Origin of the sequence: Craterilacuibacter sp. RT1T, from assembly GCF_023502145.1 — a bacterium.
Classification (GTDB): Bacteria; Pseudomonadota; Gammaproteobacteria; order Burkholderiales; family Chromobacteriaceae; genus Craterilacuibacter.
Genome location: NZ_JAMFLI010000005.1, coordinates 173,015 through 213,480 on the forward strand (window position 1 = coordinate 173,015; position 40,466 = coordinate 213,480).

General features: G+C 61.2%; 40 protein-coding genes (1 of these 40 cut by a window edge). 17 read left to right on the top strand and 23 right to left on the bottom strand.

The genetic code is table 11. From position 1 onward, the window contains the following. On the bottom strand, nt 1-154 hold the 5' portion of the coding sequence (locus tag M3P88_RS10055; protein WP_249615914.1) for an ABC transporter permease. It extends 533 nt beyond the left edge of the window; the window shows 154 of its 687 coding nt (coding positions 1-154); the start codon lies at nt 152-154; its stop codon lies off the left edge, out of view. Nucleotides 155-226: 72 nt separating this feature from the next. Then, nucleotides 227-1,000, bottom strand: a complete 774-nt coding sequence (gene aotJ / locus M3P88_RS10060) for an L-arginine-binding protein AotJ (RefSeq protein ID WP_249615915.1) — start codon at nt 998-1,000, stop codon at nt 227-229. A 358-nt stretch (nt 1,001-1,358) separates the two neighbouring features. Here aotJ and M3P88_RS10065 point away from each other — a divergent pair, with 358 nt between their 5' ends. The 3 genes from M3P88_RS10065 to cueR all read left to right on the top strand — a co-directional run bounded on the left by M3P88_RS10065 (nt 1,359) and on the right by cueR (nt 4,560). Beyond that, nucleotides 1,359-1,556 (top strand): heavy-metal-associated domain-containing protein, encoded by a 198-nt coding sequence (locus tag M3P88_RS10065; RefSeq protein WP_249615916.1) that lies wholly within the window; start codon nt 1,359-1,361, stop codon nt 1,554-1,556. A 146-nt stretch (nt 1,557-1,702) separates the two neighbouring features. Further along, nucleotides 1,703-4,099 (top strand): heavy metal translocating P-type ATPase, encoded by a 2,397-nt coding sequence (locus tag M3P88_RS10070; protein ID WP_249615917.1) that lies wholly within the window; start codon nt 1,703-1,705, stop codon nt 4,097-4,099. Nucleotides 4,100-4,140: 41 nt separating this feature from the next. Beyond that, complete coding sequence (gene cueR / locus M3P88_RS10075; RefSeq protein WP_249615918.1) at nt 4,141-4,560, top strand: Cu(I)-responsive transcriptional regulator; 420 nt, start codon at nt 4,141-4,143, stop codon at nt 4,558-4,560. Nucleotides 4,561-4,688: 128 nt separating this feature from the next. Here cueR and thrC read toward each other — a convergent pair whose 3' ends face one another. The 4 genes from thrC to M3P88_RS10095 form a co-directional block, all read right to left on the bottom strand. Beyond that, a complete protein-coding gene (thrC, locus tag M3P88_RS10080) occupies nt 4,689-6,095 on the bottom strand; it encodes a threonine synthase (protein WP_249615919.1) in 1,407 nt (468 codons plus the stop codon). Nucleotides 6,096-6,112: 17 nt separating this feature from the next. Continuing rightward, the gene (locus M3P88_RS10085) at nt 6,113-6,625 is read right to left on the bottom strand and encodes a GNAT family N-acetyltransferase (RefSeq protein WP_249615920.1); all 513 of its coding nucleotides are present in this window, start codon (nt 6,623-6,625) and stop codon (nt 6,113-6,115) included. Beyond that, nucleotides 6,618-7,928, bottom strand: coding sequence for a homoserine dehydrogenase (locus M3P88_RS10090; RefSeq protein WP_249615921.1), 1,311 nt, complete (start codon nt 7,926-7,928; stop codon nt 6,618-6,620). Before M3P88_RS10090 ends, M3P88_RS10085 begins: the two co-directional genes overlap by 8 nt. Nucleotides 7,929-8,009: 81 nt before the next feature. Beyond that, on the bottom strand, nt 8,010-9,239 hold the full coding sequence (locus tag M3P88_RS10095) for a pyridoxal phosphate-dependent aminotransferase (RefSeq protein WP_249615922.1): 1,230 nt from the start codon (nt 9,237-9,239) through the stop codon (nt 8,010-8,012). 166 nt (nt 9,240-9,405) lie between these two features. Between M3P88_RS10095 and M3P88_RS10100 the strand changes: the two genes are divergently transcribed. Then, nucleotides 9,406-9,774 (top strand): Mth938-like domain-containing protein, encoded by a 369-nt coding sequence (locus tag M3P88_RS10100; protein ID WP_249615923.1) that lies wholly within the window; start codon nt 9,406-9,408, stop codon nt 9,772-9,774. Between the two features lie 165 nt (nt 9,775-9,939). Here M3P88_RS10100 and M3P88_RS10105 read toward each other — a convergent pair whose 3' ends face one another. Continuing rightward, nucleotides 9,940-10,323, bottom strand: coding sequence for a carboxymuconolactone decarboxylase family protein (locus M3P88_RS10105; protein WP_249615924.1), 384 nt, complete (start codon nt 10,321-10,323; stop codon nt 9,940-9,942). A gap of 566 nt (nt 10,324-10,889) precedes the next feature. On the opposite strand from M3P88_RS10105, the gene M3P88_RS10110 reads away from it, so the two are divergent. Together M3P88_RS10110 and M3P88_RS10115 are read left to right on the top strand one after the other, a co-directional pair. Continuing rightward, nucleotides 10,890-11,222 (top strand): YnfA family protein, encoded by a 333-nt coding sequence (locus M3P88_RS10110; RefSeq protein ID WP_249615925.1) that lies wholly within the window; start codon nt 10,890-10,892, stop codon nt 11,220-11,222. 342 nt (nt 11,223-11,564) lie between these two features. Beyond that, entirely contained in the window at nt 11,565-12,341 is a 777-nt protein-coding gene (locus tag M3P88_RS10115; RefSeq protein WP_249615926.1) for a toll/interleukin-1 receptor domain-containing protein, read from the top strand. Nucleotides 12,342-12,489: 148 nt separating this feature from the next. Here the strand turns inward: M3P88_RS10115 and ubiB are convergent, their stop codons facing one another. From ubiB to queA, 6 genes are read right to left on the bottom strand one after another with little or no spacing between them, the layout of a single operon-like run. Further along, complete coding sequence (gene ubiB, locus M3P88_RS10120; protein ID WP_249615927.1) at nt 12,490-14,016, bottom strand: ubiquinone biosynthesis regulatory protein kinase UbiB; 1,527 nt, start codon at nt 14,014-14,016, stop codon at nt 12,490-12,492. After that, nucleotides 14,016-14,603, bottom strand: coding sequence for a ubiquinone biosynthesis accessory factor UbiJ (locus M3P88_RS10125; RefSeq protein ID WP_249615928.1), 588 nt, complete (start codon nt 14,601-14,603; stop codon nt 14,016-14,018). The genes ubiB and M3P88_RS10125 overlap by 1 nt, the downstream gene beginning before the upstream one ends. Further along, nucleotides 14,604-14,942, bottom strand: a complete 339-nt coding sequence (locus M3P88_RS10130) for a DMT family transporter (protein WP_249615929.1) — start codon at nt 14,940-14,942, stop codon at nt 14,604-14,606. Beyond that, on the bottom strand, nt 14,942-15,676 hold the full coding sequence (ubiE, locus tag M3P88_RS10135; RefSeq protein ID WP_124736455.1) for a bifunctional demethylmenaquinone methyltransferase/2-methoxy-6-polyprenyl-1,4-benzoquinol methylase UbiE: 735 nt from the start codon (nt 15,674-15,676) through the stop codon (nt 14,942-14,944). Before ubiE ends, M3P88_RS10130 begins: the two co-directional genes overlap by 1 nt. A gap of 3 nt (nt 15,677-15,679) precedes the next feature. Continuing rightward, nucleotides 15,680-16,054: a gamma-butyrobetaine hydroxylase family protein gene (locus M3P88_RS10140; protein ID WP_249615930.1), complete on the bottom strand. Its 375-nt coding sequence runs from the start codon at nt 16,052-16,054 to the stop codon at nt 15,680-15,682. Nucleotides 16,055-16,099: 45 nt separating this feature from the next. Then, on the bottom strand, nt 16,100-17,125 hold the full coding sequence (queA, locus tag M3P88_RS10145) for a tRNA preQ1(34) S-adenosylmethionine ribosyltransferase-isomerase QueA (RefSeq protein ID WP_249615931.1): 1,026 nt from the start codon (nt 17,123-17,125) through the stop codon (nt 16,100-16,102). 273 nt (nt 17,126-17,398) lie between these two features. Between queA and aroQ the strand changes: the two genes are divergently transcribed. The 9 genes from aroQ to torD all read left to right on the top strand — a co-directional run bounded on the left by aroQ (nt 17,399) and on the right by torD (nt 26,863). After that, nucleotides 17,399-17,881: a type II 3-dehydroquinate dehydratase gene (gene aroQ / locus M3P88_RS10150; protein WP_249615952.1), complete on the top strand. Its 483-nt coding sequence runs from the start codon at nt 17,399-17,401 to the stop codon at nt 17,879-17,881. A 17-nt stretch (nt 17,882-17,898) separates the two neighbouring features. Next, nucleotides 17,899-18,357 (top strand): acetyl-CoA carboxylase biotin carboxyl carrier protein, encoded by a 459-nt coding sequence (gene accB / locus M3P88_RS10155; RefSeq protein WP_249615932.1) that lies wholly within the window; start codon nt 17,899-17,901, stop codon nt 18,355-18,357. 95 nt (nt 18,358-18,452) lie between these two features. Further along, complete coding sequence (gene accC, locus M3P88_RS10160) at nt 18,453-19,808, top strand: acetyl-CoA carboxylase biotin carboxylase subunit (protein ID WP_249615933.1); 1,356 nt, start codon at nt 18,453-18,455, stop codon at nt 19,806-19,808. Between the two features lies 1 nt (nt 19,809). Continuing rightward, nucleotides 19,810-20,700 carry a 50S ribosomal protein L11 methyltransferase gene (gene prmA / locus M3P88_RS10165; RefSeq protein ID WP_249615934.1) on the top strand — a complete coding sequence of 297 codons (891 nt, stop codon included), beginning with the start codon at nt 19,810-19,812 and terminating at the stop codon, nt 20,698-20,700. Nucleotides 20,701-20,703: 3 nt separating this feature from the next. Continuing rightward, nucleotides 20,704-21,795 (top strand): DUF3426 domain-containing protein, encoded by a 1,092-nt coding sequence (locus M3P88_RS10170; protein WP_249615935.1) that lies wholly within the window; start codon nt 20,704-20,706, stop codon nt 21,793-21,795. A 543-nt stretch (nt 21,796-22,338) separates the two neighbouring features. Then, entirely contained in the window at nt 22,339-22,500 is a 162-nt protein-coding gene (locus M3P88_RS10175) for a hypothetical protein (protein WP_249615936.1), read from the top strand. Nucleotides 22,501-22,548: 48 nt separating this feature from the next. Further along, a complete protein-coding gene (gene torC, locus M3P88_RS10180) occupies nt 22,549-23,730 on the top strand; it encodes a pentaheme c-type cytochrome TorC (protein WP_249615937.1) in 1,182 nt (393 codons plus the stop codon). Between the two features lie 11 nt (nt 23,731-23,741). Beyond that, nucleotides 23,742-26,252 carry a trimethylamine-N-oxide reductase TorA gene (gene torA / locus M3P88_RS10185; protein ID WP_249615938.1) on the top strand — a complete coding sequence of 837 codons (2,511 nt, stop codon included), beginning with the start codon at nt 23,742-23,744 and terminating at the stop codon, nt 26,250-26,252. Next, the gene (gene torD, locus M3P88_RS10190; protein WP_249615939.1) at nt 26,249-26,863 is read left to right on the top strand and encodes a molecular chaperone TorD; all 615 of its coding nucleotides are present in this window, start codon (nt 26,249-26,251) and stop codon (nt 26,861-26,863) included. The genes torA and torD overlap by 4 nt, the downstream gene beginning before the upstream one ends. A 63-nt stretch (nt 26,864-26,926) precedes the next feature. Here the strand turns inward: torD and M3P88_RS10195 are convergent, their stop codons facing one another. The 10 genes from M3P88_RS10195 to M3P88_RS10240 all read right to left on the bottom strand — a co-directional run bounded on the left by M3P88_RS10195 (nt 26,927) and on the right by M3P88_RS10240 (nt 37,492). Continuing rightward, on the bottom strand, nt 26,927-27,922 hold the full coding sequence (locus M3P88_RS10195; protein ID WP_249615940.1) for an NAD(P)H-dependent glycerol-3-phosphate dehydrogenase: 996 nt from the start codon (nt 27,920-27,922) through the stop codon (nt 26,927-26,929). 16 nt (nt 27,923-27,938) lie between these two features. Next, a complete protein-coding gene (locus M3P88_RS10200) occupies nt 27,939-28,385 on the bottom strand; it encodes an SH3 domain-containing protein (RefSeq protein ID WP_249615941.1) in 447 nt (148 codons plus the stop codon). Nucleotides 28,386-28,390: 5 nt separating this feature from the next. Further along, nucleotides 28,391-28,843: a protein-export chaperone SecB gene (gene secB, locus M3P88_RS10205; protein WP_124736446.1), complete on the bottom strand. Its 453-nt coding sequence runs from the start codon at nt 28,841-28,843 to the stop codon at nt 28,391-28,393. Nucleotides 28,844-28,930: 87 nt separating this feature from the next. After that, complete coding sequence (grxC, locus tag M3P88_RS10210) at nt 28,931-29,188, bottom strand: glutaredoxin 3 (protein WP_249615953.1); 258 nt, start codon at nt 29,186-29,188, stop codon at nt 28,931-28,933. Nucleotides 29,189-29,231: 43 nt separating this feature from the next. After that, nucleotides 29,232-30,626, bottom strand: coding sequence for a D-alanyl-D-alanine carboxypeptidase/D-alanyl-D-alanine endopeptidase (dacB, locus tag M3P88_RS10215; RefSeq protein ID WP_249615942.1), 1,395 nt, complete (start codon nt 30,624-30,626; stop codon nt 29,232-29,234). Then, nucleotides 30,626-32,803, bottom strand: a complete 2,178-nt coding sequence (locus tag M3P88_RS10220; RefSeq protein WP_249615943.1) for a primosomal protein N' — start codon at nt 32,801-32,803, stop codon at nt 30,626-30,628. The genes dacB and M3P88_RS10220 overlap by 1 nt, the downstream gene beginning before the upstream one ends. Before the next feature lie 324 nt (nt 32,804-33,127). Beyond that, complete coding sequence (gene hemE, locus M3P88_RS10225) at nt 33,128-34,198, bottom strand: uroporphyrinogen decarboxylase (protein ID WP_249615944.1); 1,071 nt, start codon at nt 34,196-34,198, stop codon at nt 33,128-33,130. Between the two features lie 158 nt (nt 34,199-34,356). After that, complete coding sequence (gene parE / locus M3P88_RS10230; protein WP_249615945.1) at nt 34,357-36,321, bottom strand: DNA topoisomerase IV subunit B; 1,965 nt, start codon at nt 36,319-36,321, stop codon at nt 34,357-34,359. Further along, complete coding sequence (locus tag M3P88_RS10235; protein WP_249615946.1) at nt 36,318-36,926, bottom strand: DUF2238 domain-containing protein; 609 nt, start codon at nt 36,924-36,926, stop codon at nt 36,318-36,320. Before M3P88_RS10235 ends, parE begins: the two co-directional genes overlap by 4 nt. A 35-nt stretch (nt 36,927-36,961) precedes the next feature. Continuing rightward, nucleotides 36,962-37,492 carry an RNA pyrophosphohydrolase gene (locus M3P88_RS10240; protein ID WP_249615954.1) on the bottom strand — a complete coding sequence of 177 codons (531 nt, stop codon included), beginning with the start codon at nt 37,490-37,492 and terminating at the stop codon, nt 36,962-36,964. A 331-nt stretch (nt 37,493-37,823) separates the two neighbouring features. Here M3P88_RS10240 and M3P88_RS10245 point away from each other — a divergent pair, with 331 nt between their 5' ends. Then, a complete protein-coding gene (locus tag M3P88_RS10245; protein ID WP_249615947.1) occupies nt 37,824-39,149 on the top strand; it encodes a glutamine synthetase family protein in 1,326 nt (441 codons plus the stop codon). A gap of 70 nt (nt 39,150-39,219) precedes the next feature. Further along, nucleotides 39,220-40,311 carry a polyamine ABC transporter substrate-binding protein gene (locus M3P88_RS10250; RefSeq protein ID WP_249615948.1) on the top strand — a complete coding sequence of 364 codons (1,092 nt, stop codon included), beginning with the start codon at nt 39,220-39,222 and terminating at the stop codon, nt 40,309-40,311. Nucleotides 40,312-40,466: the final 155 nt, after the last annotated feature.

Here is a 40,466-nt window from a genome sequence, read left to right on the forward strand (position 1 = left end):
ACGTCTCTGCCACCCGGCTCAACAGCAAATTGGGGGCCAGGCGGCAGGCGGCCCCCATCAGACCCAGCACCGTGGCAACGGCCAGCGAAGATAGCGCAATCTCTAGCGTGGTCGTCGCACCGGCAACGATATAACCCGTATAGCCTTCAAACATCGGCCGCTCTCCTGAAAGTCGTCAGGCTGGCCGCCTTGCGGCAACCAGCCTGTGCATACCAAAGCGCGCAGCTTAAGCGCCGTAAGCGTCGAAATTGAAGTGCTTGTCATTCACCTTCTTGTAGGTGCCGTTGGCACGAATGGCCTTGATGGCGCCATTGAAGCCATTGCGCAAATCATCGTCGCCTTTACGCACCGCGATGCCGGCACCCTGGCCGAAGATTGCCGGATCCTTCAGCACAGGGCCGACGAAGGCGTAGCCCTTGCCTTCCGGCTTTTTCAGGAAGCCGACCGAGCTCTCCACGCTGTCAGCGGAGGTCGCGTCCAAGCGACCTGCAGCCAGATCCATGTAGACCTGCTGGGTGCTGTCGTAAGGCACGACAATGGCGCCCGCCGGTGCGTAATATTTCTGTGCGTATTTCTCGTGGGTCGACGCCTTGAGCACACCCAGACGCTTGCCCTTGAGGCTGGCCGGGGTGCCGGAGATCGAGCCGGCCTTGGCGATCAGACGCGCCGGGGTGTGGTAGTACTTGTCGGTGAAGTCGACCGCCTTCTTGCGCTCGTCGGTAATCGACATCGACGAAATAATCGCATCGTATTTTTTGGCGTTCAGCGCCGGGATGATCCCCTTCCACTCCTGCTCGACAAACACGCACTTGGCCTTCATCTGAGCGCACAGGGCATTGGCCATATCAATATCGAAACCGACCAGCTTGCCGTCCGGCGACTTGTAAGCGAACGGCTCGTAAGCGGCCTCGACGCCTATGCGAATTTGTTTAGGCTGCTCGGCCAAAGCCAGACCGGAACAGGACAGGGCCAGCGCAACGGATACGGCAAGCTTCTTCATCTGCATTTCTCCTTGAAAGTCATCCGGCCCGCTCTTGTCACGACGGTTTAGCCGGTTAATCAGTGCCATGGACACTGGAATGTGCAGACGGATTAAAGCACCGCTGATGCCAACCCTTGTTACAGCGAGGCGACAACTTGTTACATCGATATTAATTTGCCATAGACCATACGCGTACCGGGTATCACGGCATCGCGCTCTGGAGCAACGTTCGACGGCAATCAAACCTCTCCCACCCCAAGCCCCCCAGAGAAGAGCGCCCCATCCTTGCGACAGATCCGCTTGACCTTGCCACGATGGCAAGGTTCAGACTGCAATCACGGCCAAATCCGGCCGCATTCAGCGTAAAGGAAATACCATGCATCATGTACAAATCGACAACCTCCATTGCGGCGGCTGCATCGCCAGAGTGACCCGTGCCCTGCAGCAACTGGACGAACACGCCAGCGTCGACATCAACCGCGAAAGCGGCCGTGCCCGCATCGAAACGACCACGTCGCTGGCCAGCGTGTGCGAACAACTGGGCAAAAGCGGCTACCCGGCCCGACCCGTCTGAAGCGTTGCCACGCCGGACCGTCACCAGCCCCTGCCGACAGGGGCGATGTCCATTCGCCAGCGGCTAGCCCCGATCACCAGCGGGCTTGACCTTGCCACGATGGCAAGGTCGATGCTGGTACAACAGCCACTACCGGAGTCTGCATCATGTCCCATTCATCCTCGCCCGCCATCGGCAGCAGCCTGCACTTGCCCGTGCTGGGCATGACGTGCGCCAGCTGTGCCAGCCGGGTGGAAAAAGCGCTGGGCAAAGTGGATGGCATCCGCGCCGCCAGCGTCAACCTGGCGACCGAATCGGTCACGCTGGATGTCTCGCCTACCCTCGCGCTGGGCGCGGTGTATGGCGCGATCGAACAAGCCGGCTACCAAGTCGGCAGCCACAGCGTCGAGCTGTCGATCGGCGGCATGAGCTGCGCCAGCTGCGTCGGCCGGGTGGAACGCGCCCTGCTCGCACTCGATGGCGTCAGCGCCGCCAGCGTCAACCTGGCAAGCGAAAGCGCCCGCGTCACCCTGCGCGCCGGCACCGCCCCCGCCGCCCTGATCGCCGCTGTCGCTGCCGCCGGCTACCAAGCCGTGCTGCGCGAGGACGACGAGCAGCTAGCCGAGCCGCCGCATGCGACGCCATGGTGGCCGGTGCTGCTGGCCGCCGCCCTGGCGCTGCCCTTGGTACTGCCTATGCTTACCAACTTCGCCGGTGCCAACTGGATGCTGCCGCCGTGGCTGCAGTTCCTGCTGGCGACACCGGTCCAGTTCTGGCTGGGCGCGCGTTTCTACCGCGCCGGCTGGAAGGCGTTGCGCGCAGGCAGCGGCAATATGGACTTGCTGGTCGCCATCGGTACCAGCGCCGCCTACGGGCTGTCGCTGTATCAATGGTGGCAGGCGGGCGAGCATGGTGACGGCCACCTGTACTTCGAGGCCGCAGCGGTGATCATCACCCTGGTGCTGCTAGGCAAGCAGCTGGAAGCGCGCACCAAGCAACAGACCACGGCCGCCATCCGCGCCCTGCAGGCGCTGCGCCCCAGTTCGGCCCGCGTGCGCAAGGACGGCGTCGAGCGCGATGTCCCGCTGCAACAAGTCGTGCCCGGCGACCTGGTGGTGGTGCGTCCGGGCGAGCGCGTGCCGGTTGACGGCGAAATCCGCGAAGGCCGCAGCCAGCTGGACGAATCGATGCTGACCGGCGAAAGCCTGCCGCTGGCCAAGCAGCCGGGCGATTACGTCACCGGCGGCGCCATCAACCACGATGGCCTGCTGCTGATCGAAACCCGCGCCGTCGGCCGGGACAGCACGCTCGCCCGCATCATCCGCCTAGTCGAAGACGCGCAAGCGGGCAAGGCGCCGGTGCAGCGGCTGGTAGATCGTGTCAGCGCGGTGTTTGTCCCGGTCGTGCTGCTGATCGCCCTGTTGACGCTAGGCACCTGGTGGCTGCTGAGCGGCAATATCGAGCAGGCGATCCTCAACGCCGTCGCCGTGCTGGTGATTGCCTGCCCCTGCGCGCTGGGCCTGGCGACGCCGACCGCGATCATGGCCGGCACCGGCGTCGCCGCGCGCCACGGCATCCTGATCAAGGACGCCGTGGCACTGGAGTTGGCGCACGGCGTGCGGCTGGTGGCCTTCGACAAGACCGGCACCCTGACGGCGGGCAAGCCGAAACTGACCCGCATCGTCGCCCGCGACGGCGATGAAGACCGCGTGCTGGGGCTCGCCGCAACCTTGCAGCAAGGCAGCGAGCACCCGCTGGCGCAGGCGGTGCGGCAGGCGGCCAGCGGCATGACGCTGGATGCGACGGCACAACAACTGCAGGCCTTGCCCGGGCGCGGCCTGCAAGCCGAGGTCGACGGCGTCGTCTGGCTGCTGGGCAACCAGCGCCTGATGCAGGAACACGGGGTCGATCTGTCGGCCATGCGCGATGCCCAGCAGCAAGAACAACAACTGGGGCGCAGCGTGTCGTGGCTGGCGCGCGCAAGCGATGGGCTGCTGCTCGGCCTGCTGTCTTTCGGCGACAGCGTCAAACCCGGCGCCGCGGCCGCCATCCAGCAGTTGCAGCAACTCGGGATACGCAGCGTGATGATTTCCGGCGATAACCAGGGCGCGGCGCAGCAGGTGGCGGCAGCGCTGGGCATCGACGAAGTGATCGCCGAGGTGTTGCCGGGCGACAAGGCAGCGCATGTGGCACGCTTGCGTGAGGGTGGAGTGCGCGTGGCGATGGTGGGCGACGGCATCAACGACGCGCCGGCGCTGGCCGCCGCCGATGTCGGCATGGCCATGAGCACCGGCACCGATGTGGCCATGCACGCCGCCGGGGTCACGCTGATGCGCGGTGACCCGGCGCTGGTGGCGCAGGCCATCGCCATCTCGCGTCTGACCTACCGCAAAATCAGACAGAACCTGTTCTGGGCGTTTATCTTCAATCTGGTGGGCATCCCGCTGGCGGCGTTCGGCCTGCTTAACCCGATGGTCGCTGGCGCGGCGATGGCGTTTTCCAGTGTCAGCGTGGTGGCCAATGCCCTGCTGCTGCGCCGCTGGCAGCCGGTCCCGCATCACTGAACCCGCGGCGGGCATGCCCGCCGTTTCGACAGGAGTCGCACATGAATATCGGCCAGGCGGCGGATCACAGCGGCGTTTCCGCCAAGATGATCCGTCATTACGAAAGCATCGGCTTGATCCAGCCGGGCCAGCGCAGCGCCGCCGGCTATCGCCAGTACAGCGAGCGCGACGTGCATCTGCTGCGCTTTATCGGCCAGGCCCGCAAGCTGGGCTTCCCGCTGGAGCAGATCCGCCTGCTGCTGTCGCTGTGGCAGGACAGCCAGCGCAGCAGTGCCGACGTTAAACAACTGGCGGCGGCGCATATCGCCGAGCTGGACCAGCGCATCCGCGAACTGAGCGCAATGCGCGACGCCCTGTCCACGCTGGCGGCCGGCTGCGCCGGCGACGCCCGCCCCGACTGCCCCATCCTGCAAGGGCTGGCGCAACAAGGCGGCCACTGCGCGCACCCGGCGCGAGCCTAACGGGGATGGGTCGCTGACGCATGAGTCGCATGCATCACATGCCATAAATACCCACTGCTAACGGGTACATCAACAAACAAAAGGCAGCCCGCAGGCTGCCTTGAAAGAACACCAGAGCGTGATGCCGCTTACGCCAAGGCGTGCGCCACGTAAGACTTGACCGCTGCCGCGTCGGCACCGAACTCGACCACGCGTTGCGGCAAGTCTTCTATGCCCTCGAAACCGGCCGGGCGTGGCGGCTCGCGATCCAGCGCCTCGCGTATGGTTTCGGCGAACTTGGCCGGCAGTGCGGTTTCCAGGCAGACTACGGTTTCACCGGCCACACGCAGTTCGCGTGCAACCTTTACCCCGTCGGCGGTATGGGTGTCGAGCACGCGCGCGTCTTCACGATCGACCTGACGGATGGTGGCCAGACGGTCGGCGTGAGAGCTGGCGCCGGACACAAAGCCGAATACCCCATGCACCGCATCCAGCTGCGCCGACAGATCGAAGCCGCGCCCGGCATCAACCTCGCGCCACAGCGCGGCAACCTTGTCGCCATCGCGCCCGACCAGATCGAACACAAAGCGCTCGAAGTTGGACGCCTTGGAAATATCCATGGACGGGCTGGAAGTAACAAAAGTCTGCTCGGTGCTGCGCGGACGATAGACGCCGGTCTTGAAAAACTCGTCCAGCACATCGTTTTCATTGGTGGCAACGATCAGGCGCGCCACCGGCAGCCCCATCTGGCGCGCGATATGGCCGGCGCAGACATTGCCGAAGTTGCCCGACGGCACGCAGAAGCTGACTTGTTCGTCGTTGCTCGCGGTCGCGTTAAAGTAGCCGGCGAAGTAGTACACCACCTGCGCCACCACCCGCGCCCAGTTGATCGAGTTGACCGTGCCGATCTTGTAGGCGGCCTTAAAAGCGTGGTCGTTCTGCACCGCCTTCACGATGTCCTGACAGTCGTCGAACATGCCGTCGATGGCGATATTGTGGATATTGGCATCCGTCAGGCTGAACATCTGCGCGCGCTGGAAGGCGCTCATCTTGCCCTTGGGCGAGAGCATGAACACATTGACCCCGGCCTTGCCGCGCAGCGCATATTCCGCCGCCGAGCCGGTGTCACCCGAAGTCGCGCCCAGAATATTCAGCGTCTCGCCACGCTGGGAGAGCACATACTCGAACAGCTGGCCAAGGAACTGCATCGCCATATCCTTGAACGCCAGGGTCGGGCCGTTGGACAGTTCCAGAATCTTCAGCCCGTCGTGCAGCGTCTTCACCGGCGTGATGGCCTCGGAGCCGAACACTTCGCGGGTATAGGTGCGATCCAGCATGGCTTTCAGGTCGGCCGGCGGAATGTCGGTGGCGAACAGGCTGAGAATCTCGAACGCCAGATCGGCGTAACTCAGGCCGCGCCAGGCATTAAGCGTAGCGCGGTCGATTTGCGGGTAAGACTCGGGCAAAGCCAGACCGCCATCGGGCGCCAAGCCCATCAAGATGGTGTCGGAAAACGCAAGCGGCGCCATCTGGCCGCGGGTGCTGATGTACTTCATGGTTTCTCTTTTATTGTCTATTGCAGATGCTTGCCCAGATAAAGCAGGCTGCGGCGCACGCCATCGAGCTCGGCCACATCGGGCAGCTCGCCCCAGCGCGCATAGCCGTGCTTGCCAAACAGCGCAACCGATGGCGCGTTATGCGCGAACACCAGCCCGACCAGGGTACGGATACCGAGCGCGGGCGCGGCCTCCCCGGCAAAACGCAACAGCTGTCCGCCCAGACCCTGGCCGCGGGCGGCCGGGCCGAGGTAAATACTGACTTCGGCTGTGGCGCTGTAGGCGGCGCGGCTATGAAACGCCGACAGACTCATCCAGCCGATCAGCGCGCCATCCTGCTCCACCACCCAGATCGGGTGCTGCGCCGGGCTATGTGCGGCAAACCACGCCTCGCGCTCGGCCACGCTCACCGGCGTAAGATCCGCCGTCACCATGCGCGAGGCCACCGTCGAGTTGTAGATCGCGACGATGGCCGGCAAATCGTCACGCGTGGCGTGACGGATGCCCAGCTCAAGCGCCAGCTCAGCCATTGAGCTCTTCCATGCGCAGGCGCACCACCGGTGCGTTGACGCTGTCCAGCGCCTCGATGGCGGCGATGGCGGCGTTGACCTGCTTCTCCACCACGCGGTGGGTCAGCAGCACGATCTCGGCCGAACCATCGGACACCGATCCCTTCTGGATCACGGCTTCGATGGAAATATCGTTGTCGGCCAACAAGCCGGTGATCTTGGCCAAGACGCCCGCGCGATCGCTGGCGCTGATACGCAGATAGTAGGAGCTGACCACTTCATCCATAGGCAGGATGCGCAAATCTTTCAGCTGATCGGGCTGGAACGCCAGATGCGGCACGCGATGCTCGGGGTCGGCGGTCAACAGGCGGGTGACGTCGACAATATCGGCCACCACGGCGGAAGCGGTTGGCAGCGCGCCGGCACCGGCGCCGTAGTACAGGGTCGGGCCGATGGCGTCGCCCTTGGCCAGCACCGCATTCATCACGCCGTTCACATTGGCGATCAGGCGGCCCTCCGGAATCAGCGTCGGATGCACGCGCAGCTCAACACCGGCTTCGGTGTGGCGGGTCAGGCCCAACAGCTTGACGCGGTAGCCCAACTCTTCGGCGTACTTGATATCCCGGCCTTGCAGCTGGCTGATGCCTTCGAGGTAGCAATGCTCGAAATTCATCGGGATGCCGAACGCGATGGAAGCCATGATGGTCAGCTTGTGACCGGCGTCGTGGCCTTCCACATCGAATGTCGGATCGGCTTCGGCATAACCCAGACGCTGCGCCTCGGAGAGCACCTCGGCAAAGCCGCTGCCCTTCTCGCGCATTTCGGTCAGGATGAAGTTGGAGGTGCCGTTGATAATGCCGGCGATCCACTCGATGCGGTTGGCGCTCAGGCCTTCGCGCAAGGCCTTGATAATCGGGATGCCGCCGGCCACGGCCGCTTCAAACGCCACCATCACGCCTTTTTCCTGCGCGCGGGCAAAGATTTCATTGCCGTGCAGCGCCAACAGCTTCTTGTTGGCAGTGACCACATGCTTGCCGTTGGCGATGGCCTGCAATACCAGATCCTTGGCGATGGTATCGCCGCCGATCAGCTCGACCACAATATCGACCTCGGGGTGATTCACGATGGCGAAAGCGTCATCCACCAGCTCGACCTCGGGGCCGACCGCCTCGCGCGCGCGCTCAAGATCGCGGTTGGCGGCCATAAACAGGCGGATTTCACGCCCGGCACGGCGGCTGATTTCGTCCGCATTGCGTTTAAGCACGACGGCGGTGCCACCACCTACCGTCCCTACCCCCATCAGGCCAATATTGATCGGCTTCATATCCTAAGCTCCTATGCTTGTTTTATTGTTGCCAGCAGGGCGCACCGCCGTGCCCCTGCTCAAGTCTGCATCGCGCTGCGCTTAGTTGGTACCGTGGCGCAGGCGGTAGTTTTCCAGGAAGTGCCCGAGGCGCCCCAGTGCCTCGGTCAGATCATCCGTATTGGGTAGAAATACCACGCGGAAGTGATCCGGCGCAATCCAGTTAAACCCGGTGCCCTGCACCAGCAACACTTTTTCCTGTTGCAGCAACTCGAGAATGAACTGCTGGTCGTTGATGATCGGATACACCTCGGGGTCCAGACGCGGGAACATATACAAGGCTCCCATCGGCTTGACACAGGACACGCCGGGCATATCGGTCAGCATCTGGTAGGCCAGATCGCGCTGGCGCGCCAGACGCCCGCCCGGCGCCACCAGATCATTAATGCTCTGATAGCCGCCCAGCGCAGTCTGAATCGCATACTGACCCGGCACATTGGCGCACAAACGCATCGAGGCCAGCATATTCAGCCCCTCGATATAATCCTTGGCGTGATGCTTGTCGCCCGACACCGACATCCAGCCGGCACGATAGCCGCAGGCGCGATAGTTCTTGGACAGGCCGTTCATGGTGATGCACAGCACATCGGAAGCGAGGCTGGCGATGGACACATGCTTGGCCTCGTCGTACAGCACCTTGTCGTAGATTTCGTCGGCGTAGACGATCAGCTGATGGGTGCGCGCCACCTCGAGAATCTGCTCCAGCAGCTCCTTGGGGTAGATGGCACCGGTCGGATTATTGGGGTTGATCACCACGATGGCACGCGTCTGCGGCGTGATCTTGGCCTTGATGTCTTCGATATCGGGAAACCAGCCACGGTTTTCGTCGCACACATAATGCACGGCGCGACCGCCGGACAGGCTGACCGCAGCTGTCCACAGCGGATAGTCGGGTGCCGGCACCAGCACTTCGTCGCCATTGTCGAGCAAGGCCTGCATCGCCATCACGATCAGCTCGGACACGCCGTTGCCGATATAGATGTCCTCCAGCCCCACCCCCGGAATATTCTTTTCCTGGGTGTAATGCATGATGGCCTTGCGCGCGGCAAACAGCCCCTTGGAGTCGACATAGCCCGAGGCGTTTTGCAGATTGGCGATCATGTCGGCATTGATTTCGTCCGGTGCATAAAAGCCGAACGGCGCCGGGTTGCCGATATTGAGCTTGATGATGCGATGGCCTTCTTCTTCCATCTTCTTGGCGTGCTCAAGCACCGGACCACGGATGTCGTAGCAAACGTTGGCGAGTTTCTGGGATTTACGGATAGCTTGCATATCGGGTGTCGGTCCTTGCCGACCATGCCCGGCCGCGCAGCAGGACATGATTCGGGAGAGTCAAAATAGCGGACTCACGCCCAGCGTGAGTCGAGTCATTTATAATCCTATCCCAAATCGGTGCTGCGCTGCACTAGCCTCTTCACTCAGCCTTACGGACACGCATATGAAACTGCATCAAGCCCAGCTTAGCGGCCACAATCTATTCACCGGCTACGGCGAAGGCTTTGTCGAAATCAATCAGCAGCGCCACGAGGGCGCACTGATTATTACCGGTGAAACAGTGCAGCCCTGGCAGGTGGGCAGCTTTGCCGAACTCACGCCGGAAAACTTCGCCGCCCTGCTGCCTTTCAGCCCGGAAGTGGTGCTGTTCGGCAGCGGCAGCAAGCAGCGCTTCCCGCATCCGCGCCTGTATGCCGCGCTGTCGGCGCAGCATATCGGCGTCGAAGTGATGGACACCCAAGCCGCGTGCCGCACCTATAACATCCTGCTGTCGGAAGGGCGGCGCGTGCTGCTGGCGGTAGTGGGGGAATAAGACGGGGATCGGGGATCGGGGATCGGGGATCGGGGATCGGGGATCGGGGATCGGGGATCGGGGATCGGGGATCGGGGATCGGGGATCGGGGATCGGGGATTTCAGTGTTTCGGCCTGGGCCAAGCACGTCAACTCCCCATTCCCTACTCCCTACTCCCCACTCAATTACACCGGACAGGCTTCTGCCTTGTCCGCCACCGCCGCACGCTCGCCGCCAAAGCTTTCATAAGCCATCAGCGCCTCGGCTGCCGTCATCAGCGACGGCCCGCCGCCCATATACACCGCCACTTGCAGCATCTCCAGAAACTCGGCACGGCTGCAACCCAGCTCGACCAGCGCCTTGGAGTGGAAAGCCAGACAACCCTGACAACGCCCGGCAATACCGATGGCGATGGCGATCAGCTCTTTTTGTTTATTGCTCAGCGCCCCGTCGGCATGCGCCGCACGGTTCATCTGGCCGAAGCCCTTCATCGTTTCCGGAATTTCGCGACGCAGTTCGGCCAGCTTGCCGCCCAGCGCGGCGGTCAGATCCTGATAGTTGTGGCTCATGCTTTTCTCCTTACGCTTAATGTTTTCACATTATGTCTTTTCATATATCGAAAGGCAAGAGGCAGGATGACGGGAGTGGGGAGTGGGGAGTGGGGAGTGCGTAGGGTGGGCGAGCCGCGGATCAGCAGCGCAACCCGCCATCCCGCCACTTTTGTGCGCGCATCTGCGGCATACTGGCACCCGCACCGCGAAACAAAAGGCGATGTCTCAATGACACGCTGGCTGTTCATTGCATGCGATGCGCGCTATCCGTGCGTCAGCCACCCATCCCCGTTAGGCTCGCGCCGGCGAAAAAGCCGCTGGCGAGGTCTTAAGCTGGCCCTTGTTTGAGCGATTCGACGGTAGCGAATCGCGAGTTGGCCAGCGCCTCGCCAGCGGCTTTTTCGCAGGGGTTTCGCGAGACTTCGGGGGCGCCGGGGATGCAAGGGGCCGGGCGCGTCCGGCCCCTGCCCGCATGCCGCGCGGAAGCGGCAAGTAAAAAGCACGTCCGCGTAGCGGACACAAAGTCCAAAACCTGTCTGCGCCAACCCGTAGCTGGGACATAGCCCAACAAAAACCATAAGCAAATGCCTGAATTTAAAACCGTCATCCTCTTTCTGCTCACGGCCATTGCAGAAATCGTCGGCTGCTACCTGCCCTATCTCTGGCTAAGGGAAGGCAAGAGTATCTGGCTGCTGGTTCCTGCGGCATGCAGCCTTGCCTTATTCGCCTGGCTGCTTTCGCTGCACCCCTCGGCGGCAGGTCGCGTGTATGCGGCTTACGGCGGTGTTTATATTTTCGTCGCGATTCTATGGCTGTGGGCGGTAGACGGCATCCGGCCAACGATGTGGGATATTGTCGGGACGCTCGTGGCCTTGCTGGGCATGGCCATCATTATGTTTGCCCCCAGAAATACCTAAGCCCGCGGGTATCGCGTAGGGTGGGTTAGCCGCTGTTAAGCGGCGTAACCCACCGCCACGCCACCATCGGATTGGTGGGTTACGGCCTTTGGCCTAACCCACCCTACACGAGAAGTGGCACACCGGACAAGACAGCTATGGCACGGTGGGCGATGAACAGGTCATGCAAAATAAATGCAAAGACCCTGCTTTGATGTGTACCATTTGTGGCACAAGTAGCAACTCTGCTGAAAAACCATCAGCAGCAATGGTAGCGGGCATGGTTATACACACCGAACAATCCGGTATGCACCTGAGCAGTGGGTACATTTAACGTTAGATTTCATCTATGGGGATACTCGCATGAAAGTGTTTTTGAGTTGGTCAGGGCAAAGAAGCAAGGAAGTAGCAAACTTGCTGAGTGATTGGCTCTGCTGTGTCATTCAGGCCTCCCGGCCTTGGATTTCTACACGAGACCTTGATCGCGGGTCACTTTGGTTTGGAGAGATCAATGATCAGTTGAAAGACACAACAGTGGGGATCATCTGCCTAACCCAAGAAAACAAGACGCGCCCCTGGATTCTTTTCGAAGCTGGCGCTCTCGCAAAGGGGCTCACTACATCACGAGTTTGTACGTTGTTAGTCGATCTTGAGCCAAAGGACATCGAAGATCCATTGGCTCAGTTCAATCACACATTTCCAACACGCGAAAGTGTACTGGGACTGGTCAAGACACTGAACAGTACGCTAAGTGCCAACGGGCTTGATAGCAGGATTCTTGAGCAAGTTTTCGACACGTATTGGCCGCAGTTTGAAAAGAGATTCGCTGAAATTCTTTCAAGCACCGATGCTCAACCACCATCGAAGCCACGCCCCAAGGAAGACGTACTTGGAGAAATTCTGGAGAACACCAGAATTCTGAACTCAAGAATCCGCAAATTGGAGCACGAAACAGAACGATCTCGCATGCGTGAACTCGATATGCCAACAAGCATGCTTCATAAGCAAGCCATCGAGATGGCAAAAGCAGGAATGCCTATTGATATGCTGGTAGACAGATTTAGCAGCCGTCTACCAAAAGTTGTGCTAAAAGACCTCGCAAACATGGCTGAGAGGGAAAATTGGGCGACTGAAACCTAACCATTCATTCAATGGTACGCCTAACGACACCCGCTAATTCAAACGTTAGGTATCAGCGCGTAGGGTGGGTTAGGCGCTGTTAAGCGGCGTAACCCACCATTAGGCAGGCTGCTTGGCGGTGGGTTACGGCCTTTGGCCTCCACCCACCCTACAGCAGATCCTTCAACAGCAACGCCCCCAATAGCAGCGCGATCAGCGCCAGCAGGAAGTTCTGCCGCTTTTGTTCGCGCATCAGCTGCATATAGCCGGCGATCATCAGTTCGGACGATTTGCCGGACAGGGCTTCGTTCAGTTTGCGCGGCAGGGTCGGCAGCGTGGTGGCCCACTGCGGTGCCTCGTTTTTCAGCGTGCGGATCAAGCCGCGCCAGCCTATCTGCTCGTTCATCCACTTCATCAGGAAGGGCTTGGCGGTGTCCCACAGATTAAGATCGGGGTCGAGCTGGCGGCCCAAGCCCTCGATATTGAGCAGGGTCTTTTGCAGCAACACCAGCTGCGGCTGAATCTCGACATTAAAGCGGCGGCTGGTTTCAAACAGGCGCAACAGCACCATGCCGAAGGAGATCTGGCTGAGCGGCTTGTCGAAGAACGGTTCGCACACGGTACGCACCGCCGCTTCCAGCTCTTCCGGACGGGTGTCGGCCGGCACCCAGCCCGATTCGATATGGGCGGTGGCGACGCGGTGGTAGTCGCGGTTAAAGAAGGCGAGGAAGTTGACCGCCAGATAGTGTTTGTCGGTTTCGGTCAGGCTGCCGACGATGCCGAAGTCGAGCGCGATATAGCGCCCGTCCGGCGCGACAAAGATATTGCCCGGGTGCATGTCGGCGTGAAAGAAGCCGTGGCGGAACACCTGGGTGAAGAAGATTTCGACGCCAAAGCGCGACAACTGCTTGAGATCGACCCCTTCGGCACGCAGGCGCTCGATCTGGCCTATCGGCGTGCCGTTCATCCATTCCAGCGTCAGCACTTCGCGGCAGGTCGCGTCATAGAATACTTCCGGCACCACCAGCATGTCGGAGCCGACGAAATTGCGCCGCAGCTGCGAGGCATTGGCGGCCTCGTGCATCATGTCCAGCTCGTCATGCAGATACTGGTCGAATTCGGCCACCACTTCGCGCGGCTTGAGGCGCTTGCCGTCGGCCAGGAAGCGCTCGACCCAGCCGGCCAGCGTGTTCATCAGCGCCAGATCCTGCTCGATCACCGGCTGAATGCCGGGGCGCAACACCTTGACCGCCACCTGACGCCCGCGGCTGCCATCGGCCTCGCGCAAATACGCCTTGTGCACCTGCGCCACCGACGCGCTGGCGACCGGCACATCGTCAAAATCCACATAGACTTGATCGAGCGACCGGCCAAAGCCCTGCTCGATCACCTGGCGCGCCAGCGCACCGTCAAACGGCGCTACCTTGTCTTGCAGGCGCGCCAGCTCGTCGGCGTAATCGGGCGGCAACAGATCGCGCCGCGTCGACAAGACCTGACCGAACTTGACGAAGATGGGGCCCAGACTTTCCAGCGCCAGACGCAGGCGCACCGGCAGAGGGTCGGTGGGCTTGCGCCGCCCCGGCAAGGCGCGCAGCAGGCGGGAGAGCAGCCGCAGCCGGGCATGCCCGGCAAAGAAGTCATCCAGACCAAAGCGGTATAGGGTAGAAACGATTTTCAGCGAACGCGACAGACTCATCAGGACAACTTTTTATTGGGGGTGGATGCCAGCGCTTCCAGATGCGCCAGGCGTTTTTGCAGACGTTCGCTATCATCGCGCAGGGTATCGACCGCCGCGACAAACTGCGCGACATCCTGCCGCCGGGCCAGAAGCGGAACTTCGTCGCGCAGGTGTTCGATCCAGCTCTCCAGCAGGCGGCCGCCAATCTCGCCCTTGACGCCCAAGGCGCTACGCACGGTGCGGCCGACGCGATGGGCCACGCTGTCGCCGACGATGCGCGACAGGTCTTCCTCGGCATCCCAGTGCAGGCGCGACAATAAGGCGGCCAGCGACGAGGCCAGTACGCCGTCGCCGTCAAACGCCACATTGCCCATGCCGGCCGGCTGGCCGCTAAGAGCGGTCAGCACCGCACCATGGCTCAGGCGCACCGTGGCCTCGGGGCTGCCCTGACAGGCCGCGAGAAAACCGGCATCGGTAATCACGCCGCTCACCGTCAGCGGCGGCAGGGTAATGGCCACGCGCCGTCCGGCGTGGGCGGCCAGCTCGGCGCGCACGCCCGGATGCTGACCCAGGAGATGGTTGAACGCCAGTAAGGAAATCTGCATTTAGTGCCCCTTGCTTGCCAGACTCAACAGCAAAGTACCCGCAATAATCAGCACGATGCCGCCCACCTTAGCCGGCGACACCGCCTCGCCATATAACACCACCCCGACCAGCGCCACCGCCGCCATGCCCACGCCGCACCAGATGGCGTAGACGATACCGACCTCAAGCCGCTGCACCACTTGCGACAACAGCCATAGCGAGCAGCCGTAGCCGGCGAGCACCAGCAAGGTCATCAGCGGGCGGGTAAAGCCTTCGGTCAGCTTGATCGAGCTGGTGGAAACCACCTCGACCAGAATGGCCGCCCCCAGCAGCAGCCAGGTCGGGATCAGTGCCAGCATCAGAATTTGTAACCCTTGTGCAAGGCCACCACACCCGCCGACAGATTGTGGTAATCGGCCTTGCCGAAACCGGCATCCAGCATCATCTGCTTGAGCGTGTCCTGATCCGGGTGCATGCGGATGGATTCGGCCAGATACTGGTAGCTGGCGGCATCATTGGCGATCAGCTTGCCCATCAGCGGCAGCGCCTTGAACGAATACAGGTCGTACACCGGCGACAGCGGCTTCCACACCTTGGAGAACTCCAGCACCATCAGCTTGCCGCCGGGCTTGAGCACGCGCAGCATTTCCTTCAGCGCCAAATCCTTGTGCGTCATATTGCGCAGGCCGAATGCCACCGATACCGCATTGAAGTAGTTGTCCGGGAAGGGCAGCTTTTCCGCGTCCGCCAGAGACACCGGCAACATCAGGCCTTCGTCCAGCAGGCGGTCGCGCCCCACGGTCAGCATCGACGAGTTGATATCGGTCAGCCACACTTCACCGGTCTTGCCCACGCGCTTGGCCCAGCCGCGCGCCAGATCGCCGGTACCGCCGGCAATATCCAACACCTTGTCGCCGGGCTTGACGCCGGAGGTGCTCAGGGTGAAATGCTTCCACACCCGGTGCAGGCCCGCCGACATCATGTCGTTCATCACATCGTATTTTTGTGCGACCGAATGGAAGACTTCGGCCACCTTGTCGGCCTTTTCGCTCTCTGCGACATCTTTAAAGCCGAAATGCGTTGTTTTTTCCATGCTCTACTCCCCCCTGCCCGCGCCGGCTGCGGCGAGGCGATCCAGATAATCCTGCCAGTTGATCTCGTAATGCTTGCCCAGCTGGTACAGATAGTCCCAGCTATAAAGGCCGCTGTCGTGACCGTCGTCAAACACGATCTTGAGCGCGTAATGCCCGACCGGCTCCAGCGCAGTGATCGCCACCTGACGCTTGCCGGTTTGCAGCGTTTCCTGCCCGACGCCATGACCGCGCACCTCGGCCGAGGGCGAGTACACGCGCAGGTATTCGCACGGCAAGGTAAAGCTTGCGCCATCGTCAAAGGCAATTTCCAGCCGCTTGCTGATGGCGTGCAGCTTGATCTCGGTCGGCATGGGGCTGTTCGGTTTCAGGCCGGACATGGACTCTCCAGTTTAAGAAGACAGGGGCTTTGCAGCGCGGACGGTTCAGCCGTCCTTGCGCTCCAGCAGCATGGCGTCGCCATAGCTGAAGAAGCGGTATTCCTTTTCCACCGCATGCGCATAGGCGGCACGCATCTCGGCGTAGCCAGCAAAGGCCGACACCAGCATCAGCAGGGTCGACTTGGGCAGGTGGAAATTGGTCAGCAGGCGGTCAACCACATTAAAGCGGTAGCCCGGCGTGATAAAGATATCGGTCTCGCCGCGCCCGGCGATCAGCTGGCCGCCACGCGCAGCCGACTCCAGCGCGCGCATGCTGGTGGTGCCGACCGAGACCACTTTGTGCCCGGCCGCGTGCGCCGCTTCAATGGTGGCGCGCGTCTGCTCGGGGATGTCGTAGATTTCGCTGTGCATTTTGTGCTCGGCGATATTGTCCACCCGCACCGGCTGGAAAGTGCCGGCGCCCACATGCAGCGTGACATAAGCCAGCTTCACTCCGTGCGCTTCAAGGCGGGCCAGCATTTCGTCGGTAAAGTGCAGGCCGGCGGTCGGTGCGGCGACCGCACCTTGCTCCTTGGCATACACCGTCTGGTAACGCGCATCGTCGTCAGCGTCGGTATCGCGCTCGATATAAGGCGGCAGCGGCAGCTTGCCCGAGGCTTCGAGGATATCGAACAGGTTTTCTTCGGCAAGAAAGCGCAGCTTGAACAGCTCGCCCACGCGCTCGACCATCTCGGCCTGCCAGCGCCCGGCAAATACCAGACGCGTGCCCGGCTTGGGCGACTTGGAGGCGCGCACATGCGCCAGCGCCGTGTGTTCGTCCAGCACGCGCTCGATCAGGGCTTCAATCTTGCCGCCGGAGGCCTTTTCACCAAACAGGCGCGCCTTGATCACGCGCGTATCATTGAATACCAGCACATCGCCGGCAGACAAAAAGCCGGGCAGCTCGGCAAACAGGGTGTCGGCCAGCTGCGACCCTGCAACATGCAGCAGACGGCTGCCGCCACGCACCTCAGGTGGATGCTGGGCAACCAGATGTTCGGGCAGGTGGTAATCAAAATCGGAAAGCTGCATGGCGGCACACATATAAGGCAAATGATGGCGATTATACCTGCGCCATTCACTTAACGGCACGCCGCTTGCATGACCATGCGGCCTCTTGCGCCAGATCAAACTCGCTTTGACCCGACTGGCACAGAATTGCGACGATGCGTTAGAATGCCTGCCAACCCTAGTGCATAAACTCTATATGACCATCAACAGCGACTGCTCATATCTCACATCTGGGCTTCAATTTCTGCAAAAGCTGGACTTTATGCGCCCATTTGCGGCAAACTTGCGCCCATGATGAAAGCTGACAGCGTGCCGGCCTTGCGCCGTATTCTGGTTTTGCATGGCCCCAACCTGAACTTGCTCGGGCTGCGCGAGCCACAACATTACGGTCGCGACACGCTGGCAGATATCAACCAGCGCCTGATACAGCAGGCCAAAGCCGCCGGTTTCCCCCTGGAAACCCTGCAAAGCAATGCCGAACATGTGCTGATAGAGCGCGTGCATGCGGCGCTAAATGACGGCACGGCTTTTATCATCATTAATCCCGCCGCCTTTACCCATACCAGCGTCGCCCTGCGCGATGCACTGGCTGGCGTCAAGATTCCGTTTATTGAAGTTCACCTGTCCAATGTCCACGCCCGTGAACCCTTCCGCCAGCATTCGTATTTTTCCGATCTGGCGCAAGGCGTGATCTGCGGACTCGGTGCTTGCGGTTACGAACTGGCTCTGACTCATGTGCTGATGCAAATGGCTCAGACGCCCAATCCAACAATCTAAAAGAAATTAGGATCAGCATGGACCTGCGCAAACTGAAAAAACTGATCGACCTGGTGGAAGAGTCCGGCATTGCCGAACTGGAGGTCACCGAAGGTGAAGAAAAAGTCCGCATTACCCGCGTGACACAGAACAACCAGATGTTTGCTCAAGCCATGCAATACCATCAGCTGCCACCGGCCGCACCTGCTGCCGCACCCGCTCCGGCCCCGGCTGCCGTGGTGGAAGTGGCACCGGCCAACAATGCCGCGGCCGTCAAGTCGCCTATGGTCGGCACCTTCTACCGCTCGGCAAGCCCCGGCTCCAAGCCCTTTATCGAAGTCGGCCAGCAAGTAGCCGTTGGCGACACGCTGTGCATTATCGAAGCGATGAAGCTGATGAACGAAATCGAAGCCGATCGCGCCGGTGTGGTCAAGGCCATCGTGGCCGAAGATGGCCAGCCGGTAGAATACGGCGAACCGCTATTCATCATCGAGTAAGGCTGCCAGCACGCCTTGGGAGGAGCAGGACGCGGATCGCTAGCCGGTCGGCCTCTTGCTCCTTGCCGTTCTCACGCCCTGCGGAGATATGATTCATGTTTGAAAAAATCCTGATCGCCAACCGTGGCGAAATTGCCCTGCGCATCCAGCGTGCCTGCCGTGAAATGGGCATCAAGACTGTCGTGGTCTATTCCGAAGCCGACCGCGAAGCCAAATACGTCAAGCTGGCCGATGAAGCGGTCTGCATCGGCCCGGCGCCATCGGCCAAGAGCTATCTGCATGTGCCGGCCATTATCGCGGCCGCCGAAGTCACCGATGCGCAAGCCATTCACCCCGGCTACGGCTTCCTGTCGGAAAACGCCGACTTTGCCGAACGCGTCGAGCAGTCCGGCTTTGTGTTTATCGGCCCGCGCCCGGAGACGATTCGCCAGATGGGCGACAAGGTGTCGGCCAAGCATGCCATGATCGCCTCCGGCGTGCCTTGCGTACCCGGCTCGGAAGGCGCGCTGCCGGACGACAACGATGAAATCATCAAGATCGCCAAGAAAATCGGCTATCCGATCATTATCAAGGCTTCCGGCGGTGGCGGTGGACGCGGCATGCGCGTGGTGCATACCGAAGCGGCGCTGCTGAACTCGGTCGAAATGACGCGTACCGAAGCGGGGGCCGCCTTCGGCAACCCGACCGTGTATATGGAAAAGTACCTGCAGGAGCCGCGCCATATCGAGATTCAGGTGCTGTCCGACGAGTACGGCGACGCCATCTATCTGGGCGAGCGTGACTGCTCCATGCAGCGCCGCCACCAGAAAATCATCGAAGAAGCCCCGGCACCGGGCATTACCGACAAACAGCGGCAGAAAATCGGTGAGGCCTGCGCCGCCGCCTGCCGCCGCATCGGCTACCGTGGCGCCGGCACCTTCGAGTTCCTGTACGAAAACGGCGAGTTCTACTTTATCGAGATGAACACCCGCGTTCAGGTCGAGCACCCGGTGACCGAGCTGATTACCGGCATCGACATCGTGCAGGAGCAGATCCGCATCGCCGCCGGCGAGAAGCTGCGCTACAAGCAAAAAGACGTGCATATCAAGGGCCACTCCATCGAGTGCCGCATTAATGCCGAAGACCCGTTTACCTTTGTGCCAAGCCCGGGCAAGATCGACGGTTACCATCCGGCCGGCGGCCCCGGCATCCGGGTCGATTCGCACATCTATCAGGGCTATACCGTGCCATCGCATTACGACTCCATGGTCGGCAAGGTGATTTCCTACGGCGATACCCGCGACCAGGCGATGGCGCGCATGCGCATTGCCCTGTCCGAGATGGCGATTTCCGGCATCAAGACCAATATTCCGCTACATCAGGAACTGCTGCTGGATAACGCGTTCCGTCGTGGCGGCACCAGCATTCACTATCTGGAAGAGCGACTCGCCCAGAGGAAAAAAGGAAACTGATATGGCCTGGCAACAAGCCACCATTGATACCGATTCGGCCGTGGCCGAACAATTTGCCGATGCGCTGATGGATGCAGGCTGCCTGTCTGCCGCCATCGAAGACGCACTGGCCGGCACCGAAGCCGAGCAGCCCATCTTCGGCGAGCCGGGTGAACCGGTCGAGCAGATGTGGAAAAGCAGCAAGATCATTGCGCTGTTCGAAGAGCACGCCGACCTGGCGCTGATGATTGCCGCTGCCGCCAACGCGACCGGCATTGCACTGCCACACTACACGCTGGAGCGGGTAGAAGAGCAGGACTGGGTGCGTCTGACCCAGAGCCAGTTCGATCCTATCCGCATCTCGGAACGGCTGTGGATCACGCCGACCTGGCATGATGCGCCGGACGCCAACGCCATCAATCTGCAACTGGATCCGGGCCTGGCTTTCGGCACCGGCAGCCACCCGACGACGCGTCTGTGCCTGCAATGGCTGGATGCGAATATCAAGGGCGGCGAGACGGTGCTCGACTATGGCTGCGGCTCCGGCATTCTTGCCATTGCCGCCCTCAAGCTGGGTGCGGGCGAGGTCGCCGGCGTCGATATCGATGCACAGGCGGTACGCGCCAGTCTGGACAATGCCGCACAAAACGGCGTTAGCGGCATCTTCTGCCTGCCGGATGCCACGCCGGAAACCAAGGTCGATGTGGTACTGGCCAATATTCTGGCCAATCCGCTGCGCCTTCTGGGCGAGATGCTGGCCAGCCATGTGAAAACCGGCGGCAAGATCGTACTGTCCGGCATTTTGCAGGAGCAGGCCGAAGAGCTGTCCGCCATCTACAACACCTGGTTTGATATGGAAGCCCCGGTATTCGACGAGGGCTGGACCCGACTGACCGGAACACGACGCGCCTGATCCATGCAAACTACACAATGCCCGCAGTGCCAGACCCGATTCAAGGTCAGCGATGAACAATTGGCTGTCGCTGGCGGCTTTGTCCGCTGCGGGCACTGTGCGCATGTGTTCAATGCCAGCGAATTTTTGCAGGCCATGCCGGGCACTCCGCCCGTGGTCGATGCCCCGCCTATGGCGCCGTCGACCGATGATTTCGAGCTGGAGTTGCCCGACTTCGATCCGGCCGACTACTTGCCGGAAACAGAAAAAAACAGCAGTGCCGAGCCGCTCGCCGTGACGCCCGAGCCAGAGCCTGAAACTGAGCCTGAACCCGAGCCGCCGCTCGCGGAAAATCCGGACATTGCCGAATTCCAGCAAGCCCTGGCCGATGCGCTGCGTGCGCCCAAACAGGCTTCGCGCAGCATAGAGCCACCGGATGCGGCCCCCCATTTGCCGCTGGGCAATCCGTTTGCAGAAGCGGAGCCGGCGGACATCCTGCATACGGCACGCAAGCCGCGTCAGGAGCCGGTCATGGAGGCGGTGCCCCCGATTCCGGAGAGCCCGCTGATGCCGCCACCGGCGCAAGAAGCGCCCGCCCGCAATAAAGCAAGCCGTAGCAAGCACGGAGCGCTCGGTGCAGCGCTGGGCGTTGCCGCCGTGGTGGGGCTGTTTGTACTGGCAGCCCAGCTGATCTATCTGAACCGCACCCGCATCAGTGCCGAACTGCCGGAGTTGCGCCCGGTACTCGAACAAACCTGCGCCCGTCTGGGCTGCACCGTGCCCCTGCCTGCCGATCGCCAGTTGTTGCGTACCGAATGGTCGGAGTTGACGGTGGTGCCGGATCATCCCGGCCTGGTTCAGTTCACCGCCATCCTGAAAAACCATGCCCGTTATCCACAGGCATGGCCGGCGATGGAGCTGACCCTGACCGATAGCGAAGACCGGGTCCTGGTACGTAAAGTCCTGCCCCCGGCCGACTATCTGCCGCCGGCCGAGCTCAAGGCCGGGCGCTTTGCCGCCGGCAGCCAGATACGCGTCAGCCAGCGCTTCGATGCCGCCCGCTTGGGCGCACGCAACAAGTCGCTGGGCTATAGCGTGAACTGGCTTTACCCTTAAGCCAGCCCTCTTGCCCCCCCCTGCCGGCATCGTGCCGGCGGGGGACTGCCTAGTCTTCCCCTGCCTGACCCCGCCCCGCCTTGGAAAAAGGCCATGCACCCGTTACCCGTTGGCGCAGCTGCGCTTTGAATCTAGTGGCCGCGCACGGCAGCAGCCTCGCGGGGCTGACGCATGCATACCGCGCATGGCATGGCATCAACGTGTAATGGGGACACAGCAGCCCGCCCTGCCCGCTGCTTAGCCACAGCACCAAGCAACGCCAAATGCATTTAATTGTTATTAAGCAATTGCTTATGCATATAAAACACCCTCCACTAGTGCAATCACCAACCGAGAAAAGGTGCATTGACACAGATCAACGCAATCAAAAACAGCGCACCATACAATCTTTGATTGTGATCAATCGCTTTGCATTAAAAGCATTGCAACTCAATAATATCCGCATAGCCGGATAGCCATAGCGAACGGCCAGCACATGCGGCAGCGGGAAAAACCAAGCTGCCTCGGGCTGACTGCGAGCCCCTTTTATACAGAGACGCCCTTATGCAAGAGCCCACCCCGCCAAGCCGGTCCAATAGCGACTGGAAAAAAATGCTATTGCTCGCCTTTATCGGCTTGCCTGTCACCATGGCCGCCCTGATCGCCCTCTACGGCTTTGTGCTCTGGGGTCTGCAAGTGATGTTTTTCGGCCCTCCCGGCGCCTGACCTCTCATCTCCCCACGCTTAAGCACCTCAGACATCTAGGAATTACGCATGAAAAAAATATGGCGCTGGCTCGCTGAATTATTCAGCAAGCCATCCACACGCATCGGTTTGGGCGTACTGGTTACGGTGGGTTTTATTGCCGGCATTCTGGCCTGGCAAGGTTTCAACAAGGCCATGGATCTCACTAATACCACTGAATTCTGTGTCAGCTGCCACACCATGCAGGGCAACCAGACCGAGCTGAAACCCACCGTACACGGCACCAACCGTAGCGGCGTCACGCCGGGCTGCCCGGACTGCCACGTCCCGCATGACTTCTCCGACAAAATCGCCCGCAAAATGAAGGCCAGTGTAGAAGTCTGGTCTCATCTGACCGGCAAGATCGGCACGGCGGATAAATTCGAAGCCCATCGCCTGCGTCTGGCACAAAACGAGTGGGACCGCTTCAAGGCCAATGGCTCGAAAGAGTGCCGAACCTGCCATGACTACAGCAAGATGGACTTCGACAAAATGCGCCCGGCTTCGCAAGAGCCGATGCGCGGCGCGGCCGAACGCGACCAAAGCTGCATGGATTGCCACAAAGGCATTGCCCACCACATGCCGGATATGAAAAACAGCCATAACCCGGCCTTCGACAGTCTGGTTCAGGCGGCCGACAGCACCCGCATCCAGGATGGCAACAGCTACATCAATGCCCTGCCGCGCGAGCTCTACAGCGATGAAGCACTAGGCAAGGCCGCCGGCCGTATCGAGATTGCCACCCCGCTCAAAGTCTTGAAGCAGGTCGGGGATGCACAGCAGATCGAACTGCTGGCCTGGCGCAAGAGCAAGGGTTACGGCCGCGTCTGGTATAGCCAGTTCGGCATGAACATCGTTGTCGCCACGCTGGACAAGGCGACGGCACAGGACAAGTCGCTGGTAGAGGTTCTGGAAAGCAAGGAAGACCCGAATACCGGCCTGATCTGGCAAAAAGTGCGTGCCGTATTCTGGACCAAACAAGGTGGCGTCATGGAGTCGGCCGATCCGATCTGGGATGTTGCGCGCAACAGCTACCAGACCAGTTGCAGCGTCTGCCACAAACAGCCCGATGTTGCCCACTTCGACAGCAACACCTGGCCAGGCCTGTTCAGCGGCATGGTGGGCTTTACCAATATGGACAAGGATACCCAGGCACTGGTGCTCAAGTATCTGCAGAACCATTCGTCCGACTTCGATAAAACCGCGCACTGAGGAAAGCAATAATGATAAACAATTCACGGCGTACTTTTTTGAAGGGTCTGACGCTGGCCTCCATGACGGCGCTGATCGGCCCCAGCCTGCTGTCTATCGGCGATGCCGCTGCCGCGCCGGCGGCCGGTGCCGGTGCCGGTGCCGGTGCCGGTGCCAACAATGATGGCTGGAAAATGGCCGGCTCGCACTGGGGCGCATTCCGCGCCCGCATCGCGGGCGGCAAGGTCGTAGAAGTCCGTGCCTTTGAACACGACAAGCACCCGACCGAAATGCTAAACGGCATTATCGGCCTGATCTACAGCCCGTCGCGTATCCGCTACCCCATGGTGCGTCTGGATTGGCTGAAAAACCGGCACCGCAGCAATACTGCCGAGCGCGGCGACAACCGTTTCGTGCGGGTCACTTGGGACGAGGCACTGGATCTGGTGTACGGCGAGATGGAACGCGTCCAGCAGACCTACGGCCCGTCGGGCCTGCATACCGGTCTGGTCGGCTGGCGCCAGACCGGCCAGTTCCATACCTGCGGCAACCATATGCTGCGCGCCGTCGGCATGCACGGCCATACGGTCACCACCGCGGGCGACTACTCGACCGGTGCCGGTCAGGTCATCATGCCCTATGTACTGGGTTCGACCGAGGTGTACTCGCAAGGTACATCGTGGGAGCTGATTCTCAAGCACAGCAAGAACATCATCTTCTGGGCCAGCGATCCGGTTAAAAACCTGCAGGTTGGCTGGAACTGCGAGACGCACGAATCCTACGCCTATATCGAACAGCTCAAGGGCAAGATCGCGCGCAAGGAAATCCGCGTCATCAGCATCGACCCGGTACGCAGCAAGACCCAGAACTATCTGGCGTGCGAAAAGCAGTACGTCAATCCGATGACCGACGTGGCGCTGATGCTGGGCATCGCACATACGCTGTATAGCGAGAAGCTGTACAACAAGCAGTTCCTCGACAGCTATGCGCTGGGCTTCGAGCAGTTCCTGCCCTACTTGCTGGGCACGGCGGCGGACAAGACCGCCAAAACGCCGGAATGGGCGGCAGCGATCTGCGGCGTTCCGGCGGCACGCATCCGCGAACTGGCCCGCCTGATGGCCAAGGAGCGCACCCAGCTGATCTTTGGCTGGGCCATCCAGCGCCAGCAGCACGGCGAACAGCCGTACTGGATGGGTGCGGTACTGGCGGCCATGCTCGGCCAGATCGGTTTGCCCGGTGGCGGCATCAGCTATGCCCACCATTACAGCTCGATCGGCGTCCCCGCATCCGGCGCAGCCATGCCGGGCGCCTTCCCGCTCAATCTGGATGCCGGCAAGAAGCCGAAATATCCCAGCACCGATTACAAAGGCTATAGCGCGGTCATTCCGTGTGCACGCGCCATCGATGCCCTGCTCGAACCGGGCAAGGTGATCGATTACAACGGCAGCAAGGTCAAACTGCCGCCTTACAAAATGGCGATCTACTGCGGCTCTAACCAGTGGCACCGCCAGCAAGACCGCAACAAGATGAAGAAGGCGTTTCGTGCGCTGGAGACCGTGGTCAGCGTCGACTACACCTGGACGGCGACCTGCCGTTTCGCCGACATCGTCCTGCCGGCCTGCACCCAGTTTGAACGCAACGATATCGACGCTTACGGCTCCTACAGCAATCGCGGCGTTATCGCCATGCACAAGCTGGTCGACCCGCTCTTCCATTCACGCCCGGACTTCGAGATTTTCCGCGAGCTGACGCGCCGCTTCGGCCGCGACAAGGAGTACTCGCGCGGGATGGAGGAAATGGAATGGGTGCAGCAGCTGTACGAGCAGTGCCGCAAGGAAAACGGCAGCAAGTTCCCCATGCCGGCATTTGCCGAATTCTGGCAAAAAGGTTATGTCCTGTTTCCCAAGGGCAAGCCCTCGACCCGCCACGCCGATTTCCGCGAAGATGCCGAGATCAATGCTCTGGGTACCCCATCGGGCTTTATCGAGATCTACAGCCGCAAGATCGCCAACTATAAATACCCGGATTGCCCGGGTCATCCGGTATGGCTGGAAAAGAACGAACGCTCGCACGGCGGCCCCAAGTCTGAACGCTACCCGCTGTGGATGCAGTCGGTACACCCGGACAAGCGACTGCACTCGCAGATGTGCGACTCCGAGCCCTTGCGTGCGACCTATGCCATCCAGGGACGTGAACCGCTGTTTATCAGCCCGCAAGATGCCAAGAAACGCGGCATCCGCCACGGCGATCTGCTGCGCGTATTCAATGACCGTGGCCAGGCGCTGGTGGGGGCCCATGTCTCGGCTGACTTCCCGCCCGGCGTAGTCCGCCTGCAAGAAGGGGCATGGTATGGCCCGACCGGCCCGGAAATCGGTGCACTGGATACCTATGGCGACCCGAACACCCTGACGCAGGATATCGGTACCTCGCGCCTGGCTCAGGCGATCAGCGCCAACACCTGTCTGGTTCAGGTCGAAAAATACACCGGTAAAGTACCGGCCGTCACCGCGTTTGGCGGCCCCAAGGAAGTCAAACCCAAATGACCGCGCAAAAACACAATGAGGGCGAGCGGGAGCTGCGGGCAGGCTTATACAGCCTGTTCGCCACGCTCTATGCACAGGAAATGCCGCAGGCCATGCTGCAAGCCTGGCTGAAGGGCGAGGCGCAGCCACTGCTGCAGGCGCTGGCGCAAGATGGCCATGCCGAAGAGGTTGCGGCCATGCAAGCCAGTCTGGATGCCTTGCGCCAGACGGCGGATGCAAGGCTGGAGCTGGCGGCAGACTATGCTGCATGCTTTTTGCTGGATCTGAAAAGCTGCGCCCCGCCCTATGCCTCGTGCTATGCCTTAACACCGGCACGCCTGTATGGCCCGCAAGAGCAGGCCATGCGCGAGCAACTGAGCACGCATGCACTCTCGGTCAGCACGCACTTTCCCGAGGCAGCCGACCATCTGGCGGTACAGCTGGAGTTTCTGGCCTGGCTGATCATCGAGCGCAAGGACGATGAAGCAAGCCGCCAGATCGACGAGCTAGCGAGCTGGCTGCCCGCTTTTGCCGACAAATGCGCCGAAGTCAGCACGCATTATCCGTTCTACCCGGCTCTGGCACGCCTGTTATGCCGGGTCTTGCAGCAGGACAAAGCGGCTTGCCACTAAGCCCACCCAAAAAAGAGCCCGCTTGCAGCGGGCTCTTTTTATGCGGCTTTGTACATGCCGCTGCTAGGCACCAAACTCGCTCTTGGGCGAGCGCTCCAGCAACTGATCCACCACATCCTGCGGCTTGGCGCCGTGATAGAGCAAGGCGCACACGGCAGCGGTAATCGGCATGTCGACTTCCAGCCGCTCGGCCATGGCCAGTACCTCGCGTGCGGTCGGCACGCCTTCGGCCACATGCCCCAGCTCGGCCAGAATCACATCCAGCGGCTTGTTTTCGGCCAGTTTCAGCCCGACCTGGCGGTTGCGCGACAGCGCACCGGTACAGGTCAGAATCAGATCGCCGACACCGGACAGGCCCAGCAGGCTTTGCTGGCTCGCGCCCATGGCCACCGCCAGCCGGGTAATCTCGGCCAGACCCCGGGTAATCAGCGCGGCGCGGCTATTCATGCCCAGCCCCATACCGTCGGCAACACCGGTGGCGATCGCCATGACATTCTTCACCGCCCCGCCCACCTCCACCCCGACCAGATCGTCGTTGGCGTAGATGCGCAGCAAAGGGCTATGCAGCAGACGGGCATAGTCACGGGCAAATTCGGCATTTTCCGAGCCCAGCGTCACCGCCGCCGGCAGGCCTTGCGCCACTTCGCGGGCAAAGCTCGGGCCGGATAACACGCCGCTACGCGTCAGATGCGGACATTCTTGCTCCACCACCTGATGCGGCAGCAGGCTGGAACCCGCCTCCAGACCCTTGCATGCCCACAAGAGCGGCACGTCGTCCTGACGCAGCGCCTTGAGTGCGCGCAAGCTGGGGCGCAAACCGGCAATCGGCGTCACGATCAACACCAGCTCGGCCTCAGCCAGCGCCTGCGCCAGATCGGCGGTCAGCGCCAAGTCAGGCGGCAAAGGGCAGGCATCCAGATAACGCCGGTTCACGCCTTCTTGTTGCAGCGCGGCCATCAGCGCCGGATCCCGGCCCCACAGCGTCACTTCGTGCTGGCGGGCAAAAGCCACCGCCAGTGCCGTACCCCAGGCGCCTGCGCCCAAAACGGCCAGTTTCATGGCTTATTTCCGTTCATTACACACCCCACAGGGTATTGATGCGGACAAAGCCGGCGGCGCCGTCACGATGCTTGACCCTGACCCAGCCGGCTTGTGCCGGTTCGAGCAGTTCGACCACCGCATCCTTGTCCAGACGATAGGCCAGCGGCGCACTGTCGCTGGCTGCCGTCCTGATTTCGGCCTGCGCCGCCGTCACGATCAGCATGCGCTGTACCGACAGGGCGGCGGCAGGGATCCAGGCAATGCCGCCGCTGGCATCGCGCACCCGCGCCCACTCTTTTTGCATCGCCAGCACTTCCACCGGATAGTAGCGGCTGACCACAAACAGCTTTTTGGCATTCAAGGCCGGCGCATCATACAGCGACACTCCGGTTTCCTTGACCGAGCGGAATTCCAGCGCAAAAGCCGGTGCGGCAGCACAAGCTGCCAGCACCAGCGCGGCCAGACTATGGCTTAGCTTCATGATGTTCAGGCGTTGCCGGCTTCGGCCATCTGTGCGCGCTGCTGCATATACAGCGCCTCGAAGTTGATCGGTGCCAGCAGTACCGGCGGGAAGCCGGCACGATTCACCAGGCTGGACACGGTTTCGCGCGCATACGGGAACAGGATGTTCGGGCAAGCCACACCCAGAATCGGGTCGATGTCTTCGGCCGGAATGTTTTCGATGCGGAAGATGCCGGACTGGGCCACTTCGCACAGGAACATAGTCTTGTCGGCCAGCTTGGCGGTCACGGTCACGGTCAGTGTGCACTCGAAGAAGCCGTCGTCGATCTGCTTGCCTTCGCTGCCCAGCTGCATGTCGATATCGGGCTGAGCCTGTTCCAGGAATACGGCTGGCGCATTCGGCACCTCGAGCGAGAGATCCTTAACGTAGATTTTTTCGATGGAGAATACCGGCTGCACTTCTTGTTGTTCGCTCATAAACAGGTCTCGCAATATGAATTGGATAAGAAAAAATCGGGCTCAAGCAGATTTGCATCATCGCATGAAAGCGTGAGCTGCGGCCACTCAGTCAGCCAACAGTACATCCAGCTTGCCGGCGCGGGACAGCGCCTCCAGATCATCGCAACCGCCGACATGGGTTTCACCGATGAAAATCTGCGGTACGGTACGGCGGCCGGTAATGCTCATCATGCTGTCGCGTGCGGCAGGGTCAAGATCGATGCGGATTTCTTCAACCGCCTCCACGCCCTTGCTTTTGAGGATTTGCTTGGCGCGAACGCAATAAGGGCAAACCGCCGTGGTGTACATCATTACTTTTTTCATCATGGTCTCGCAATCAAACTAGCGGAAAAACGACATTATAACGTCAAGGCACCGGCCTCACGCCGGCATAAGACGCCAGTACGCCATCGAGCAGCGCATCCAGATTCGGCAATAGCGCGCCCGAGCGCGGGCTATTGATGATTGCGACAATGGCCAGACGCTCGCCATCCGCGGCCAGCCAGTAACCGGCTAGCGCCCGCACCCCGGCCAGCGTGCCGGTTTTCAGCCGCAAGCGCGGCCCCCACTGCCCGAGCCGGGTTTTGAGTGTGCCGCTCTCGCCGGCCACCGGCAAGCTGGCAATAAACTCGCCGGCGTAAGGCCCGCGTGCCGCGACGCGCAACATCTCGCCCAGCGCGCGCGCCGAAATACGCTCGCGCCGCGACAGGCCGGCACCGTTTTCCAGCACCAGCGTCTGCGCATCCAGCCCGTTTTTTGCCAGTACTTGCCGCACCACTTGCGTGGCATCGGCCACCGTATCCCCCCTTAGTGGCCGCTCGGCACCCAGCGTCAGAAACAGGCTGCGCGCCATGGTGTTATTGCTGTACTGGTTAATGGCAGACAGGGCCTGCACCAGCGGAGGCGAACGGTAAAGCGCCAAGGTGCGCGCTTGCGGCGGCGTGGCGGCGAGGCCAAAGCCTTGCGGCCCCTCGCCGCCCAGACGCGCCCAGCGTGCGGCAAAGGCTTGGCGCGCATACTCATCCGCCGACAGCACATTCACAAAGCTGCTCGCTCCGTCACAGGCGCGCGGCAAGGCACCGCGGACAAGAATCTGATGACCCTGCTGTTGCACGCGAACATGGCGGCGGACATCGCCACATTTGCCCGCCGCATCGCCGGCATCGCTCAAGTCCGACGCCAGCGTCACGCCGGGCAAGGCCGGCTCCAGCACCACGCGGCTGCCGCCACCGTCGTTGTAATAATGCAACCATGCCACCTTGAGATGGGTCAGGTGGGTGTCCGGTGCCACGGCAAAGGCGCGCTCGGCATCGGCCTCGAAATCCTCGGCACTGCCGGTAGTGGCAAACGCGCCCTTGTCCAGCAGCAGCCGGCCGTTGATGCGCTTGACCCCGCGCAGGCGCAATTCGCCCAGCAACTGGTCCAAAGCCGGCAGATCAAACAAAGGGTCGCCGCGCCCCTGCCAGTAGAGATCACCCTGCAAGCTGTCGCCGACAACGGGAGCGGCCGATAGCAGCGTGCTTTGCCAGCGCCATTGCGGCCCCAGCGTCTCCAGCGCGGCAAAGCTGGTGACCAGCTTCATGGTCGAGGCCGGATTCAGCGCCACATCGGCGCGGTGCTCTGCCAGCACTTCACCACTGCCGACCTTGCCTACCCATAGCGCCACTTCGTTCTCTTGCAAGCCGGCCAAGTCGGGTTGCGCGGCAGCCAGCGCGGTGCCCATCGCCGTGCACAGCAGCACCAATAATAAACAGCGTTTCATCACATCTCCGTCGGATCGACATCCAGCGACCAGCGCAAACTGCGTCCGGCCTGGCGCCCCAAGCGCTCAAGCAGCGGCAAGGCCTGATTCAGGCAACGGTGCAAGGCGCGGCGGTCGGCACACTCAAACACCAGTTGCATGCGCTCGCGCCCGGCCAGGCGCGCCATGGTGGCCGGTGCCGGCCCGAATAGGGCGACTTCGCCCAGCCATGGCGCAGCCTCGGCTTTAAACCGGCCAAGAAAAGCCTCTGCTTCGTGTGCCTCGTGCGCATCGGCGCGCAGCAGCGCCTGGAAAATCGCCGGCGGGAAATGGGCCTCGCGCCGTGCCGCCAGCTCGCGTGCGGCAAAACCGTCAAAATCCTGTGCCACCAGCGACAGATACAGCGGATGCTCGGGCCACTGCGTCTGCACCAGCACTTCGCCGCGATGCTCGGCACGGCCGGCGCGGCCCGCCACCTGCATCAGCAGGGAAAACAGCCGCTCGCCGGCACGAAAATCCGCCGAATACAGCCCGCCATCGGCGCCCAGCACCACCACCAGACTCAGCGCGCCAAAATCATGGCCCTTGGCCAGCATCTGGGTGCCGATCAGGATATCCACTTCGCCGGCATGCACCTTGCGGTACACCTCGTCCCAGGCATCCTTGTTGCGCGTGCTGTCGCGGTCTATGCGCAAAACGCGCGCCTCGGGAAACAAGCGCTGGATGGCGCTTTCCAGCCGCTGTGTACCCTCGCCCAAAGGCTGGATATCGACATTGCCGCAATCCGGGCAGACGCGCGGCACACCCTCTTCCCAGCCACAATGGTGGCAGCGCAATACGCGCTGCAATAAATGCAAAACCAGCTTGCTGGAACAGCGCTTGCAGCCCGAGGTCCAGCCGCACTGCGGGCAGGCCAGCACCGGCGAGTAACCGCGCCGGTTGATGAATACCAGACTCATCTCGCGCTTTTGCAAACGCTTGGCCAGCGCCGCAATCACCGGCTCGGACAAGCCTTCATTCAGGCGCAGCAAACGGGTATCAACCAGACGCACCTGCGGCAAGCTGGCAGCGGCATGTGCCCGCGTCGTCAGTAACAGGCGGCGGTAACGCCCGGCCTCGACATTGGCTACCGTTTCCAGACTAGGGGTGGCACTGCCCAGCACAATGGGTACTGCCGCATCATGCGCACGCCAGACGGCCAGATCGCGCGCGTGATAGCGCAAGCCGTCCTGCTGCTTAAGCGAACCATCGTGCTCTTCATCCACCACAATCAGTCCCAGCCTGGGCAAGGGCACGAACACCGACAGCCGCGTGCCGATCACAATGCCGGCACGCCCTTGCCAGGCATCGACCCAGCCTTGCAAACGCTCGCCGTCGGCCAGCGAGCTGTGCAGGGCGGCAATCGGCGTAGCCGGAAAACGGTCGGCAAAGCGTTGCAGCAGTTGCGGCGTCAGGCTGATTTCCGGCACCAGCACCAGCACCTGACGCCCGGAAGCCAGTGCGCAGGCGATCAGGTGTAAATACACCTCGGTCTTGCCGCTGCCGGTCACCCCTTGCAATAGCCAGGGCTGGAAGCGGCCAAAACTGTCACTGACCGCCGCGACGGCACCCTGCTGCTCGGCGTTGAGCTGTGGCCCGTCGGCAACTTCAAGCTCGGGGCAAAGGGGCTCTACACGCTCAGCCTTACCCTCTTGCAGCCATTGGCTCAAAACCTTGGGAGCCTGCGCCGACAGCGCCCTCAAGTCATGCATGGCTTGCGGCCCATCCTGCAAAGCCTGCCACAAGGCCAGGCGAGCCCGTTGTCTGGCCGGCGGCGGATCGGCAAGACCAGCGGCACTAAGCGCCCAGGCACGCCTATCCGCCAGACGCGCCGCTTGCGCCACGCGCAAGGCGGTGGGCAAGGCGGTAAACAAGGCTGCGCCCTTGGGATAGTGGTAATAGGCCGAGACAAAATCGATCAGCCGCAGCAAGGCGGCAGGCAGTGGAGGCAACTCGTCAAACACGGCGGCCAGTGGCTTGATTTTTGCCGGATCCAGTGCCGAATTCGCCACACCGCCGACCAGCACTGCACACTGTTTGCGGCCGCGAAAATCCACCTCTACCCGTGTTCCTGCCGGCAAGGCATGGGGTGCAAGATAGGTAAATGTTCCGTGCAAGGGGACATCCAGCAGCACCTCGACAGTTTCGAATGTATCCATTTTTACTCGATGCAGGCGCAAAGCCAGACGGGGCGCGGGTTTGCGCAAGCTGTACACATAGTTTGTGGATAACTTTGTGCACAACCCTGAAAAAGAGGCTGGAAAAGCCGGCAGGACAGCGCTTCAAGCGGATTGCACAAATTTTGAACAATCGCGTAAACCCTTACAAAACAAGGACTTGCGCGATTTATTAATTTTTTGCGACACAGGGCTTGACAGATGACGTTCGCAGCAAGATGAGTGTGCATAACTTGGTGGATCAAATCGAACGCCAGCTGTCAACCGTGCCGTGCAGCCACCCTGACGGGGCTGCACGGCGCCCGCTTAGCCCTGGCTGTGATAGGCGCGCGACAGGCGGTGCACGCTGTCAACCAGCACGCCGGCGTGGGCCGGATCGGCAAACTGCGAGATGCCGTGTCCCAGATTAAAGACATGGCCGGAACCCGTGCCATAGGAGGCCAGAATGCGCGCGACTTCCTTCTCGATGCCCTCCGGGCTGCCAAACAGCACGTTCGGGTCCAGATTGCCCTGCAAGGCGACTTTATCCCCGACGCGCGCACGCGCTTCGCCGATATCGGTCGTCCAGTCCAAACCCAGCGCATCGGCGCCGGTTTCGGCCATCGCCTCCAGCCATTGCCCGCCCCCCTTGGTAAACAGGATGACCGGCACGCGCCGGCCTTCGTGTTCGCGGATCAGGCCGCTGACGATCTGCTGCATATAGGACAGCGAAAACTCGCGGTAGGCAGGCCCGCTCAAGGCCCCGCCCCAGGTATCGAAAATCTGCACCGCCTGCGCGCCGGCACGAATCTGCGCATTCAGGTACTCGGTCACCGTGCGCGCATTGACATCCAGAATGTGGTGCAGCAGCTCGGGACGGCCATACATCATCGCCTTCAGGTGACGGAAGTCGGCCGAACCGCCGCCTTCTATCATGTAGCAGGCCAGCGTAAACGGGCTGCCGGAAAAGCCGATCAGTGGCACACGTCCATCCAGCGCCTTGCGGATGCTGGAAACGGCATCAAACACGTATTGCAGCGAGTCTTCCACATGCGGAGCCACCAGCGCCTTGATGGCCGCTTCGTCGCGCAGCGGGCGCTCGAACTTAGGGCCTTCGCCCTCGGCAAAATACAGCCCCAGCCCCATGGCATCGGGCACGGTCAGAATGTCGGAAAACAGAATGGCCGCATCCAGCGGGAAGCGCTCCAGCGGCTGCAGGGTGACTTCGGTGGCGTAATCCGGGCTGGTGCACAAGCCCATAAAGCTGCCGGCACGGGCGCGCGTGGCGCGGTATTCCGGCAAATAGCGCCCGGCCTGGCGCATCATCCAGACCGGTGTGTATTCCACCGTTTGATTGAGAAGTGCGCGCAGGAAGACATCGTTTTTAAGCTGGGTCATGATAGGCCACGTCGTTTGCATTGGCCGCCATTATACCTGCAAGCGCCATCTCCTCACCCTCTTTGCACAGGCAGAACGCAGCCGGAAAAACGACAAAGACGGCATGAAAAGCGCTTCGCCCTTCCTGCCGTCCTGACACGCCGCCCACCGCCTAATGCTTACACGTCGGCGATGGCCTCGTTGCCCTTGGCTTCCATCCAGCCGCGCCGGCTGGAGGCTTCGCCCTTGCCCATCAGCATGGTAAACATGCGGCGGGTGTCGTCGGCGGCACCGCTACGCACGCGCACGCAGGACAGACGACGGGTATCGGGATGCATGGTGGTGTCTTTCAGTTGCTCCGGGTTCATCTCGCCCAGACCCTTGAAGCGCGAGATGCCCCATGCGCCTTCGCGCACATTTTCGCTACGCAAGCGATCGATGATGGCTTCCAGCTCGCCCTCGTCCAGCGCATACAGCTTGCGCGGCGGGCGGTTTTTACCCGAGCCCGGCACATCGACGCGATACAGCGGCGGTTGCGCGATATGGATATGCCCTTCTGCCAGCAGCTTGGAAAAGTGGCGATAAAACAGGGTCAGCAGCAAGACCTGGATATGCGAGCCATCCACATCGGCATCCGACAGGATGGCGATCTTGCCGTAACGCAAGCCGGACAAGTCGGCATCCTCGCCCGGCGCATGCGGGTCGACGCCTATCGCGACCGAAATATCGTGGATTTCGGCATTGGAAAACAACTGGTCACGGTCGGTTTCCCAAGAGTTGAGCACCTTGCCGCGTAGCGGCAGGATGGCCTGGTACTCCTTGTCGCGCGCCAGCTTGGCCGAACCGCCGGCCGAATCCCCCTCGACCAGGAACAACTCGTTGCGGGCGATATCTTCGCTCTCGCAATCGGTCAGCTTGCCCGGCAATACCGCTACGCCCGAGCCCTTTTTCTTCTCGACCTTTTTCACCGAACGCAAGCGGCTCTGCGCCTGGCGGATGGCCAGCTCGGCAATTTTCTTGCCCGCCTCCACATGCTGGTTCAGCCACAACTCGACCGGGTCGCGCACCACGCCCGAGATCAGCTTAAGCGCATCGCGGCTGGTGAGTTTGTCCTTGGTCTGCCCCTGGAACTGCGGGTCCAGCACGCGCGCCGACAGTACAAAGCGCACCCGGCTCCATACGTCTTCCGCCATCAGCTTGACGCCGCGCGGCAACAGATTGTGCAAGTCGACAAAGCTCTTGACCGCATCGAACACCCCGGCGCGCACGCCGGCTTCATGCGTACCGCCCAAGGGGGTTGGGATCAGGTTAACGTAGCTCTCGCCACCGCCGGCTTCGTCAAACCAGGCCAATGCCCACTGCGCGCCTTCGCCGCGGGCGAACTGCTCGTGATCGTCGCCAATAAATGCCTCGCCGGCAAACAAAGGCGCTACCGGCTCGTCGCCACCACACAGCTCGGCCAGATAACTCTTCAGGCCGTTAGGGTATTGCCAGACCCTGACTTCGTCCGCACCGGCTTTTTCCAGCGTCAGGCTGACCACCACCCCGGGCAGCAACACGGCCTTGGCGCGCAGCAGGCGCTCCAGCTCGGGGATGGAGTAACGCGGGCTCTCAAAATACTTGCCGTCCGGCCAGATGCGCACGCGGGTGCCGCTGGTGCGCGGGCCGCAGTCACCGCTGCGCGCCAAAGGCTCGATCACGTCGCCGCCGGAGAAAGCCAGCTGGTAAACCCCGCCCTCGCGCTTGACCTCGACTTCCAGCCGGGTCGACAAGGCATTGGTTACCGACACCCCGACGCCGTGCAGGCCGCCGGAGAAGGCGTAAGCCCCACCATCTTTTTTATTGAACTTGCCGCCGGCGTGCAGCCGGGTAAAGACCAGTTCGACCACCGGCACATTCTCAAGCGGATGTAGCCCGACCGGAATGCCGCGGCCATCGTCCTCGACCGACAGCGAGCCGTCCAGATGCACGGTGACGGCGATTTTTTTGGCAAAACCACCCAGTGCCTCGTCCGCCGCGTTATCGATCACTTCCTGACAGATATGAGTCGGGTCGGTAGTGCGGGTATACATCCCGGGGCGCTCTTTGACCGGCTCCAGCCCCTTGAGCACCCGTACCGAGGATTCGTCGTATTGTTGGTTCATGGTGTCCTGTTGAAAATTTTGGTTACGTCCTGCAGGCGGGCAAGTTCACGCTCATGCAGGCCGGACAGCAGTAATTGGGAAGCTAAGGCACCGGCCAGGGCCAGAAACATATCCCATTGGGTGTCCCAGGGGTCGCCCTGGGTCGCAAGAAAGGCATCGGCGTCGGCACCTATGGCGACGGCCACCCACCATTCGATCAGCTCGTAAAAGGCGGAAAAAGCCAGACAGAACGACGTCGTCAAAAGCACCAGCCACCCGCCCGGGCGTAGCGGCGTTCTGCGCCGCAACACTTCACGCGCCAGAATGGCCGGTACAAAACCCTGCGCCAGATGCCCCAGCCTGTCGTAATGATTGCGCGTCAGATCCAGCGCATCGCGCAGCCACAAACCCGCCGGCACTTCGGCATAGGTGTAATGTGCACCGATCAGCAGAATAGCCGCATGAGCCAGCATCAAACACAGTGCCAGCGGTGTCCAGGCAAAGCGCGGCCAGGCCCATAGCAACAAAGGCGCACCCAGCAAGACGGGCAACGCCTCCAACAGCCAGGTCGCACGATCGGTCGGCGCGATACCTGACCACAAAACCAGCGGCAACAGCGGCAGCAACAACCACCATGGACGCTGCCTGATATAGGCGGGCGTCAGTGATCGTGCTCCCGCGCATCGCCCGCACGGGCAATATATTCCTCCCGCGTCTCCATCCCCTTCAGGAAACGCGACAGTTCGCGTAGCGAGCGATCGTACACATCGCGCTTGAATTCGATCACGCTGTCTATGGGAGCCCAATAATTGTTCCAGCGCCAGCCGTCGAATTCGGGGTGGCTGCTTGCCCGCAGGCAGACATCACTATCGCGCCCGACCAGCCTGAGCAAAAACCAGATCTGCTTCTGCCCCTTGTAGCTGCCGCGCCATTCACGCCTGACCCAACTGGTCGGCACTTCATAGCGTAACCAGTCGCGCGTGCGGCCAATAATTCGGACATGACGAGGCAGCAGGCCGACTTCTTCCATCAGCTCGCGGTACATCGCAGCCTCCGGGCTCTCGCCCGGCTTGATGCCCCCTTGGGGAAACTGCCATGAGTGCTCGCGCACCCGTTTGCCCCAGAACACCTCATTGTGTTGATTAATGAGGATGATTCCGACATTGGGGCGGTATCCATCCCGGTCCAGCATGGTGAAACCTGCATTCATGAGTTGTGCCGATTTTTGCACATTTCACCACACCGTGCCATCCGTACACACCTTGATTGGCAAGGATTTGCATTTGATGCACCGCACTACCCGTTGAAAATAATTGACGCTTTCAGAGCAGGCGTCTACAAGTGAAGGATAGAAAAATTAATCCATAAGAATAAAAGAGGCCGACACCCGCATGCCCAGCATGAGCAAAACGATCCAGCGGACACTCCATTTGTCCCACTTGCTAAGCCCCTTGCCCGGTGTCAGTTAGACCCGTTTCCGTTGTTTGCGCCGACTTCACAGCACAAGACAAGGAAACGAAATCATGAAAGACCTAGCCAACTGGTTCTCCGAGCGCGGCATCAGCCGTGTTGAATGCCTGATTCCCGACATGGCCGGCACTGCGCGCGGCAAGCGCGTAGCAAGCGCCAGCCTCGCGAATACCGAACTACGTTTTCCGCTGGTCGGACTGGTGCAAAGCATCAGCGGCGACTGCCAACAGCAACTGGTGCCCGCCACCGACCCGGATATGTGCCTGCAAGCCGACTATGCCAGCTTGCGCCCGCTGCCTTGGGCGAGCGAACCCACTGCCCAGCTGATTTACGACTGCCATCACGAAAATGGTGCACCGATACCCCAGGCACCGCGGGGTGTACTCAAGCGGGTGCTGGCGCAATATCAGGCACTAGGGCTACAACCCATCGTGGCACCGGAGATGGAGTTTTACCTGACCGCACCCAGTGCAGGCCCTGGCCTCTCCCCTGCTGCGCCCGGTGGACGCCACGGCAGACGCGAAACGCGGCGCCAACCCTATAGCCTGGATGCCGCCGATGCTTTTAGCCCGGTGCTGGACGATATCTACCGCTACTGCCACGCTCAAGGAATAGGTGCGGCTGCCGTGCTGCATGAAGTCGGCCGTGGCCAACTGGAGATCAATCTGGATCATGGCGATGCACTGGAGTTGGCCGATCAGGTTTTCCTGTTCAAGCGTACCGTGCACGAGGCGGCACGCCAACACGGCCTGATTGCCACTTTTATGGCCAAGCCGATGGCGGATGATGCCGGCAGCGCCATGCATATCCACCAAAGCCTGATCCGGCTGCAAACCGGGCAGAATGTATTTTCACTGGCCGATGGCACGGCCTCGCCCACCTTTTTCCACTATATCGGCGGCCTGCAACGCTATCTGCCGCAAGCCATGCTGCTGTTTGCGCCTTACGTCAACTCCTTCCGCCGGTTGGCCCCCTTCTCCGCCGCCCCCATCAATGTGGCGTGGGGCTACGACAACCGCAGTTGCGGCTTGCGCGTACCCAACAGCCCGCCAGCGGCCCGCCGCGTCGAAAACCGCCTGCCCGGTGTCGATGCCAACCCTTACCTTGCGCTGGCGGCGACACTGGCATGTGGCTTGCTTGGTATCAGGCAGGAAATCCAGCCGGAGGCTGCGCTGCAAGGCAGCGCATACGACTTGCCTTATGCCTTTCCCCGTACGCTGGGCAGTGCCATCGCGGCCCTGCAAAATAGTGAAGCGCTTGCCGAGTTACTGGGGAGCGAGTTTGTCAGCAGTTACTGTGCCTTGAAAAAAGTGGAGGACGATGAATTCAATCGCATCGTCACGCCATGGGAATTGGAAAACCTGCTGGAGAATGTCTGAATAACAACAGCGCTTATCAAGCACCCATTCGGTGCCATAAAGTCGCCACGCACCAAGGAGAAAACAAAAGATGCAGAAAACCACGATTGCTCTTGTGCTCACCAGCCTGTTTGGCAGCAGCATGGCGCTAGCAGCAAGCAAAGAGCTGAATGTTTATAACTGGTCGGACTATGTCGCCGAGGACACCATCCCAAACTTCCAGAAGGAGACCGGATCCAAGGTCCGCTACGATGTGTACGACAGCAATGAAATCCTGCAAGCCAAGCTGCTGACCGGCAAGTCGGGCTACGACATCGTGGTACCCAGCAACACCTTTCTCGCCAAGCAAATCCAGTCTGGGCTCTACCAGCCGCTCGACAAGAGCAAGATCAGCAATTACAAGGGGCTGGACCCGGCGGTGATGAAGCTGCTTGCCGAAGTAGACCCGGGCAACAAGTACGCGGTGCCCTACTTCTGGGGTATGAATACGCTGGGCATCAACGTCGACAAGGTGAACAAGGCGCTCGGTGGCAAACTGCCCGCCAACCAGTGGGATCTGCTGTTCAAGCCCGAGTACGTATCCAAGCTCAAGGGCTGCGGCGTCAGCATCTTCGATTCGCCGTCCGAGGTATTCCCGATGGCGCTGCACTACTTGGGCAAGGATCCGGCCAGCAAGAACGAAGCCGACTACAAGGCCGCCACCGCCCTGCTCAAGCAGATTCGCCCCTATATCACCCGCTTCTCCTCGTCCGGCTATATCAACGAGCTGGCCGGCGGTTCGCTCTGCCTGGTGCTCGGCTACGGCGGCGACCTCAATATCGCGCGCAACCGTGCCATCGAAGCGAAAAACGGCGTGAAGGTACAGCCGCTGGTGCCCGCACAGGGCGTCGGCATCTGGATCGACACCATGGCAATCCCCAAGGATGCGAAGAACCTCGACAACGCGTACAAGTTCATCGACTACAACCTGCGTCCGCAGGTCGCGGCGGCCAACTCGAACTACGTGACCTACGCACCGGGCAGCTTGGAGGCACGCAAATATATCGACAAGGAAAACCTGAATAACCCCTCGATTTTCCCGAGCAAGGAAGTCATGGCAAAAAGCTTTGTCATGAAGCCGATCGATCCGAAGATCCAGCGCGTGACCACCCGTATGTGGACCGAAGTGAAGACCGGTAAATAAGCCCACTCGGAATGACCAAGGCGTGCCAAATGGCACGCCTTTTTTACTGGAATAATTAGCCGCACCCAGATATGTAAGGCGCACAGAATGCAAAAACCCCCGACCTTGAATAAGATCGGGGGTTTTCTAATTGGGCGTCTGGCGGTGTCCTAATT

What these genes read in the sequence shown, in the direction of transcription:
- aotJ (WP_249615915.1), bottom strand. Translation starts at nt 1,000, where the DNA reads ATGAAGAAGCTTGCCGTATCCGTTGCGCTGGCCCTGTCCTGTTCCGGT.
- M3P88_RS10065 (WP_249615916.1), top strand. Translation starts at nt 1,359, where the DNA reads ATGCATCATGTACAAATCGACAACCTCCATTGCGGCGGCTGCATCGCC.
- M3P88_RS10070 (WP_249615917.1), top strand. Translation starts at nt 1,703, where the DNA reads ATGTCCCATTCATCCTCGCCCGCCATCGGCAGCAGCCTGCACTTGCCC.
- cueR (WP_249615918.1), top strand. Translation starts at nt 4,141, where the DNA reads ATGAATATCGGCCAGGCGGCGGATCACAGCGGCGTTTCCGCCAAGATG.
- thrC (WP_249615919.1), bottom strand. Translation starts at nt 6,095, where the DNA reads ATGAAGTACATCAGCACCCGCGGCCAGATGGCGCCGCTTGCGTTTTCC.
- M3P88_RS10085 (WP_249615920.1), bottom strand. Translation starts at nt 6,625, where the DNA reads ATGGCTGAGCTGGCGCTTGAGCTGGGCATCCGTCACGCCACGCGTGAC.
- M3P88_RS10090 (WP_249615921.1), bottom strand. Translation starts at nt 7,928, where the DNA reads ATGAAGCCGATCAATATTGGCCTGATGGGGGTAGGGACGGTAGGTGGT.
- M3P88_RS10095 (WP_249615922.1), bottom strand. Translation starts at nt 9,239, where the DNA reads ATGCAAGCTATCCGTAAATCCCAGAAACTCGCCAACGTTTGCTACGAC.
- M3P88_RS10100 (WP_249615923.1), top strand. Translation starts at nt 9,406, where the DNA reads ATGAAACTGCATCAAGCCCAGCTTAGCGGCCACAATCTATTCACCGGC.
- M3P88_RS10105 (WP_249615924.1), bottom strand. Translation starts at nt 10,323, where the DNA reads ATGAGCCACAACTATCAGGATCTGACCGCCGCGCTGGGCGGCAAGCTG.
- M3P88_RS10110 (WP_249615925.1), top strand. Translation starts at nt 10,890, where the DNA reads ATGCCTGAATTTAAAACCGTCATCCTCTTTCTGCTCACGGCCATTGCA.
- M3P88_RS10115 (WP_249615926.1), top strand. Translation starts at nt 11,565, where the DNA reads ATGAAAGTGTTTTTGAGTTGGTCAGGGCAAAGAAGCAAGGAAGTAGCA.
- ubiB (WP_249615927.1), bottom strand. Translation starts at nt 14,016, where the DNA reads ATGAGTCTGTCGCGTTCGCTGAAAATCGTTTCTACCCTATACCGCTTT.
- M3P88_RS10125 (WP_249615928.1), bottom strand. Translation starts at nt 14,603, where the DNA reads ATGCAGATTTCCTTACTGGCGTTCAACCATCTCCTGGGTCAGCATCCG.
- M3P88_RS10130 (WP_249615929.1), bottom strand. Translation starts at nt 14,942, where the DNA reads ATGCTGGCACTGATCCCGACCTGGCTGCTGCTGGGGGCGGCCATTCTG.
- ubiE (WP_124736455.1), bottom strand. Translation starts at nt 15,676, where the DNA reads ATGGAAAAAACAACGCATTTCGGCTTTAAAGATGTCGCAGAGAGCGAA.
- M3P88_RS10140 (WP_249615930.1), bottom strand. Translation starts at nt 16,054, where the DNA reads ATGTCCGGCCTGAAACCGAACAGCCCCATGCCGACCGAGATCAAGCTG.
- queA (WP_249615931.1), bottom strand. Translation starts at nt 17,125, where the DNA reads ATGCAGCTTTCCGATTTTGATTACCACCTGCCCGAACATCTGGTTGCC.
- aroQ (WP_249615952.1), top strand. Translation starts at nt 17,399, where the DNA reads ATGAAAGCTGACAGCGTGCCGGCCTTGCGCCGTATTCTGGTTTTGCAT.
- accB (WP_249615932.1), top strand. Translation starts at nt 17,899, where the DNA reads ATGGACCTGCGCAAACTGAAAAAACTGATCGACCTGGTGGAAGAGTCC.
- accC (WP_249615933.1), top strand. Translation starts at nt 18,453, where the DNA reads ATGTTTGAAAAAATCCTGATCGCCAACCGTGGCGAAATTGCCCTGCGC.
- prmA (WP_249615934.1), top strand. Translation starts at nt 19,810, where the DNA reads ATGGCCTGGCAACAAGCCACCATTGATACCGATTCGGCCGTGGCCGAA.
- M3P88_RS10170 (WP_249615935.1), top strand. Translation starts at nt 20,704, where the DNA reads ATGCAAACTACACAATGCCCGCAGTGCCAGACCCGATTCAAGGTCAGC.
- M3P88_RS10175 (WP_249615936.1), top strand. Translation starts at nt 22,339, where the DNA reads ATGCAAGAGCCCACCCCGCCAAGCCGGTCCAATAGCGACTGGAAAAAA.
- torC (WP_249615937.1), top strand. Translation starts at nt 22,549, where the DNA reads ATGAAAAAAATATGGCGCTGGCTCGCTGAATTATTCAGCAAGCCATCC.
- torA (WP_249615938.1), top strand. Translation starts at nt 23,742, where the DNA reads ATGATAAACAATTCACGGCGTACTTTTTTGAAGGGTCTGACGCTGGCC.
- torD (WP_249615939.1), top strand. Translation starts at nt 26,249, where the DNA reads ATGACCGCGCAAAAACACAATGAGGGCGAGCGGGAGCTGCGGGCAGGC.
- M3P88_RS10195 (WP_249615940.1), bottom strand. Translation starts at nt 27,922, where the DNA reads ATGAAACTGGCCGTTTTGGGCGCAGGCGCCTGGGGTACGGCACTGGCG.
- M3P88_RS10200 (WP_249615941.1), bottom strand. Translation starts at nt 28,385, where the DNA reads ATGAAGCTAAGCCATAGTCTGGCCGCGCTGGTGCTGGCAGCTTGTGCT.
- secB (WP_124736446.1), bottom strand. Translation starts at nt 28,843, where the DNA reads ATGAGCGAACAACAAGAAGTGCAGCCGGTATTCTCCATCGAAAAAATC.
- grxC (WP_249615953.1), bottom strand. Translation starts at nt 29,188, where the DNA reads ATGAAAAAAGTAATGATGTACACCACGGCGGTTTGCCCTTATTGCGTT.
- dacB (WP_249615942.1), bottom strand. Translation starts at nt 30,626, where the DNA reads ATGAAACGCTGTTTATTATTGGTGCTGCTGTGCACGGCGATGGGCACC.
- M3P88_RS10220 (WP_249615943.1), bottom strand. Translation starts at nt 32,803, where the DNA reads ATGGATACATTCGAAACTGTCGAGGTGCTGCTGGATGTCCCCTTGCAC.
- hemE (WP_249615944.1), bottom strand. Translation starts at nt 34,198, where the DNA reads ATGACCCAGCTTAAAAACGATGTCTTCCTGCGCGCACTTCTCAATCAA.
- parE (WP_249615945.1), bottom strand. Translation starts at nt 36,321, where the DNA reads ATGAACCAACAATACGACGAATCCTCGGTACGGGTGCTCAAGGGGCTG.
- M3P88_RS10240 (WP_249615954.1), bottom strand. Translation starts at nt 37,492, where the DNA reads ATGCTGGACCGGGATGGATACCGCCCCAATGTCGGAATCATCCTCATT.
- M3P88_RS10245 (WP_249615947.1), top strand. Translation starts at nt 37,824, where the DNA reads ATGAAAGACCTAGCCAACTGGTTCTCCGAGCGCGGCATCAGCCGTGTT.
- M3P88_RS10250 (WP_249615948.1), top strand. Translation starts at nt 39,220, where the DNA reads ATGCAGAAAACCACGATTGCTCTTGTGCTCACCAGCCTGTTTGGCAGC.